Origin of the sequence: Mesorhizobium sp. Root695 (assembly GCF_001428185.1) — a bacterium.
In the GTDB taxonomy this organism is placed as follows: domain Bacteria; phylum Pseudomonadota; class Alphaproteobacteria; order Rhizobiales; family Rhizobiaceae; genus Mesorhizobium.
Genome location: NZ_LMHO01000015.1, coordinates 1 through 55,126, shown reverse-complemented (window position 1 = coordinate 55,126; position 55,126 = coordinate 1). Strand labels below are relative to the sequence as shown.

The 55,126-nt window shown below is 62.4% G+C and carries 60 protein-coding genes (1 of these 60 cut by a window edge); 25 read left to right on the top strand and 35 right to left on the bottom strand.

Features of this window, described 5'->3' with window-relative positions:
- From ASD99_RS16390 to ASD99_RS33370, 8 genes are all read left to right on the top strand, one after another.
- Nucleotides 1-108, top strand: partial view of a hypothetical protein gene (locus ASD99_RS16390; RefSeq protein ID WP_057144284.1) — the end only. 333 nt of this gene lie to the left of the window's left edge; only the last 108 of its 441 coding nucleotides appear in the window; the start codon falls outside the window, past its left edge; it ends in the stop codon at nt 106-108.
- A 404-nt stretch (nt 109-512) separates the two neighbouring features.
- A complete protein-coding gene (locus ASD99_RS33375; RefSeq protein WP_156389003.1) occupies nt 513-908 on the top strand; it encodes a hypothetical protein in 396 nt (131 codons plus the stop codon).
- Nucleotides 909-1,120: 212 nt separating this feature from the next.
- Nucleotides 1,121-4,282, top strand: coding sequence for an AAA family ATPase (locus tag ASD99_RS16380; protein WP_057144283.1), 3,162 nt, complete (start codon nt 1,121-1,123; stop codon nt 4,280-4,282).
- A 23-nt stretch (nt 4,283-4,305) separates the two neighbouring features.
- The gene (locus ASD99_RS16375) at nt 4,306-5,460 is read left to right on the top strand and encodes a YcaO-like family protein (RefSeq protein ID WP_057144282.1); all 1,155 of its coding nucleotides are present in this window, start codon (nt 4,306-4,308) and stop codon (nt 5,458-5,460) included.
- A 5-nt stretch (nt 5,461-5,465) separates the two neighbouring features.
- Nucleotides 5,466-6,176, top strand: a complete 711-nt coding sequence (locus ASD99_RS16370) for a TfuA-like protein (protein ID WP_057144281.1) — start codon at nt 5,466-5,468, stop codon at nt 6,174-6,176.
- A 79-nt stretch (nt 6,177-6,255) separates the two neighbouring features.
- Entirely contained in the window at nt 6,256-7,437 is a 1,182-nt protein-coding gene (locus ASD99_RS16365; RefSeq protein ID WP_056594124.1) for a hypothetical protein, read from the top strand.
- A 32-nt stretch (nt 7,438-7,469) separates the two neighbouring features.
- The gene (locus ASD99_RS16360) at nt 7,470-8,162 is read left to right on the top strand and encodes a hypothetical protein (protein WP_156389002.1); all 693 of its coding nucleotides are present in this window, start codon (nt 7,470-7,472) and stop codon (nt 8,160-8,162) included.
- Between the two features lie 6 nt (nt 8,163-8,168).
- The gene (locus ASD99_RS33370; RefSeq protein WP_156389001.1) at nt 8,169-8,312 is read left to right on the top strand and encodes a hypothetical protein; all 144 of its coding nucleotides are present in this window, start codon (nt 8,169-8,171) and stop codon (nt 8,310-8,312) included.
- A gap of 414 nt (nt 8,313-8,726) precedes the next feature.
- Here the strand turns inward: ASD99_RS33370 and ASD99_RS16355 are convergent, their stop codons facing one another.
- Both ASD99_RS16355 and ASD99_RS35465 read right to left on the bottom strand, forming a co-directional pair.
- A complete protein-coding gene (locus ASD99_RS16355) occupies nt 8,727-9,188 on the bottom strand; it encodes a YbaK/EbsC family protein (protein WP_056594117.1) in 462 nt (153 codons plus the stop codon).
- Between the two features lie 190 nt (nt 9,189-9,378).
- Nucleotides 9,379-9,846 carry a helix-turn-helix domain-containing protein gene (locus tag ASD99_RS35465; RefSeq protein ID WP_413813937.1) on the bottom strand — a complete coding sequence of 156 codons (468 nt, stop codon included), beginning with the start codon at nt 9,844-9,846 and terminating at the stop codon, nt 9,379-9,381.
- 101 nt (nt 9,847-9,947) lie between these two features.
- Between ASD99_RS35465 and ASD99_RS16345 the strand changes: the two genes are divergently transcribed.
- Both ASD99_RS16345 and ASD99_RS16340 read left to right on the top strand, forming a co-directional pair.
- Nucleotides 9,948-10,562 carry a hypothetical protein gene (locus ASD99_RS16345; protein WP_056594115.1) on the top strand — a complete coding sequence of 205 codons (615 nt, stop codon included), beginning with the start codon at nt 9,948-9,950 and terminating at the stop codon, nt 10,560-10,562.
- Between the two features lie 201 nt (nt 10,563-10,763).
- On the top strand, nt 10,764-10,982 hold the full coding sequence (locus ASD99_RS16340) for a hypothetical protein (RefSeq protein WP_057144280.1): 219 nt from the start codon (nt 10,764-10,766) through the stop codon (nt 10,980-10,982).
- 243 nt (nt 10,983-11,225) lie between these two features.
- On the opposite strand, the gene ASD99_RS16335 is transcribed toward ASD99_RS16340, so the two are convergent.
- The 7 genes from ASD99_RS16335 to ASD99_RS16305 form a co-directional block, all read right to left on the bottom strand.
- The gene (locus tag ASD99_RS16335) at nt 11,226-11,528 is read right to left on the bottom strand and encodes a hypothetical protein (RefSeq protein WP_057144279.1); all 303 of its coding nucleotides are present in this window, start codon (nt 11,526-11,528) and stop codon (nt 11,226-11,228) included.
- A gap of 175 nt (nt 11,529-11,703) precedes the next feature.
- A complete protein-coding gene (locus ASD99_RS16330) occupies nt 11,704-12,243 on the bottom strand; it encodes a MerR family transcriptional regulator (protein WP_023810244.1) in 540 nt (179 codons plus the stop codon).
- 126 nt (nt 12,244-12,369) lie between these two features.
- Nucleotides 12,370-12,693, bottom strand: a complete 324-nt coding sequence (locus ASD99_RS16325; RefSeq protein WP_013532231.1) for an integration host factor subunit alpha — start codon at nt 12,691-12,693, stop codon at nt 12,370-12,372.
- A 103-nt stretch (nt 12,694-12,796) separates the two neighbouring features.
- Entirely contained in the window at nt 12,797-13,768 is a 972-nt protein-coding gene (locus tag ASD99_RS16320; RefSeq protein ID WP_057144278.1) for a beta-ketoacyl-ACP synthase III, read from the bottom strand.
- 9 nt (nt 13,769-13,777) lie between these two features.
- Nucleotides 13,778-14,848, bottom strand: coding sequence for a phosphate acyltransferase PlsX (gene plsX / locus ASD99_RS16315; RefSeq protein WP_056594104.1), 1,071 nt, complete (start codon nt 14,846-14,848; stop codon nt 13,778-13,780).
- 113 nt (nt 14,849-14,961) lie between these two features.
- Nucleotides 14,962-15,510 carry a YceD family protein gene (locus tag ASD99_RS16310; protein WP_056594101.1) on the bottom strand — a complete coding sequence of 183 codons (549 nt, stop codon included), beginning with the start codon at nt 15,508-15,510 and terminating at the stop codon, nt 14,962-14,964.
- A complete protein-coding gene (locus ASD99_RS16305) occupies nt 15,507-16,055 on the bottom strand; it encodes a ubiquinol-cytochrome C chaperone family protein (RefSeq protein WP_057144277.1) in 549 nt (182 codons plus the stop codon). Before ASD99_RS16305 ends, ASD99_RS16310 begins: the two co-directional genes overlap by 4 nt.
- 114 nt (nt 16,056-16,169) lie before the next feature.
- Between ASD99_RS16305 and ASD99_RS16300 the strand changes: the two genes are divergently transcribed.
- Entirely contained in the window at nt 16,170-16,685 is a 516-nt protein-coding gene (locus ASD99_RS16300; RefSeq protein ID WP_056594536.1) for an outer membrane protein assembly factor BamE, read from the top strand.
- Nucleotides 16,686-16,974: 289 nt separating this feature from the next.
- On the opposite strand, the gene ASD99_RS16295 is transcribed toward ASD99_RS16300, so the two are convergent.
- The 5 genes from ASD99_RS16295 to ASD99_RS16275 form a co-directional block, all read right to left on the bottom strand.
- Nucleotides 16,975-19,116, bottom strand: a complete 2,142-nt coding sequence (locus tag ASD99_RS16295; protein WP_056594095.1) for a sodium-translocating pyrophosphatase — start codon at nt 19,114-19,116, stop codon at nt 16,975-16,977.
- 240 nt (nt 19,117-19,356) lie between these two features.
- A complete protein-coding gene (locus ASD99_RS16290; RefSeq protein ID WP_057144276.1) occupies nt 19,357-20,106 on the bottom strand; it encodes an ABC transporter permease in 750 nt (249 codons plus the stop codon).
- A complete protein-coding gene (locus ASD99_RS16285; protein ID WP_057144275.1) occupies nt 20,103-21,041 on the bottom strand; it encodes an ABC transporter ATP-binding protein in 939 nt (312 codons plus the stop codon). The genes ASD99_RS16290 and ASD99_RS16285 overlap by 4 nt, the downstream gene beginning before the upstream one ends.
- The gene (locus ASD99_RS16280) at nt 21,038-22,201 is read right to left on the bottom strand and encodes an ABC transporter permease (RefSeq protein ID WP_056594088.1); all 1,164 of its coding nucleotides are present in this window, start codon (nt 22,199-22,201) and stop codon (nt 21,038-21,040) included. The genes ASD99_RS16285 and ASD99_RS16280 overlap by 4 nt, the downstream gene beginning before the upstream one ends.
- Nucleotides 22,202-22,256: 55 nt before the next feature.
- Entirely contained in the window at nt 22,257-23,168 is a 912-nt protein-coding gene (locus ASD99_RS16275; protein WP_056594084.1) for an ABC transporter substrate-binding protein, read from the bottom strand.
- Nucleotides 23,169-23,374: 206 nt separating this feature from the next.
- Here ASD99_RS16275 and ASD99_RS16270 point away from each other — a divergent pair, with 206 nt between their 5' ends.
- Complete coding sequence (locus tag ASD99_RS16270) at nt 23,375-23,947, top strand: NADPH-dependent FMN reductase (protein ID WP_056594081.1); 573 nt, start codon at nt 23,375-23,377, stop codon at nt 23,945-23,947.
- Between the two features lie 8 nt (nt 23,948-23,955).
- Here the strand turns inward: ASD99_RS16270 and ASD99_RS16265 are convergent, their stop codons facing one another.
- The 12 genes from ASD99_RS16265 to ASD99_RS16210 form a co-directional block, all read right to left on the bottom strand.
- A complete protein-coding gene (locus ASD99_RS16265) occupies nt 23,956-25,170 on the bottom strand; it encodes an MFS transporter (RefSeq protein ID WP_057144274.1) in 1,215 nt (404 codons plus the stop codon).
- Nucleotides 25,167-25,667: a transcription antitermination factor NusB gene (gene nusB, locus ASD99_RS16260; protein WP_057144273.1), complete on the bottom strand. Its 501-nt coding sequence runs from the start codon at nt 25,665-25,667 to the stop codon at nt 25,167-25,169. The genes ASD99_RS16265 and nusB overlap by 4 nt, the downstream gene beginning before the upstream one ends.
- Entirely contained in the window at nt 25,664-26,158 is a 495-nt protein-coding gene (gene ribH, locus ASD99_RS16255) for a 6,7-dimethyl-8-ribityllumazine synthase (RefSeq protein ID WP_057144272.1), read from the bottom strand. The genes nusB and ribH overlap by 4 nt, the downstream gene beginning before the upstream one ends.
- A gap of 252 nt (nt 26,159-26,410) precedes the next feature.
- On the bottom strand, nt 26,411-27,028 hold the full coding sequence (locus tag ASD99_RS16250; RefSeq protein WP_056594068.1) for a riboflavin synthase: 618 nt from the start codon (nt 27,026-27,028) through the stop codon (nt 26,411-26,413).
- A 57-nt stretch (nt 27,029-27,085) separates the two neighbouring features.
- Complete coding sequence (ribD, locus tag ASD99_RS16245) at nt 27,086-28,207, bottom strand: bifunctional diaminohydroxyphosphoribosylaminopyrimidine deaminase/5-amino-6-(5-phosphoribosylamino)uracil reductase RibD (protein WP_056594065.1); 1,122 nt, start codon at nt 28,205-28,207, stop codon at nt 27,086-27,088.
- Between the two features lie 2 nt (nt 28,208-28,209).
- Nucleotides 28,210-28,689: a transcriptional regulator NrdR gene (nrdR, locus tag ASD99_RS16240; protein WP_056594062.1), complete on the bottom strand. Its 480-nt coding sequence runs from the start codon at nt 28,687-28,689 to the stop codon at nt 28,210-28,212.
- Between the two features lie 163 nt (nt 28,690-28,852).
- Nucleotides 28,853-29,497: a hypothetical protein gene (locus ASD99_RS16235; protein WP_057144271.1), complete on the bottom strand. Its 645-nt coding sequence runs from the start codon at nt 29,495-29,497 to the stop codon at nt 28,853-28,855.
- A gap of 77 nt (nt 29,498-29,574) precedes the next feature.
- Nucleotides 29,575-30,888 (bottom strand): serine hydroxymethyltransferase, encoded by a 1,314-nt coding sequence (gene glyA / locus ASD99_RS16230; protein ID WP_057144270.1) that lies wholly within the window; start codon nt 30,886-30,888, stop codon nt 29,575-29,577.
- A gap of 474 nt (nt 30,889-31,362) precedes the next feature.
- The gene (locus ASD99_RS16225; RefSeq protein WP_056594053.1) at nt 31,363-32,616 is read right to left on the bottom strand and encodes a L,D-transpeptidase family protein; all 1,254 of its coding nucleotides are present in this window, start codon (nt 32,614-32,616) and stop codon (nt 31,363-31,365) included.
- A 438-nt stretch (nt 32,617-33,054) separates the two neighbouring features.
- Nucleotides 33,055-33,570, bottom strand: coding sequence for a transcriptional regulator LdtR (ldtR, locus tag ASD99_RS16220; protein ID WP_008875359.1), 516 nt, complete (start codon nt 33,568-33,570; stop codon nt 33,055-33,057).
- 238 nt (nt 33,571-33,808) lie between these two features.
- Nucleotides 33,809-34,231, bottom strand: a complete 423-nt coding sequence (locus ASD99_RS16215) for a DUF6163 family protein (RefSeq protein ID WP_056594050.1) — start codon at nt 34,229-34,231, stop codon at nt 33,809-33,811.
- Nucleotides 34,228-35,271: an enoyl-CoA hydratase/isomerase family protein gene (locus ASD99_RS16210; protein ID WP_057144269.1), complete on the bottom strand. Its 1,044-nt coding sequence runs from the start codon at nt 35,269-35,271 to the stop codon at nt 34,228-34,230. The genes ASD99_RS16215 and ASD99_RS16210 overlap by 4 nt, the downstream gene beginning before the upstream one ends.
- Nucleotides 35,272-35,337: 66 nt before the next feature.
- On the opposite strand from ASD99_RS16210, the gene ASD99_RS16205 reads away from it, so the two are divergent.
- From ASD99_RS16205 to ASD99_RS16190, 4 genes are all read left to right on the top strand, one after another.
- Entirely contained in the window at nt 35,338-36,294 is a 957-nt protein-coding gene (locus ASD99_RS16205; RefSeq protein ID WP_162256705.1) for an NAD(P)H-binding protein, read from the top strand.
- A gap of 80 nt (nt 36,295-36,374) precedes the next feature.
- Complete coding sequence (locus tag ASD99_RS16200) at nt 36,375-37,217, top strand: DUF2066 domain-containing protein (RefSeq protein ID WP_057144267.1); 843 nt, start codon at nt 36,375-36,377, stop codon at nt 37,215-37,217.
- An 86-nt stretch (nt 37,218-37,303) separates the two neighbouring features.
- Entirely contained in the window at nt 37,304-38,359 is a 1,056-nt protein-coding gene (gene hemB, locus ASD99_RS16195) for a porphobilinogen synthase (RefSeq protein ID WP_057144266.1), read from the top strand.
- Between the two features lie 287 nt (nt 38,360-38,646).
- Complete coding sequence (locus ASD99_RS16190) at nt 38,647-39,294, top strand: dihydrofolate reductase family protein (protein ID WP_056594033.1); 648 nt, start codon at nt 38,647-38,649, stop codon at nt 39,292-39,294.
- Nucleotides 39,295-39,345: 51 nt separating this feature from the next.
- Here ASD99_RS16190 and ppk2 read toward each other — a convergent pair whose 3' ends face one another.
- A complete protein-coding gene (gene ppk2, locus ASD99_RS16185; protein WP_057144265.1) occupies nt 39,346-40,266 on the bottom strand; it encodes a polyphosphate kinase 2 in 921 nt (306 codons plus the stop codon).
- 279 nt (nt 40,267-40,545) lie between these two features.
- Here ppk2 and ASD99_RS16180 point away from each other — a divergent pair, with 279 nt between their 5' ends.
- Nucleotides 40,546-41,589: an aldo/keto reductase gene (locus ASD99_RS16180; protein ID WP_057144264.1), complete on the top strand. Its 1,044-nt coding sequence runs from the start codon at nt 40,546-40,548 to the stop codon at nt 41,587-41,589.
- Nucleotides 41,590-41,622: 33 nt separating this feature from the next.
- On the opposite strand, the gene ASD99_RS16175 is transcribed toward ASD99_RS16180, so the two are convergent.
- Entirely contained in the window at nt 41,623-42,594 is a 972-nt protein-coding gene (locus ASD99_RS16175) for a glycosyl transferase family 90 (protein ID WP_057144263.1), read from the bottom strand.
- Between the two features lie 202 nt (nt 42,595-42,796).
- Between ASD99_RS16175 and ASD99_RS34095 the strand changes: the two genes are divergently transcribed.
- Nucleotides 42,797-42,949, top strand: a complete 153-nt coding sequence (locus ASD99_RS34095; RefSeq protein WP_082583308.1) for a hypothetical protein — start codon at nt 42,797-42,799, stop codon at nt 42,947-42,949.
- 66 nt (nt 42,950-43,015) lie between these two features.
- Here the strand turns inward: ASD99_RS34095 and ASD99_RS16170 are convergent, their stop codons facing one another.
- Together ASD99_RS16170 and ASD99_RS16165 are read right to left on the bottom strand one after the other, a co-directional pair.
- Entirely contained in the window at nt 43,016-43,210 is a 195-nt protein-coding gene (locus ASD99_RS16170) for a DUF982 domain-containing protein (RefSeq protein WP_244497772.1), read from the bottom strand.
- 157 nt (nt 43,211-43,367) lie between these two features.
- A complete protein-coding gene (locus ASD99_RS16165; protein ID WP_057144262.1) occupies nt 43,368-44,033 on the bottom strand; it encodes a GntR family transcriptional regulator in 666 nt (221 codons plus the stop codon).
- 182 nt (nt 44,034-44,215) lie between these two features.
- Between ASD99_RS16165 and ASD99_RS16160 the strand changes: the two genes are divergently transcribed.
- Together ASD99_RS16160 and ASD99_RS16155 are read left to right on the top strand one after the other, a co-directional pair.
- Nucleotides 44,216-45,475 (top strand): multidrug efflux MFS transporter, encoded by a 1,260-nt coding sequence (locus tag ASD99_RS16160; protein ID WP_057144261.1) that lies wholly within the window; start codon nt 44,216-44,218, stop codon nt 45,473-45,475.
- 41 nt (nt 45,476-45,516) lie between these two features.
- Entirely contained in the window at nt 45,517-45,891 is a 375-nt protein-coding gene (locus ASD99_RS16155) for a DUF423 domain-containing protein (RefSeq protein ID WP_057144260.1), read from the top strand.
- A gap of 60 nt (nt 45,892-45,951) precedes the next feature.
- On the opposite strand, the gene ASD99_RS34090 is transcribed toward ASD99_RS16155, so the two are convergent.
- Both ASD99_RS34090 and ASD99_RS34085 read right to left on the bottom strand, forming a co-directional pair.
- Nucleotides 45,952-46,098 carry a hypothetical protein gene (locus ASD99_RS34090; RefSeq protein WP_082525713.1) on the bottom strand — a complete coding sequence of 49 codons (147 nt, stop codon included), beginning with the start codon at nt 46,096-46,098 and terminating at the stop codon, nt 45,952-45,954.
- A 60-nt stretch (nt 46,099-46,158) separates the two neighbouring features.
- Nucleotides 46,159-46,302 (bottom strand): hypothetical protein, encoded by a 144-nt coding sequence (locus ASD99_RS34085; RefSeq protein ID WP_082525712.1) that lies wholly within the window; start codon nt 46,300-46,302, stop codon nt 46,159-46,161.
- 157 nt (nt 46,303-46,459) lie between these two features.
- Here ASD99_RS34085 and ASD99_RS16150 point away from each other — a divergent pair, with 157 nt between their 5' ends.
- The gene (locus tag ASD99_RS16150) at nt 46,460-47,542 is read left to right on the top strand and encodes a substrate-binding domain-containing protein (RefSeq protein WP_057144259.1); all 1,083 of its coding nucleotides are present in this window, start codon (nt 46,460-46,462) and stop codon (nt 47,540-47,542) included.
- Between the two features lie 13 nt (nt 47,543-47,555).
- Here ASD99_RS16150 and ASD99_RS16145 read toward each other — a convergent pair whose 3' ends face one another.
- Nucleotides 47,556-48,779, bottom strand: coding sequence for an OpgC family protein (locus ASD99_RS16145; RefSeq protein ID WP_057144258.1), 1,224 nt, complete (start codon nt 48,777-48,779; stop codon nt 47,556-47,558).
- 202 nt (nt 48,780-48,981) lie between these two features.
- Between ASD99_RS16145 and ASD99_RS16140 the strand changes: the two genes are divergently transcribed.
- Nucleotides 48,982-49,650 (top strand): alpha/beta hydrolase, encoded by a 669-nt coding sequence (locus ASD99_RS16140; RefSeq protein WP_057144257.1) that lies wholly within the window; start codon nt 48,982-48,984, stop codon nt 49,648-49,650.
- Nucleotides 49,651-49,695: 45 nt separating this feature from the next.
- On the opposite strand, the gene sthA is transcribed toward ASD99_RS16140, so the two are convergent.
- Nucleotides 49,696-51,084, bottom strand: a complete 1,389-nt coding sequence (sthA, locus tag ASD99_RS16135) for a Si-specific NAD(P)(+) transhydrogenase (RefSeq protein WP_056594004.1) — start codon at nt 51,082-51,084, stop codon at nt 49,696-49,698.
- Between the two features lie 207 nt (nt 51,085-51,291).
- Here sthA and ASD99_RS16130 point away from each other — a divergent pair, with 207 nt between their 5' ends.
- The 3 genes from ASD99_RS16130 (at nt 51,292) to ASD99_RS16120 (ending at nt 53,692) form a co-directional block, all read left to right on the top strand.
- Nucleotides 51,292-51,762 (top strand): RDD family protein, encoded by a 471-nt coding sequence (locus tag ASD99_RS16130; RefSeq protein WP_056594001.1) that lies wholly within the window; start codon nt 51,292-51,294, stop codon nt 51,760-51,762.
- Between the two features lie 139 nt (nt 51,763-51,901).
- On the top strand, nt 51,902-52,666 hold the full coding sequence (locus tag ASD99_RS16125; protein WP_056593998.1) for an arginyltransferase: 765 nt from the start codon (nt 51,902-51,904) through the stop codon (nt 52,664-52,666).
- A 129-nt stretch (nt 52,667-52,795) separates the two neighbouring features.
- Complete coding sequence (locus tag ASD99_RS16120; protein WP_057144256.1) at nt 52,796-53,692, top strand: DMT family transporter; 897 nt, start codon at nt 52,796-52,798, stop codon at nt 53,690-53,692.
- Between the two features lie 18 nt (nt 53,693-53,710).
- On the opposite strand, the gene ASD99_RS16115 is transcribed toward ASD99_RS16120, so the two are convergent.
- Nucleotides 53,711-54,925, bottom strand: a complete 1,215-nt coding sequence (locus ASD99_RS16115; RefSeq protein ID WP_056593991.1) for an AI-2E family transporter — start codon at nt 54,923-54,925, stop codon at nt 53,711-53,713.
- Nucleotides 54,926-55,126 lie beyond the last annotated feature (201 nt).

Sequence of the window (55,126 nt, the reverse complement as noted above, 5' to 3'; positions counted from 1 at the left end):
AAGAAGGCCAAGCGACGCGCTGCTCTGGCGCTGGCGAGGGAGCGGGCAAGAGCAGGGATACACATAAAGCCCGATTATCGGCTCAATGGATCAAACAGCAGTCACTAGGAGCACACCGGGACGGGGGAGCCTGCCCTTTTGTGAGGCTTGTCGGTCATCTCTGCCCCTTTAGGTGCCATGAGAGCCCGCGCCTCTGGCGGAGGACGCGGGCCGATCGGAAAAGCCCGATCTTCGGCAGGCAATGGAGGGCGCGAGGCCGTTCCCGTGTGGAACGTCCTCACGGCTGCGCGTCCGATTTTAGTTGCAAGGTCCACGAAGCGCTCGGCGGCACCGTCTGGCCGCCAGGCACAAACCTCGGCGCCTTTTCTCATTTTCGAAACGAGAGGCGTTCAAATCGCCCGTTTCGGAACCCAGAGTCCCGAAAAAGTCCCGAACTGGGCCGGCGAATGTTCTGCATTCGTGCCTTTCGGCGATTCTCGAATTTGCCTGCCAATCCCTCAAAGGAACCCGAAATGCGTATCCTTTCTATTGTGCCCGCCACCGACCTTGGCGACGGACGCTTTCCATGCGTCGCGAAATTCGATGCAGAACTGACGCCGGACATCCGGGTCTACGGATTGCGGCTCCTCCTGGCGCCAGACGACGGCGCGGCCAAAGCCTGCGTCGCTCCGTTGCACACTTTTCTGAACACCACCGCAGAACACCTCGTTGCCGACATGACGGGAGTTCAGGCAAACCTCGCGCGCTCAGACTGCGCGCTTTCCCGGTTCGAGTCCGGCACCTCACAAACGGGAAACAGCCCGCAGCGATCGCGGCGATGGCGAAAGGGTAAACGCGCAGGGAGAACTCCGCGAGGGTTCGAATTCTTCCGGCCGCACCAAATGACCAACCGCTCCAGAACAAATTAAAGTCCGCACCCACGCCAGGGCGTTACAGCAAATCGTGTGGCTGCTTTGCGCCTCATCTCGGTCAACGCCACGGGGAGTTTGCGCCATGAGCATATCTCCATAATGATTCCAGCATCGGCTTTTTCATGCCCTGCCCACCAATCAAGTGTTTTGTGAACAGCATCGCAATTTGCTAATATTGCCGTCACTGCGCTCGGCGAGGAAATCGCAGCATGTCGGAGAAGAGTCCGGTCGCGTTGCCGGCGGCGTCGGTGTCAACAGGTTTTCTGGGCGGCAACGGCAACAATGCGTCCGAAGCCCGGCATGAGCGCCGGATCCTGACCGCGCTCTGCTACGACCTGGTCGGATCGACCGACCTTCTGGCCATCCTGGACATCGAAGAGTTCGAGGAACTGATATCAGCCTTCCAGCGGGCGGCGAGACAGGCGGTCGCGTCGTGCTCGGGTGCCGTCCAGGTCGAGGTCGGCGATGGCGGCATTGCTTTGTTTCCTGCCGAAATAGACGCCAAGGACGCGGCATCGCTGGCGATCCGGGCCGGGCTCGAAATCATCGACGCCTGCAGGCGCGTCGGTTCGGACCAAGGCCGCGCCGATTTGCATGTCCGGGTCGGAATCGCGACATCGATGACCCTGATCCACAAGGGTGACGCCGACACCGGTCGTGACAATGTCACCGGCCCTGCCTTCGCGATGGCCACGCGGCTCCAGGCCATCGCGCAGCCGGATACGGTGGTGGTCTCGGACGCGACGCGCAACCTGGCGCGACGGTCGCATGTGTTCAGCTTTAGGGGCACCCATACGATCAAGGGGTTTGCCGAGCCGGAGTTGGTCTGGCACGCGCTGAGTCACAAGCGCGAGGTCGACCGCTTCTTCGCCTTCGGGCGGCTGAGCAGTCCGCTCGTCGATCGCGAGGCCGAGCTCGCCACGATCGCCGAAGCATGGGACAGTGCCGTTGCAGGAAGCGGCGGCGTGGTGGTGATCGAGGGCGAGGCCGGGATCGGCAAGTCGCGCATTCTTCACGAAGTGCGCCGGCGCACGCGTCACCAGCGCGCGAAACTGCTGCTCTTCCAGTGCACGCCCGGCGGGTTGCGCTCGGCGCTGCATCCGCTGCTACAGAACGTACGCGGCGATCTCGCCGGCAACGAAGGACAGCTCAGCGCTGCCGCCGTGGCGGAAGTATTCCGCGATCATGACGTCCGCGATCCCGAAATCATCGACATCTTCTCGTTCCTGCTCGGCGCTGCGGGAGCCGATCCGATGCTCAAGGAAATCGACGCCGAGGCGATGCGCGCGAAAGCCAATTGGGCGGTTCGCCACTCGCTCGAAGCCCTGTGCGCCAGCGGACCGATCGTCCTGGTGGTCGAGGACATCCATTGGATCGACCTGACGTCGAGACAATTGTTGGCTGAGCTTGCACAGTCGGCCCGTCACTTCCGGGCGCTTGTCATCGCGACCACGCGCCCTGAATCCGGGAGCTGGCTGGCAGCATCGAATCCAAGGCATATCTCGCTAAAGCCGCTCAACCGCGAGCAAACCCGGCTGGCGATCGCGGCCATGTGGCCGCAAGGCAAGCCGTCAACTTCCCCGGAATTGCTCGACGTGGTGGAACGCATGACCGGAGGCGTCCCGCTGTTCATCGAAGAAATCTGCCAGTGGATGACCGAGAACGCGGCCTCGGCAACGGATCGGCTGGCGCAGACCGCGACGCGCAGTCATGCCTCGGTGTTCGAAAGCGTGATCGAGGCCAGGCTCGAAACGCTGGGGCCGGCACGCGAAGTCGCGCGCGCCGCGGCCGTCGCGGGCAACCGTTTCAATCAGGAATTGCTGCGCGCTCTGTTGCCGGAGCTCGACGACGAAATCATCGCAAACGCGCTGGATTCGCTGAGCGAGGCCGGGTTCCTGATCCGCCTGCGGCCTTCCGGCGTTCCGGTCTATGGCGTGCGCCATGCGCTTATCCAGGAGACGATCTACAACGCAACGCTGCGCAAGAGACGGCAGGCCTTGCATCGCCGCCTGTTTGCCGCGGTGAGCCGCAACCGAAACCTGGCCGGGTGGCTGGGCACCGCCGAGGTCGCCGAGCACGCCGAGCGCGCAGGCCTTCTGGAGGACGCGATCGCTCAGTTCGTGATCGCAGGCACGGAAAGCTCGTCCCGCTCGGCAATGGCGGAAGCGAGGCAGATACTCGAGCATGCATTGGCGCTCTGCGAGCGCGTTGCGGCAGCCGACACGCGAGACGCGCTGCGGCTATCGGCAATGATCGTGCTCGGTCCCATCCTGACCGCTGTCGAAGGTCCGAACTCGGCGCCCGCCCGCAAATTGTACGAGGACGGCGTGGTGATCGCCCGGCGGCGGCCGGTGGCCGAGCGGGCCAAGTGGTTCCCGATCTACTGGGGCTGGTGGTTCACGGATACCGTCATGGACGGCGAGCGCGCGGAAGTCGTGCTCAGCGATCTCAGGGATGTCGAGGATGCCGAAGTGCAACTCCAGGCCAGGCATTGCGTGTGGGCAATCGACTTCAATCTTGGCCGCCACGACCGCTGCATCGCGGCCGTCGACGCCGGACTGTCGCTCTATGAGCACGGCCAGGGCAAAGCCAATGCTGCGTTGTTCGGCGGGCATGACGCGAGGGTCTGCGGGCTCGCCCACCGCGCCTTGTCGCTGTGGTTCGTCGGAAAGCCGGCAAGCGCGATCCATTCGATGTCGGAAGCTAGGAGCTGGGCGCAGCAAACCGGACATGCCGGCAGCATCGCGCATGCCTACCTCAACGAGGCGATGTTGCATTGCTATCGCCGCGATTTTTCGATGCTGCGAAGCGTGATAGCGGATCTGCGCCACTTGACGGAGCGCCATTATATGCCCGCCCTCGCCGCCGCAGCGCAAATCTTCGAAGGGTGGTGCGACGGCAACGCCGGCCAGGTCGAGAGCGGCAGGGAAAAAATGCGGCAAGGCCTTGGCCTCCATGGCGAGTTCCAGACGCCTGAGGACGAACCGGTCTATTGCGGCATGCTGGCAGAACTTTTGACACGAACCGCCGAGGTCGATGAGGCGCTCGCGCTGCTAGGCTCGGCTGTGGCGCAGGCCGAGGCCGGCGGCAGCCGCTTCTGGCTCGCAGAGCTCTATCGGCGAAGGGCGGAGCTACTTCTTCTTAAGGGCGATGCGGAGGCGGACATAATCGCTGCCCTCGAAAAGAGCATCGCCATAGCCGCGGAGCAAAACGCTGTGCCTTTCCTCGTCAGTACATACGAGACCCTTCAATCATCAGGCCTGTCACCTGAACTGTCGTCGCGCTATCGCGATCGGGTCGAACGTGCGAAATCCGCTCTCGAGCCGGGCGCCGCGCTGATCGTCAATCCCGAATCGGCCGTTCGGCACTAGCCGGCCCTGCAAGAGTATCCGCGATGCTGGAGCGATATGAACGCCTGGGTCCGCCGCCCGACGAGGCGCTGGCGAGGCTGATGAAGATGCGCGAAGGCCTGGGCATCACGCGGATCGCCGACATTACCGGGCTCGACCAGATCGGCATCCCGGTCGTGCAGGTAACAAGACCTTTCTCGCTTTCCAACGCGGTCGCGCAAGGCAAGGGCGCCACCCTGGCGCAAGCCGCGATATCTGCCATGCTGGAATCGGCCGAGAGCTTCTTTGCAGAGCAGGTGGCGAATTTCGACACAGCCGTCGGCTGCGCCGATCAATTGGGCATCCCGCCCGATCGTTTCGAAAGGCATCTCCAGGGGGGCACCGCGCCCGGATGGCGCGGCAGGGAGACGGCGTGGGTAGCCGCCGACAATCTTCTTACCTGCAGACGCGACCTGGTCCCGCTCGAGCTCGTGCACACCGCCTATGTGTTGCCGTCACTGCCCCATGACGGCATTTTCGCGGCATCGACGAGCGGTTTGGCCGCAGGCTTCGAGGAGCCGGATGCCATCGTTCATGGCATGCTTGAATGCATCGAACGCGACGCGATCGCCACGGCATACCGGACCCACGGGTTTTTCCACCGTCAACGCATCGATCCCGAAACGATCGATGATCCGTCGCTCCGCGATCTCCTGGAAACTTTGGCGGCCAAGAACGTGCTGGTCGGCCTTTGGCAAGCTTTGTCGCCGTTGGGCATACCGGTGGTGTGGTGCCATCTGCTGGAAGACGAACCGACGGAAACGGTTCTTTTGGATCATCCGGCTGATGGTTCGGCTGCCGGTTTCAGTCCCGCCGGCGTGGCGGCGCACGCCATCTACGAAGCGGCCCAGGCCCGTCTGGCGGCGATCTCGGGCGCGCGCGATGACATGACGCGAGCGTTCTATCCGAAATACCCCGATCGGCAGATGATCGCAGCGCATCGCCGGCTCCTCCGCGATGGCCCGCGCAGCGTGGATTTCCGCGCGCTCGCCGAGCAGAAGTTCAACACGGCGTCGGACGGGCTGTCGGTCCTCTTGGCAATTCTCGAAGAGAGAGGGTTCGATGCTGTTCACCTAATCCGGGTGGGAACGAAACCACTCGACGCCCTGTCGGTTGTCAGGATCGTCATCCCTGCCTTGCAGCCGCTCTTGCAGGGGTAGAGACCATGCGCCCGAAACTTGTCTTCACCGGCCCTACCGTGTCCCATGCCGACGCGTTGAAGGTCGTCGATGCGGTATGCCTCCCCCCGGCGGTGCAAGGCTCGATCGTTTCGGCCGTGCAGCGTTTCGACCCAAGTGCAATCCTTGTCATAGACGGCGGTTTTCAGGCCGAGCCGGCGGTTCGGCACAAGGAAATCCTGTGGGCCCTCAGCCGCGGCATTCATGTCGTCGGCGCGGCCAGCATGGGTGCCCTTCGAGCAGCCGAGCTGTTCCCCCATATGCAAGGCGTCGGGCTTATCTACCGATGGTATCGCCGCTTCGCCTTTGCACCCGACGACGCAGTAGCGGTATTGCATGGACCGGCCGAGGTGAATTTCGCTCAATTGACGCATGCGCTGATTGACCTGCGCCGGACCCTTCGCGCGGCTTGCCGGCGCGGCGTGATTTCACCCGAACAGCAGGCGAGGCTCGGGCGTGCGGCACAGGCCGTCAACTTTCGCGAGCGCACCCTGGCACGGATGGTCCGGGATGCGTACGACGTCGAGAAATTGTGCAGGGAGCTCGGCGCGGCTTTCGTCCAGCAAAAAAAGCAAGATGCCCTGCTGGCACTCGAACTTTTGCGGGAGCAAGCATTTGAAAAAGCACATCCCCTGCCGGAATTACAGCTAACCTCGGCCTTCTCCAAAGATATGGACGATGCGGGGCTGGCGCTATAGGCCCTGACCTGTTGGCGGCCGACGATTTACGTAACGTAAGCGCCGTGATAGCATAGGAGCGTTAGAGGGAGCCAAGCAATTGGACGCGGTCGATCGTGTCGTTGCGCAAGATTCGTTGCTGGGAACGCGGTTCCTGGTCTACCCGCAGGTCCCTCACCTTTCGGGTTACGGAACACCCGAAACAGTATGGATTTCTACTCCACCCGACCTGATCCGCTCCGGCCCGGAAGATCACCGCATCTACGTTCGCGATCCGCTCCTCGACAAGGAGCCTTACGACTACCCTTATCTGCCACCGTTTGTCGGCGAAATCTTTCCGCCTGCAGAGGCTGGCTTTGACGGCCATTACGATCAGCTTTCCCTGACCTCGCGGCAGTTCCTTTCTGCGCACGCTTTCGCCTCGGTCGGCCGCGTGCTGGACATCTGGGAAAGCTACATCGGCAAACCGATTGTCTGGTACTTCGCCGAGACGTACGAGCGGCTCGAAATCATCCCCTTCGTCGACTGGGAGAATGCGCAATCGGGCTATGGCTATCTGGAACTCGGCCGAGAGCGCGGCATCGACGGAGGCAACTATCCCTATGCGCTCAACTTCGATGTGATCGCACATGAGGTCGGCCACGCAATCTTGTTTTCGCTGTTCGGGACACCAGCCGGCGGCCTGACTCAAGGCGATTTCGGACCGTTCCACGAAGCCAGCTCGGATCTGGTCTCGCTGTTGTCCTTCCTGAATTTCGACAGCGGCATGGACCGGCTGCTGCGGCACTGCGATGGCAACCTGCTTGTTCTCAATGAATTGAACCGGATAGCCGAACTGACTGGCGATCGGCAGATACGCCTCGCCAGCAACGCACGCCGCATGTCGGAGGTGACGGCGGAAATCCATGACAGGTCACGGCCGTTCACGGGGGCTGTGTTCGACACGATCGTCGACGTCTACCACGCGGCATTGGTGCACGAGGGGTTGGCCGATGAGCGGCTGCTGGGGATCGATATCAAGGATGTCGACCAATCCGACATGCAGCGCATCTCGGATTTCACGTCCCGCGCCTTTCGCGCTCGGCCCTTCATGTTCAAGAGCATGCTGATCAGAGCAAGGGACGAAGTGGCCCTCGCACTTGCTCAGGCATGGCCGCGCCTCGATGCAGATGACCTGACGTTCGAAAAGGCCGCGGCGTTGGTGGTGGACGCCAGCGATCGCGTCGCGCCGATGCTCGCGGAAAAATTCGATGAGAACTTCAGCTGGCGGGAGATCTTGTGAACTGAAGGATGCAGCAAAAAGGAGCGAGGAAAATGAGCGACGACTATCACCGACCGACACTAACGTTTCCATCAGGCGCTTACAACGCAACACAGGTCAGGCTCTATGGCTTGGGGGCGGAAATTGGACTCAGCGTGCCCGGTGCGCCAGCACCCTTTGGGGACACCGGCATGTATGTCGAAACCGCGCCTGGGGAACCCATCACCGACGAGCAACATGTCAGCGCACTTGACGTTTTGAAGAAATATAACAGCAACAAAGGCCGCCAAGATATAATAAATGGAAACATTCCATTTCCAAAAATACCAATCAGAGTCTCCTATCATTTCAAGATCGACCTGAAGAATTTTGGCACTGCGGTCCTTTCAACGGTAGGCAGTACCTTCATGCTCGGATCATCTCCGGAACAGAAAACATCGTGCGGGATAATTGTCGGTTATGCCTATGAGGGACATACCTATGATTTGCCAAAGCCCAAGATAATGATCATCCCGGCGTTTCCGGAGCCGAAGATTCCGGCGGACGATTCGGAATTTGACGCCAAGGAACCTGAAGGCTACGCGGTTTGGCTCGTCGATAAGCTCGACGAATGCGTGGAGTTGGAGATGAACCAAGGCTTCATCGAACAGCTCGTTCTTGACGCCAACATGCCGGGGAAGCGCTCACCAACAATGTACGCTTCCAAGATGACGATGGGACACCGGGGCGGAAAGCTGAACGACTAGTCTCTCATGTTCCCTGTCAAGGTTGAAGGCAAGAAGGCTCGCCTGCTTGGCAGGTTTGCCATGCAGTCGGATCGGCTGAAGCTCCACAGGGCTGGGGGTGGGTTGGTACCGGCCTTCCGTGTCTTCGTCTCGGGGCTGTCCTCGGTCTAGAGGGCGGGGTTCGGGCGCATCGGCTCGGCCACATAACTGGCGACGGGAGTTCCCCACCGTGGCCCTACCTCCAAGATCGTCGAAGAAATCGACGGCGGTGATTTTTGATGTTTTCACGTTGTACCCAGGCCAAGTTCCCGGGGGAAAGTAGCGGTATCCGAGCGCAACGCAATGCTTGTCGTTGTCACCGCTGGCCGAGATCATTCGGGGTCGCGATATCGTGAGAGCGATCCGGAAGCCCGCGAAAAATCAATCTACACACTGTACACTCCGACTCCGGATAAAGTTCAAATCCGGCCACTCCGACCATTTTAAACAAGGACTTGCCCCCGAAGTCCCCCAGCCAGATCAGCCGATCCTCGAATCGCCCCTTCCCTTGCCGTTCTGGTTTCAGCTCTGGATTGGACCCGGTCTCTAAGCCTGGCACACATCCACCCACTCAGCGCCGGTGATCTCAACCATGCACTGCGGCGCAATCCGCACCGCCGCATTGGTGGCGCCGGCCGCAGGCACCACCTCGTCGAATTCGCGCAGCGATACGTCGCAATAAAGCGGCAGAGGCGCCGGCAGGCCGAACGGGCAGACACCGCCGACCGGATGGCTCGTTGCTTCGACAACCTCGGCGGCGTCGAGCATGCGTGGCTTGCCGCCGAACTGGTCCTTGAACTTGCGGTTGTCCAGCCTGGCGATGCCGCTGGTCACCACCAGCATGGTGCGGTCGCCGACGCGCAGGCAGATCGTCTTGGCGATCTGTGCCGGCAGCACGCCATGCGCCTCAGCCGCCAATGCCACCGTCGCCGAGCTCGCCTCGGTAACGATGACATCGATGTCGGGTGCGTGGGCGGCGAAGAAGGCACGAACGGATTCCAGGCTCATATCGAAAAACCCATTGTTCAAAAACTTGATGGACGGCGGATTACCGTTCAGCAGCCAGGGCCGCCGCGCGTATAAGCACGTGCGACACACAGATCGGCAAGCGCCAGGCTGAAGCAGAACGCTGCGGCAGGTACAAGGAAACCCGCCAAGGGAGGGCCTTGGCGGGTTCTCTGGAATGCCTGGTGCGGATTTATGCCGGGGATCGACCTTGCGCCGCCGGCGTCGGCACGGCCGGGCTGATCAGAGCCTCCTGGGGAAGTCGAAGCGCGGACACAATACGACGCAGCTTCGACGGATCCGTTATCCTGCCGTTCTCGATATCCTCAATCTCGTCGACCGCCAGACCGCATGTCAGGGAAAGCTTTTCCACGCTGTAGCCGCGGGTTTCCCGCATCGCTCTGAGGGTGCTGTAATCTGACCCGCTCCCGTTGGCTGCCGGTTCGGAGAGGGCTGCGCTTCTTGCATTATGGGGCATTGGCAACTCCATGACTGAAAGAGTTTGATCAAATGAGGAGTGTTGCCTGAGACGATCGGGAAGATGCCCGTTCGGCAGTGATTTGCCAAGAGCCAAACGGACCGTCACGGGATCGTGAACCACGGGCACATTCGGTTGGCTCGCCCACACGTCGCGATCAAGTTGTTTTGACCGTCCGATCACCCTGTGCCCCGGCAGTTTCGCCCCGCTCGTTCGTTATCTTCTGGTCGCTGGCGTGAAAACCATCCGGTTCCAGCCAGCCTGTTCCCGGAAGGATCTCTGCAATGAACTTGAAGACACTCCTGGTCGTGCTTGGCACGATTTCCAGCCTTTCCGTCGCCGGTATCGGCGGCGCCCGAGCCGCCGACACGCAGCGCGTGCGCGGCACCGTGGTCAGTTTCGAGCCAACGCTGCTCACCGTGAAAACCCGCCAGGGCGACACTTCGGCAATCAAGCTCAATGCCGACTGGAAGATCTCGGGCGTCGCCAACGCATCCGTAAAGGACATCAAGCAGGGCGATTTCCTCGGCATCGCCTCCGTGTCGAAAGCGGATGGCGGCAGCGGCGCCCTGGAGGTGGTGATTTTCCCGGCCGCTTTGAAAGGCACCGGCGAGGGTGACCGTCCCTGGGACCTGCAGCCAAACAGCCGGATGACCAACGGCACCGTCGCCGACGTCACCGACGTCAGCGGGCGAGCGGTCACGCTGACCTATGACAATGGCCAGACGAAGAAGATTTCGATCCCTGACAATACACCTGTCGTGACCTTCGCGCCGGCCACGCCGACCGACCTCAAGCCGGGTGCTACAGTGTTCGTAACTGCTCAGCGGGACAGCGACGGCAAGCTGAGCAGCAGTCGCGTCGTGGTCGGTAACAACGGTGTCGTTCCGCCGATGTAGTCGAACAGGCGGCGGCCAAGTCGCCACCCTTCGATCTTGCCGCGGATCGTGTGGCAGCCCCGATTCCCCAGAAACAGTCCAGAAACAAAATTCTATAATCGGGAAATACTGACGAAAAAATTCGGGAGCGTAATCCCATTCGCGGCGGCCGGGCTACCGCCCCCGATTCATAGACGCCCGCGAAAGAAAAGGAAACGATCCATGAAGAAGTCCCTCCTCTCGGCCCTCGGGCTTGCAGTTGCATTGGCTTTCACAGTGCCGGTGATCGGCGCGACGAGCGCGGATGCAGCCCCGATGACCAAGCATCATCGTCACCACCACGTCCGCCACCACCACCACGTCCGCCACCACCACCCCGTGCATCACCGCCATCACGTTCCTCACCACCACATGAAGAAGATGGTGAAGAAGGCCTACTAAGCATACCAGACTGCCAACGAGAAGACCGGCCTTGGCTTCGTGTTCCAGGCTGGCTTCTCTTTGGCAATGCGACGCGAGGCTCGACAGAATTCGGGCTCGCCCAGTTCGTCGAACGACAGCGTGAGGATTGTGGCGCAAATCCCGATACCGCGAAATCTTTTGCGCGAGGGCAATTCGCGATATCGCAATGGATACTCTTGACCGGGGCCAGGTATCCCCAGTCCGAAGGACCGGATCTACTCGTCAGCGCCGGCTGAACAGCAGGCTGGCAACAAGCCCGATCACCACAAGGCCGACCGCGGCGGCTGCCGCCGGATGGTCGCGCGCCGACTTCTCGATCACCCTGCCCTGTTTGCGGATTGCCGGCATGGCATCGCGCACACGCCCTGCGAGATCGGAATAGGTGTAGAGCGCGGCATCGCGGCCGTCTTCGTAATAGGCGCCGCCTCGCTTGGCCACAGCCCTCTTCAAACTGGCCAGTTCCTTGGTGAGAGCCGCGACCTGCCTGTCGAGATCGATGTCCGAGAGGGTCGAAAATGATGCCATGATGTGTTTCCTTCACTTGCAGAAGGAAACGTAACGCCCCACCGGGAGACGGGTTCCGGTTTTCGAAATATCGATGCCGCTTTGGGCTGCTCTATCTCTTTGCTTTTGCGTAATTCCCAAGGGAAAGCGCGGTGCGCTTGTCCCGGGAAAGCCGTCTCACACTTTTCCTGGAATTTTAGCGCACCTGGTCAAGCAGGCGCTTGCATTCCAGGAGATCGAACAGCGCCTCCTGCAGCAAGGCCCGATTGTCGCGCGAGAGCTTCGACGCGTCCGGCTGCACCGGACCGTCCTCGTCGCTCTTGCCCAGGCCGAAAAAGCGACGGCTTGGCTTGACCCGCGGTTGGCCAACCAGTTCGTCATCCATGCCGCGCGGCTGGGCTGCAGGGGTCAGCGGCACCTGATCGGCCTGCCTGCGCTGCGAGATCGCCTCGACGGCGGCCATGTCGCCATTGCCGATGGCGACCAGGAAATGATTGCCGTTCTCGCGCAACAGCTTCTGCACGCCCTTGATGGTGTAACCCTGGTCGTAGAGCATGTGGCGGATGCCCTTGATCAGTTCGACATCCTGCGGCCGGTAGTAACGACGGCCGCCGCCGCGCTTCATCGGCTTGATCTGGTTGAAACGCGTTTCCCAGAAGCGCAGCACATGCTGCGGCAGATCGAGATCTTCGGCGACCTCGCTGATGGTTCGAAAGGCGTCCGGGCTCTTGTCCATGGGCGAATCCTCACGCTGGACGATGATCCAGCTTATCCTGCCGAATCGGTTCTTATTTCAGCGGTTTATGAAGCAATATTCAAGCCCGGCGTCATGGCGGCGGCGGTTTTCAACCGCGCAGTGGCGCTACTTGCCGCTTTTTGCCTTGCCGCTTTGGTGCGAGCGCAGAATACGGCTCTTCAGCACGTTCGACGACTTGAAGGTCATCACCCGGCGCGGCAGGATCGGCACTTCTTCGCCGGTCTTGGGGTTGCGACCGATGCGCTCGTTCTTGGAGCGGACGTGGAATGTCGCGAAGGACGACAGCTTCACCGTCTCGCCGCGGACGATCGCTTCACAGATTTCGTCCAGCACTGCTTCGACGAGTTCGGCCGATTCAGTGCGCGACAGGCCGACCTTCCGGTAAACTGCCTCGGCAAGGTCGGCGCGCGTAAGTGTCTTTCCCCCCATGCGACCGTCCCATCAGCTCAAAACATAAAATTCGGCACAACAACGGCAGAGCCTAAGTAATTGATCCGGCAAGGTCAAGGACCGAAACCGGACCGTTCGGCACTTACCAGCGAACCAGAACAGCGCCCCAGGTGAAGCCGCCACCCATCGCTTCCAGGAGGACGAGATCGCCCTTCTTGATGCGGCCGTCGGCGACGGCCACCGAAAGCGCCAGCGGAACGGAAGCTGCCGAGGTGTTACCGTGCAAATCGACCGTAACCACCACCTTTTGCTCAGCTATCCCGAGCTTCTTGGCGGAAGCGTCAATAATTCGTTTATTGGCCTGGTGCGGCACGAACCAGTCGAGATCATCGGCTGATATACCGGCTTGTGAGAACGTCGCCTCAATGACGTCGGTGATCATCCCGACCGCATGCTTGAAGACTTCGCGGCCCTCCATCCGGAGGTGGCCGACCGTGCCCGTGGTCGACGGCCCACCGTCGACGAAAAGCTTATCCTTGTGCGTACCGTCGGAGCGCAGGCTGGCCGCCAGGACGCCATGGTCGGCGATCGTGCCAGTCCCCTCGCCGGCCTCCAGGATTACTGCACCGGCGCCGTCGCCGAACAGCACGCAGGTCGAGCGGTCGCTCCAGTCGAGGATGCGTGAGAATGTCTCCGAGCCGATGACCAGGACGCGCTTGGCCTGGCCGCCGCGGATGTAGAGATCGGCGGTGGTTACCCCGTAGACGAAGCCGGAGCAGACCGCCTGCATGTCGAAGGCAAAGCCGTGATGCATGCCGAGCCGGTTCTGGATCTCGACGGCGGTGGCCGGGAATGTGTTGTTGGGCGTCGAGGTCGCCAGCACGATCAGATCAATGTCGGCGGGGGTGAGGCCGGCATTGGCAAGTGCGGCACGCGCCGCCGCTTCTCCCAGCGAGGCCGTCGTCTCATCATCCCCAGCGATATGGCGCTGGCGAATACCGGTGCGCTGGGCGATCCACTCGTCGGAGGTTTCGACCATGCCTTCGAAATCGGCATTCTTCATGATTCTGCGGGGCAGCGCGGCGCCCGTGCCGCGCACGACTGATCTGATCAAAGTTCTTTCCTATTCCTTTGCGTCGGTAACGACGTCGGATTTCCTAGATGTCAGGGCATGCGGGTTGCGCGCATGGAACAGGTCCAGGTCGGCCTCGATACGGTCGAGCAGATTGTTGCGCACCATGTCATAGCCAAGCTCGATCGCCGCGGCGAAACCGTCCGAATCAGCACCACCATGGCTCTTCACGACGATGCCGTTCAGCCCCAGAAAGACGCCGCCATTGGAGCGGCCGACATCCATCTTTTCGCGCAGGCGATCGAAGGCGCCCTTGGCGAAGATATAGCCGATCCTGGCCATCAGAGTCCGGCTCATTGCCGCACGCAGATAGCCACTGATCTGGCGCACCGTGCCTTCCGCCGTCTTCAGAGCGATGTTGCCGGCAAAGCCTTCGGTGACGACAACGTCGACCACACCCTTGCCGATGTCGTCGCCTTCGACGAAACCATGATAATTCATCGAGGCCATGTTGGCTTCGCGCAGCATGCGCCCGGCCTCCTTGACCTCTTCCTGGCCCTTGATCTCCTCGACCCCGACATTGAGCAGACCGACGCTGGGCCGGGCGATGCCGAAGACCGAGCGCGCCATGCCGGTGCCGAGAATGGCAAAGTCGATCAGTTGGTGCGCATCGGCGCCGATGGTGGCGCCGACGTCCAGCACCACGCTTTCGCCGCGCAATGTCGGCCAAAGTGCTGCGATCGCCGGGCGTTCGATGGTGGCCATGGTACGCAGGCAGAATTTCGACATCGCCATCAGTGCGCCGGTGTTGCCGGCCGAAATGCAGGCGTCCGCCGTGCCGGCCTTGACCGCTTCGACGGCCTTCCACATCGACGACTTCCAGCGGCCGTGGCGCAGCGCCTGGCTCGGCTTGTCGTCCATCCTGACCGCTATTTCGCAATGGAAGAACTCGCTGACCTCGGCGAGCTTCGGAAACTTGGCCAGTTCCGGGCGCACGACCTCCTCTCGCCCGTAGATGACGAATCGGATGTCGGGACGGCGGGTCGCGACCGTCATGAGCGCCGGAATAACCACGGCTGGTCCGTGATCGCCGCCCATGGCATCGATGGAAATCCTGATCACGCGGTATTTATCTCACGGTTAGGCGGCAGGTCGCTTTAGCGACCGCGAAGGTTCGGCGAAAATAACGGTTTTGGGCTGCCGCACAACCGACTTTTCCGTCGCAAGCGAGGTTTTCAGGATTTTCCCAGCAAGGATCGCAGTTTTTGCTGGAATTCATTCTCCGCCGGTTCGGTCTCGCTGCCGGCGTTCAGCGAGGCGCCCTGCTTGCGCGGATAAGGGTCGATGGCCAGTCCGAAGTACTGTTCGGCAAGTGCCCCGACATCGATCGTGTCACCGGAAAATGTTTCGGGACTGTCAGGGCCTTCCGCGTCGAGCAGGATCTCGCCGCCGCCATCGAAACCCTGGCGTCCAAGCTTGGAGTCCTCGGGCAGCAACAGAGCTTCGACCGGTTCGTCGATATGCGCTTCGACAGGCTCGAGCGTGACGATGCAGGCCTGGGTGATGTCGGCCTCGACGCGACCGCTGATCTTCACGCCATTGCGCTTCCATGACGCCACCACAAGCTCGGCGCGATAGGATTCGACCGAAATCAGCCCGTGCTCCTCGGCCAGTGCCGCACGCTGTGCGGCATCGGCTTCGATAACGACCGGCAGACCCTTCTGCGGCAGGCGCGTGACGTTTGCGCGGAAGGATACCGGGCTTTGCGGATCAACGTGCTTCATTGTTCACCTCCCTTGGCGACGGGAAAGGCCAGCGTACCGGAGACAATCGATTCGGGTGTCTGCGCGGCCAGCTGGTTGCAGGCGTCGGTGACATAGTTGGCCAGCAGCGATGCTTCCGGCCAGGCACCGGCGTCAGGCCGGACATTGCGGGCAAGGGCTGCGGTGAGCCCGTCGAGATCGTCTCTTTCCAGCGCATCGTCATAGGCGGCGGTTCGGCCATAAAACATCTTTGCCAGCTTTTTCATGCGTTTGGGCACGCCAACGTCGCCAATGCCCAACTCCCGCAGCGAATGATCGACGTCGAGGAAGAACTCGTCGATCAGCACCTGAGCGACCTCTTGCGCCACGCCGCCCTCACCGCGCAACCGATGCTGGAACAGGAACATGTGCAGCGACAGCATCTCGAAACGGCCGAGCGGCGTGTCGGGCACATTCCAGTGGGAATAAAACACGGTCTGCCGCGCCGCCGCCACGATTTGTGCGTAAAGCGCCTCGGTGATAGCGCGGTTGGCATGGCGTTCGCGGCCAAAAAAGCGCTGGAACATTGGGGATGGTCTCCTGGGGACCGTTTGTTGAAGTGGCCTTGTTGCATCGGCAAGCAAGCTGGTTTACCGGTTTCGCGGCCCAGCGCAAGTTGCGGCCAGCTAATGGAGTTGTTGTTGCGCGCGCTGAATTTCAAGTCGACCTTCTCGTCCAGGCCCGCTGGCGCAATCTCGCTGCTGGTGATTGTTTCGGCGCTGTCCGCCTGCCACACCAACAAGATGATTGGTGACCTCAGCCCCAGCGAGACGCTGACGCAGGGTTACGTCATCGACCAGCAGGCAATCGATTCGGTGCCCGTCGGTTCCAGCCGCGAGCAGGTGCTTCTGGCGCTCGGCACGCCGTCGACGACGGCGACCTTCGACAACGAGGCCTTCTATTACATTTCGCAAACGCGCAAGCGCTACGTCGCCTTCGACAAGCCGCGGCTCATCGATCAGAAGGTGCTGGCGGTCTATTTCGGCGCCGACGGCCGCGTCACCCAGATAGCCAATTACGGGCTGAAGGACGGCAAGATGTTCGACTTCATCTCGCGCACCACACCGACCGGCGGCAAGGACCAGAACTTCCTCAGCCAGATCATCAACGGCGCCAGCAAGCTGGCCCCCGGCATTCCCGGCGGCGGCACTCCCTGATCTCAGACCTGCCTCCCCTTTGAGGAGGCAGCATTATCTCAGGCGACCAAAAACCCGCGGGAGCGATCCTGCGGGTTTTTGTTATGGCCACGGTCGAGGCAAGTGGCATGCGTGCCAGCGGGTCTCCAGCCACCGAAACACGATCCGGGGCCTGGATGAGGTTGCTGGAGCACGCATGCGCTGCAAGGACCAAGGGAAGAGAAGTGTCCTAAGCGTCGACGTCGGCTTCGCTCAACAAAAACCCGCGGGATTGCTCCCGCGGGTTTGTTTTCGAGCGATGGCTCCGTGATCAGCCGTGCGCGAGCACGGCCAGCAGAAGGAGCGCGACGATGTTGGTGATCTTGATCGCCGGGTTGACGGCCGGGCCGGCGGTGTCCTTGTAGGGATCGCCGACCGTGTCGCCGGTCACCGAAGCCTTGTGCGCTTCGGAACCCTTCAGGTGCTTGACGCCGTCCTTGTCGACAAAGCCGTCTTCGAAGGACTTCTTGGCGTTGTCCCAGGCGCCGCCGCCCGAGGTCATCGAGATGGCGACGAACAGGCCGTTGACGATGACGCCGAGCAGCGAGGCACCAAGGGCGGCAAAGGCGGACGCCTTCGAGCCCGAGATCAGCAGCACGCCGAAATAGACGACCAGCGGCGCCAGCACCGGCAGCAGCGACGGGATGATCATCTCTCGGATCGCCGCCTTGGTCAAAAGGTCGACCGCGCGTGCGTAGTTCGGCTTGGAGGTGCCGGCCATGATGCCCGGATCCTCGCGGAATTGCTTGCGCACTTCCTCGACGATGGCGCCCGCCGCACGGCCGACAGCCGTCATGGCGATGCCGCCGAACAGATACGGGATCAGGCCGCCGAAGATCAGGCCGGCGACGACGTAGGGGTTGGAGAGATCGAAGGAGATCTCGCCCATGCCCTGGAAGTAGGGATATTTGTCGCCATTGGCGGCAAAGAACTTCAGGTCGTTCGAGTAGGCGGCAAACAGCACCAGTGCGCCGAGACCGGCCGAACCGATGGCGTAGCCCTTGGTTACTGCTTTGGTGGTGTTGCCGACCGCGTCGAGCGCGTCGGTGGACTGGCGCACTTCCTTGGGCAGGCCGGCCATTTCGGCAATGCCGCCGGCATTGTCGGTGACCGGGCCGAAGGCGTCGAGCGCAACGATCATGCCGGCAAGGCCGAGCATCGTCGTGACCGCGATCGCCGTGCCGTAGAGTCCGGCAAGCTGGTAGGTCGAGATGATGCCGCCGACGATGACGATCGCCGGCAGTGCAGTCGATTCCAGCGAGACCGCAAGGCCCTGGATGACGTTGGTGCCGTGACCTGTGACCGACGCCTGGGCGATGGAGTTGACCGGGCGCTTGTTGGTGCCGGTGTAGTACTCGGTGATCACGACGATGAGACCGGTCACCACGAGGCCGATCAGGCCGCAGATGAACAGGTTCTTGCCGGTGATGGCCATGCCGGCGACGGTGCCGATCTCGCCCCAGCCGAGGCATACCGAGGTGGCGACGCCGAGACCGACGATGGACAAGAGGCCGGTGACGATCAGGCCCTTGTAGAGTGCGCCCATGATCGAGCCGTTGGCGCCGAGCTTGACGAAGAAGGTGCCGATGATCGAGGTCAGGATGCAGGCGCCGCAGATTGCGAGCGGATAGAGCATCACGGCACCGAGAATGGCCGTGCCGCCAAAGAAGATGGCACCGAGAACCATGGTGGCGACGACGGTCACCGCATAGGTTTCGAAGAGGTCGGCGGCCATGCCGGCGCAGTCGCCGACATTGTCGCCGACATTGTCGGCGATGGTGGCCGGGTTGCGCGGATCGTCTTCGGGAATACCGGCTTCGACCTTGCCGACGAGATCGCCGCCGACGTCGGCACCCTTGGTGAAAATACCGCCGCCGAGACGGGCGAAGATCGAGATCAGCGATGCGCCGAAACCGAGCGAGACCAGCGAGTCGATGACAATGCGGTCATTGGGCTGCAGGCCCATGAAGTGGGTCAGGACGAGGTAGTAGATCGATACGCCGAGCAGGGCCAGGCCAGCAACCAGCATGCCGGTGATGGCGCCCGATTTGAACGCGATGTCGAGTCCGGCGGCGAGGCTGTTCGATGCGGCCTGCGCCGTGCGAACGTTGGCGCGAACGGAGACATGCATGCCGATGAAGCCGGCGGCGCCCGAAAGCACGGCGCCGATCAGGAAGCCGATCGCGGCGGTGATGGACAGCAACCACCAGGCGAGCACGAGGACGACGACGCCAACGATGGCGATGGTGGTGTACTGACGCGCCAGATAGGCTTGTGCGCCCTCGCGGATAGCCGCGGAGATTTCCTGCATGCGTGCATTGCCCTGATCGGCCGCAAGGACCGAACGTGTCGCCCAGATGGCGTAAAGGATTGAAAGCAGGCCGCAGGCGATGACGGCGGAAATAATTGTCATTGCCGGATTTTCCTCGATTGATGGCCCAAAAGAACCCCTCCCTGGGCCGTTGAGACAAAGACCGGATTCCGTGCACGGAATCCGCCTCTTCGCAGCGGTGTATGCGAAACAGGGCTGCGAACGTCAAGATATTGTTCGGTTTTTGCCCGGCTTTCGCCTAAATGGTTTGGGCCAAGCCAACGACTGCCGTCAGCGCTGTCCTATTAGATCGATTGAAATTGGCCCTGACGCGGGACGCGCCTACTCCGCTTCACGGCCCATGCGGCGCGCCGTGTAGCGCTCGATCGCCGACAGACCGTCATAGATCAGCACGGCAAGGGCTGCCACGATCAGGCCGCCCTGCAGGATGAAGGCGAGATTGTTGGACAACAACCCGGCGATGATCACCTCGCCTAGCGTCTTGGCGGCCACAGTCGAACCGATGGTGGCGGTGGCGAGGCTGATCACCACCGACAGTCTGATGCCACCCAGGATGATCGGAGCGCTGAGCGGCAGTTCGACCTTGGTGAGCCTTTGCCAACCGGTCATGCCGGCACCGCGCGCCGCCTCGACGACATTGGCAGGCAGCGTCGTCAGGCCGGTCAGCGCATTTTCGAAGATCGGCAGCAGGCCGTAGAGAAACAGCGCGATCAGCGTCGGCTTCTCACCGAAGCCAACGGCCGGCACCGCAAGCGCCAGCACCGCCACCGGCGGAAAGGTCTGGCCGATGTTGACCAGGCTGCGCGACAGCGGCAGGAATTCGGCGCCGGTCGGCCTGGTGACCAGGATGGCAAGCGCCACCGCGACGATGGTTGCAGCCACGGTGGCGATCAGAACGGTGCGCAAATGCAGCAATGTCAGCGTCAGCAGGCTGCCCTGGTTGTAGATCACCGGCGCATTGTTCTCGGTCAGCGGCTTCAGCAGCGGCTCGAACCAGCCGGGATTGGTGACGAAGGCGACGAGCAGCACCACCAGGGCTAGCCTGAGCAGCGATGGAAGCCAGGCCTTCATGCCGGCCTCGCCGCGCGTTTCACCAGACCGTCGACCGTGACTCGGCCAAGCGGCTTGCCGTCGGCCCCTTTTACCGGCAGAGCCGGCCGGCCCGACCATAGCAGTTCAGCCAGCGCGTCGCGCTGGCTGGCATCGCCGGGGATCGCTTCGCCTTCGGCGGAGCCCTTCTCCACGGCGTCGCGCACGCGGCCGAGCGACAGCAACCGGAATGGCCTTTCACTGGCGCCGACAAGGGTTTCGACGAAGGCGCTTGCCGGCCTCGCCAGGATCTCGGCGGGCTTTGCGTATTGCACCAGCTTGCCGGCATCCATGACCGCGATCTTGTCGCCCATATGCACGGCCTCTTCCATGTCGTGCGTGACGAGGATGATGGTGGTGCCGAAGCGCTTCTGGATCGCCAGCAAATCCTCTTGCGCCTTGGTGCGGATGATCGGGTCGAGCGCGCCGAACGGTTCGTCCATCAACAGCACGTTGGGCTCGGCGGCGAGCGCGCGGGCAACGCCGACGCGCTGCTGCTGGCCGCCTGACAGTTCGTGCGGGTAGCGCGGCCCGAATGCTTCGGGATCAAGCTGATAGAGTGTCATCAGTTCGTCGACCCTGGCCTTGATGCGGGCCTTGTCCCAGCCGAGCAGCACCGGCACGGTGGCGATGTTCTGTGCCACCGTGCGATGCGGAAACAGGCCATGGCCCTGGATGGCGTAGCCGATGCTGCGGCGCAGTTCGTAGCCAGGCAGCGAACGATTGTCGGCGCCGTCGAGCTTGATGACGCCCGAGGTCGGTTCGACCAGCCGATTGATCATGCGCAGCAGCGTCGTCTTGCCGGAGCCTGACGTGCCGACAATGACGGCGATGGTGCGCGGCTCGATGACCATCGAGACGTCATCGACCACTGTTGTCGCGTCATAGCGCTTGGTAATGCCTTCGATCTCGATCATGCTGTTTCAACCCTGCGCTTGGTGGCAGTCATTTCGATCACCGCATCGAGGATGATGGCGGCGGCAAAGGCGAGCGCGACCGTTGGCACCGCACCGAGCAGCACAAGGTCCATCGCCGTCTGGCCAACGCCCTGGAAGACGAACACGCCGAACCCGCCGCCACCGATCAGCGCGGCGATGGTGGCAAGACCGATGTTCTGCACCAAAACGATGCGGATGCCGGTGAGGATCACCGGAAAGGCCAGCGGAAACTCGACGCCGAACAGGCGCTGCCTGTCGGTCATGCCCATGCCACGCGCCGCGTCGTTAGCGGCGCGCGGCACGCCGGCGAGACCGACCACGGTGTTGGCCACGACCGGCAGCAGCGAATAGAGGAACAGCGCGACGAAAGCCGGGGCGGTGCCGATGCCGCGAATGCCGAGCGCGGCAGCCCCCGGCACATGCGTGGCAACCCAGCCGAGCGGCGCGATCAGCAGGCCGAACAGCGCAATCGAGGGGATGGTCTGGATGATGTTGAGCACGTTGAGAACGCCGGCGCGCAGCCTTTCGACGCGATGGCACAGGATGCCGAGCGGCAGGCCGATGACCACCGCAGCAAGCAGAGACCCGAGCGCCAGCGTCACGTGCTTGGAGCCTTCGGCCCAGAAACTGTCGGCGCGGTTGGCGTATTCCTTGAGGATGGAAAGGTTGTCCCAGCTTCCCGAAATCAAGAGCAGCCCGATCGCCAAAGCCGCGACAACAAGCACGCCAACCCGTGCCAATGGCGACAGGTTCAGCCGTGTCAGCACGTCGGCGAGCAAAAGCGTGAAGGCAAAGATGAGAATCCAGAAACCCGAGGCCGGAGAAACCCTCGCAAAGGTGTTGCCTGCCGGCGTGAGAAAAGTGCCGGCGACGCCGATCAGCAGCGCGATCGCGGCAAGCGCAACCACGCTGGCGGCAAGGCGCAGCACGAGCGGTGTCCTGAACAGAGCAATGAGCGCGGCGGCGACAACAATGGCGAGCAGCAGCGTCCCGGTGGTTGCCGGCAGCGCCTCGAGAATCGAGCGCGCCTGGCCGGGAACGATGCGGTTGGCGCGGAACGTGGCGAAGGGCGCGGCGAAAGCCGCGTAGGCAACGATCGCGGCGATGACCACGCCGAGCTTGTCGAAGCGGATGTTCACGCCCTCCCCCGTCAGTCGATCCGGCGCGCCACGAAGGCGACGCGCCGGAATCGTTCTACTTCAGGAAGCCGTTCTTCTTCAGGAAGTCCTCGGCGACGCCCTTGACCGGCTCGCCGCCGACCTGCACGCGACCGTTCAGTTCCTGCAGTGTGACGAGGTCGAGCTTGGCGAAGACCGGCTTCAGCAGCGTCTCGATCTCGGGATGCTCCTTCAGCACCGCCTCGCGGATGATCGGCGCCGGCTGGTAGACCGGCTGCACGCCCTTGTCGTCGTCGAGCACGACGAGCCCGGACGGCGCGATGCCGCCATCGGTGCCGTAGACCATGGCGGCGTTGGCGCCGCTGGTCTGGTTGGCGGCAGCGGCGATGGTTGCCGCGGTGTCGCCGCCCGAGAGCGTGATCAGTTGCTCAGGCTTCAGAGTGAAGCCATAGGTAGTCTGGAAGGCCGGCAGGGCGGCAGCCGAATTGACGAATTCGGCGGAAGCCGCCAGCACCACCTGACCGCCGCCCGCGACATATTTGCCGAAGTCGGTGAGCGTGGCGAGCTTGTTGGTCTCGGCGACTTCCTTGCGCAGCGCGATGGCCCAGGTGTTGTTGGCGGGCGACGGCGACAGCCAGACGATCTTGTTGGCGTCGTAGTCGAGCTTCTTGGCTGTCTCATAGGCCTTGGCGGCATCCTTCCAGACCGGGTCGTCCGCTTTCTCGAAGAAGAAGGCGGCGTTGCCAGTGTATTCGGGATAGATGTCGATCTCACCGGCGATGATCGCCTTGCGCACCACCGGAGTGCCGCCGAGCTGGATACGGTCTGATGTCTTGATGTTGTTGGCGTTGAGGACGAGCTGGATGATGTTGCCGAGCACGCCGCCTTCGGTGTCGATCTTGGAAGAGACAACCACCTGGGCGCTGGCGGAAGCCGCCGTAATGCCGAGCGCCAATGCCGCGCCGGCGAGAACCTTGACTGAAAACATCGTGAAAACCCCTTGCTATGAACCGAAATGCGGTAGCCGCATATGAGCATGGCTTCAACGGCCAGTCGGGGCACACGGTTTCATAACAAGGGGGATCAGCGCAATATTTTTGTTCGGAAGGCCGATTTCGAGGCGACGCTGGCGATCTGCTGCCATCTGGCGGATAATGCAATGAGGGTGCGGGTGGCAAACACGGAGAGCGTGTCATGGCCATACACAAAGTCGGTTACCTCATCGGCAGTCTTGCCCGGGAATCCATCAACCGCAAGCTCGCGAAGGCGCTCGTTCAACTGGCTCCTCCGGAACTTGAAATGACGGAAATCGCCTTCAGGGATCTGCCCCTTTACAGTTACGACTATGACGCGGATTTCCCACCGGTCGCCCGGGATTTCAAAGAGGCGATCGCCTCCGTTCAGGCCGTGCTGTTCGTTACCCCGGAGTACAATCGCTCGATCCCTGGCGGATTGAAGAACGCGATCGACTGGGCCAGCCGCCCCTATGGAAAGAATTCATTCGCGCGCAAACCGTCCGCCGTCATCGGAACATCGCCGGGCGCCATCGCAACCGCTGTCGCCCAACAAAGCCTGCGCAGCGTTCTGAGCTTCTGCAACTCACCCCAGATGAATGCGCCGGAAGCCTATATCCAGTTCACGCCGGGACTGATAACGGACGACGGCGAAGTGACGGTCGAATCCACCGAGGACTTCCTACGCAACTACATGGCTGAGTTCCACATGTTCATAGCGCGGGTGCTTCAAGTGTTGCCGCCGGACGCATAGGTTTGGCGTCAAACCGGGCGCGTTCTAGTCACCTTCAGCGCGCCTAGCGCAACGAAACAGAGCACAGCAACCGGGAATATCATCCAGTTCAGCATCTCCCAACCCCAGGCGTTGTAGACCATGCCCGACATCAGCGAGGCGCAGGCGACGGAGCCGAACAGGACGAAGTCGTGGAAGCCTTGCACCTTGCCCTTTTCCGACGGCCGGTAGCTGGCCGACACCATCGCCGTGGCGCCGATGAAGCCGAAATTCCAGCCAAGGCCGAGCAGGACCAGCGACGTCCAGAATTGCCACAGCGCCAGGCCCGACAGAGCGACAATGGCGCAGCCGATGAGCAGGACCAGGCCGGCGGCCACAACGCGTTCGGCACCGAAGCGATGGATCAGCGAGCCGGTGAAGAAGCTTGGCGCGAACATCGCCATGACGTGCCAGGAGATGCCGAGCGTCGCGTCGGTCTCCGACAGCCCGCAACCGACCATGGCCAGCGGTGCGCCCGTCATGACGAAGCTCATCAGCGCGTAGCTGCCGACCGCGCAGAAAAGCGCGGCGACGAAGCGCGGCTGCGTGACGATTTCGGCCAATGGCCTGGCGTCGCTGGCGGCGATCTCCACCTTGCCGGATGCTTTCGCCGGCAGCCGCAGAAACGACAGGATGATGGCGCCGACCGCGGCCAGCGGCAGGATGGAGACGAACGAACCGGCAAACATCACCGGCGCCAACAATTCTCGGGTGAAGATGACGATCTGCGGCCCGAGGATGGCAGTAACGATACCGCCTGCCAGCACGAAGGAGATGGCGCGCGCCTTGAATTCCGGCGGTGCGTTGTCGGCAGCGGCGAAGCGGAACTGCTGGACGAAGGCGCCACCGACACCGATCGTGAGCAAGCCAAAGGCAAACAGCCAGAAGCTGCCTTGAAAAAGCGCAAGCGTGGCGACGAGGCCGCCAAGCGCCGTGACGATCGTGCCGGTCATGAAGCCGCCGCGCTGGCCCATGCTGCGAATGATGGCCGCAGCGGGCAGCGCGCCGAGCGCCACGCCGATGTTGAAGCCGGTGATCGGCGCTGTCGCCAATGATTTGTCGGGACCAAGCAGATATTGCCCGGCCAGCGCTCCCATGGAAATGGCGATGGGGGCCGCCGAGCCGATGATCGCCTGCGAGGCGGCGAGGATCAGCGCGGTGCGGCGCGCCTCCTTGCCTCTCGCCCCGACGGCGATTGCCGTCATGATGCGTCCTTGCCGCGCCCCTCGCCACGCACCCGGCGTGACACACGGTCGAGCACGGCATTGACCAGCTTCGGTTCGTCTTCCTCGTAGAATGCCTTGGCGATGTCGACATATTCGGAGACGATAACGGCGACGGGGACATCCTCGCGCTTCATCAACTCGTAGACGCCGGCGCGCAGGATGGCGCGCAGCGTCGAGTCGAGCCTCGACAGCGGCCAGTCCTCGGTCAGCGCCTGGCGGATGATCGGATCGATGATCTTCTGGTTCTCGACGACGCCCGCCAGGATGGCGCGAAACCATTGCGCATCGGCCTCGCGATAGAGCGCGCCATCGACTTCCTTGCCAAGGCGAAACGCCTCGTATTCGGCGGTGATCTCGAAGACACCGCTGCCGGCGACGTCCATCTGATAGAGCGCCTGCACGGCGGCCAGACGGGCAGCGCCGCGCTTGTTGGCATGGCGCACGGCCGGCTGGCCGGGCGAAGCGGGTTCGCTCACGATCGCGCTCCCAGTTGTTCCTTGAGGGCAATCATGGTCAGCGCCGCACGCGCGGCAAAGCCGCCCTTGTCACCTTCCGAGCGCTTGGCCCGCGTCCACGCCTGCGCGTCGTTCTCGGTGGTGAGGATGCCGTTGCCGATGCAGACAGAGTCCTGCACGGACAGGTCCATGAGCGCGCGGCTGGATTCATTGGCGACAATGTCGAAATGATAGGTATCGCCGCGGATGATGGTGCCGAGCGCAACAAAGCCGTCATAATTTGTGCCGCCTTCCGTCGCGCCGTCCAGCGCGAAGGTAATCACCGCGGGAATCTCGAGCGAACCTGGAACGGTGACGACGTCGTAAGTCGCGCCCGCTTCATCGAGCGCGCCGGTCGCGCCTTCGAGCAGCGCGTCGGCAAGGTCGTCGTGAAAGCGCGCTTCGACAATGAGCAGATGCGCCTTCGTCTTCGGACGAATGAAGGCTTTGCCGTGTTGGGATGTGCCAGCCATAAAAGTCTCCGGGGATCGCCGGTGACTTAGGCCGAAGCCGGGTTCATCGCAAGCGAAGATGTTGCGCGCGCTCGGTTTGCCAACCTATTCAGGTTCACTAACCTCGTTTTTGAGATGGCTGTCAAGGTTATCAACCCAGGTCTCTACGGTCTGATGATCGATCACACGACCGGCGTCCACATCGGCCAGCGCTTCGAGTGTCGGGCACCGGAGTTCTTCTTCTTGTTCAGCCGATCCGTCTATCCTTGACCATCAAAGCCCCTCTTTCGCCGCCTCCACCAGCCGCGCCGCGTAGCGGGCCATGGTGTCGATTTCGAGATTGACGCGGTCGCCGACCTCGCGCTCGCCCCAGGTGGTCACGGTCAGAGAGTGGTGGATCAAAAGCACATCGAAGCGCGTGCCTTCAACCTTGTTGACGGTGAGCGAGGTGCCGTCGAGTGCGACCGAGCCTTTTGGCGCAATGAACTTCGCCAGTTCGCGCGGTGCCTCCAGCGTAAAACGCACCGCGTCGCCCTCATCCTTGCGCTCGACGATCTCGGCCATTCCGTCGACATGGCCCGAAACGATATGGCCGCCGAGTTCGTCGCCGATCTTCAGCGCCCGTTCCAGATTGATGCGCGTGCCCGACTTCCAGCCCATCGCCGTCGACAGCCTGAGCGCCTCTTCCCAGGCCTCGACCTCAAACCAGCGTGCGTTCGAGCCGCTGTCGGGCAAGGCCGTAACCGTCAGGCAGACGCCGCCACAGGAGATCGAGGCACCAACAGCAATGCTCTGCGGGTCATAGGCGGTGTCGATGCGCAAACCCACCCCTTCCCTGAGCGGCTTGACGGCAGCGACAGTGCCGACATCAGTGACAATTCCGGTAAACATCAGATCCTATCTTCCCGTTTGACCATGATCCCGAAAACCGGTTGCCACTTTTCGGGATCATGGTCCGATATCCCTTATCCACTCGGCGTAGCTGTCTTCGCCAAAGTGCATCTCGCGCAGCTTGCGAAAACCTGCCGGGATATGGTCCGCGTCGATCGGCGATGCAATGCCGTCGTCGCCGATCGCTTCCGGCCCCTGGAACAGCACGATGCGGTCGACCAGCCCATCCGCCAGGAAGGCGCTCGCCACCTTGGCGCCGCCTTCGACCAGCACGCTGGCCATGCCGAGCGCGGCCAGGTCCTCGAGCAGTTCCGGTAGTGCTACGCCGCCCTCATGTGTTTCGGTGCCTATGAAGCGCACCCCGGCGCGTTCGAGCGCTGCCCGCCGCAGCGGATCGGCCTCCAGGCAAGCGGCGACATAGAGCGGCACCCGATCCACGCCCGAAACCAGCTTCGAGGCCTCCGGCAACCTGATCAGCCGGTCGAGCACGATGCGGGCGGGCGAACGGTTCTCTAGCCCCGGCAAGCGCACCGTCAGGGCCGGATCATCCTCAAGGGCCGTGCCGATACCGACCAGTATGCCATCGGCCGCGGCCCGCATCAGATACACTTCGCGGCGCGCGATATCGCCGGTGATCGACACCTGCCCCCCGCCTTCTCGGCCGATCTTGCCGTCGCTGGAAAGCGCAAGCTTGAGAATCACTTCTGGGCGTTTTCTCAACGACCGGATCAAATAGCCGGCCATCTGCTCAGCGGCTTCCGCCGCCAACACCTTCTCGACCACCTCGACACCGGCGGCGCGCAGGATCGCATAACCCTTGCCGGACACCCGCGGATCGGGATCGCTGGCCGCGCCGACGACGCGCGCGACGCCGGCATTGACCAGCGCATTGGCGCAGGGCGGCGTGCGGCCATGGTGGGCGCAAGGTTCGAGAGTGACGTAAGCGGTAGCGCCACGCGCGAGCTCGCCGGCCTCGGCCAGGGCCTCGGTCTCGGCATGCGGGCGGCCGCCGACAGCGGTGACGCCGGTGCCGACGATCATCGGGCCATTGCCGTCATCGCGCACGATCAGCGTGCCGACAGACGGGTTGGTCGCGGTGCGCCCGGCATTTTTTCGCGACAGTCTGAGTGCCGCCGCCATGAAGCGGCGATCAAGGGCGGCCTGTTCACTTACAGTCATGCTCAGCTGGCGTCCTCTTCACCCTTGATTTCGTCGCCCTTGAGCTCGCCCAGCAATTCGTGGAAATCCTTGGCCTCGCGAAAATTGCGGTAAACCGAGGCGAAACGGACATAGGCGACATCGTCGAGCGATTTCAGCGCTTCCATGACCAGCCGGCCGACCTCACCGGAGGCCACTTCGGTCTCGCCGGAACTTTCGAGCTGGCGCACGATGCCGGTCACCGCGCGATCGATGCGCTCGGGATCGACATTGCGCTTGCGAACGGCGATCTCCACCGAACGCAACAGCTTGTCGCGGTCGAACGGCACTTTGCGACCCGATTTCTTGACCACCACGAGATCGCGCAACTGCACACGCTCGAAGGTGGTGAAGCGGCCGCCGCAATCAGGGCAGACGCGCCGCCTGCGGATCGCCGCGCCATCCTCGGCGGGGCGCGAATCCTTCACCTGCGTATCTTCAGACTGGCAATAGGGACAGCGCATGGAGAAGCCTTTGGTTGGCGAATCTGGTGAAGCGAAAGGCTTAGAGGTTTTTGCAACGATGGCAAAGTACCGCCACCAGCCCCTCGCCTCTCAGCCACAGAGATAGCGAGGCGCATGCAAGATTGCCAGCCTCGCCAAGCAGCCGGACTGCGTGCCGATGTCGTCAGGGAGCGACATCGGTGGTCGGAAACCCGCACGATGCACCGAGGCTGCGATAGGCCTTGGTGAAGCCGTCCATGGATATGCTTCCAACCGGCGCATCGCCAAAGGAGACATCAAGCGCCGATGCTCGGCGCATGGCGCGCAAGAGCGCCAGGCTGGTCTTGGCCTGATTGTCCACGGTCCAGCTGAGCCGGCCGTTGACGGCGCCATCGGAATGGAGCTTGGCGGCGACGCGGCCCTTGTCATCGCCGAAGGTGGCGGCGACGGACTTGCCGGCCGGCAGATCCTTGTTGTCGACAGCGATGGTTACGGTCGGGTAGGCATCCGGCGGCAGTGCATCGCCGTTCGTGATGACGAGCGTCAGGGTACCGGGCACGCCACCGGCGCCGATAAAGGCGGTCGAAGCCGCGCAGGTCTTGCGGAGATCCTCACCGGTGTCGACCTCGTCGACCAAGGTCGACCACCTGCCGAAGGTCTCGAGCTTGGGTGCCGGGGCCGGCGCCGCGGGTGCGGCCTTGGCAGGAGCGGGTTGCGTCGGCTGAGCGGGTGCAGTTTGCGCCAAGGCGATGCCGGGCAGCGGCAAGGCCATCAAAGCGGCCAGAGCGCCAACGGCGCCAAGGTCGGCGAAACGAAATAGTCGCATCATCAAGGCTCCTGCCGGTCGCCCCGGCCTGCCGAGACGACGCTTGTCGTCCGCAGCAGGCGGCAAGACTTCCTATCGCGTCAGCCGAGATAGGGATAGAGCGGGAAACGGTCGGTCAGCGCCACGACCTTGGCCTTGACCGCGGCTTCGACAGCGGCGTTGCCCTCGTCGGAATTGGCGACCTTGAGACCATCCAGCACTTCGGCGATCAGCTTGCCGATCTCGCGGAATTCGGCCTGGCCGAAGCCGCGCGTGGTGCCAGCCGGTGTGCCGAGACGCACGCCCGAGGTGACGAAAGGCTTTTCCGGGTCGAACGGAATGCCATTCTTGTTGCAGGTGATGTTGGCGCGGCCAAGGGCCGCCTCGGCGCGCTTGCCGGTGGCGTTCTTGGGCCTGAGGTCGACCAGCATCAGATGGTTGTCGGTGCCGCCGGAGACGATGTCGAGACCGGTTTCCTTGAGACTGGAGGCGAGCGCCTTGGCGTTGGCGGCGACGCTTTCGGCATAGACCTTGAAGCTCGGCTTCAGCGCTTCGCCGAAGGCGACCGCCTTGGCGGCGATGACATGCATCAGCGGGCCGCCCTGCAGACCGGGGAACACCGCCGAATTCATCTTCTTGGCGATGTCCTCGTCATTGCACAGGATCATGCCGCCGCGCGGGCCGCGCAGCGACTTGTGCGTCGTGGTGGTCACGACATGGGCATGCGGCAGCGGCGACGGATGCACGCCGCCGGCGACGAGCCCCGCGATGTGCGCCATGTCGACCATCAGGTAGGCGCCGACAGCGTCGGCGATCTCTCGAAAGCGCTTCCAGTCCCAGACCCGCGAATAGGCGGTGCCGCCGGCCAGGATCAGCTTCGGCTTGGTCTCATGCGCGGTCTTCTCGATGGCGTCCATGTCGAGCAGATGGTCGTCCTGGCGCACACCATAGGAGACGACCTTGAACCATTTGCCGCTCATGTTGACCGGCGAACCGTGGGTCAGATGGCCGCCGGAATTGAGGTCGAGGCCCATGAAAGTGTCGCCGGGCTGCAAGAGCGCCAGGAACACAGCCTGGTTCATCTGGCTGCCGGAATTCGGCTGGACGTTGGCGAAGTTGCAGCCGAACAGCTTCTTCGCCCGCTGGATGGCCAGTTCCTCGGCGACGTCGACGAACTGGCAGCCGCCATAGTAGCGTTTGCCCGGATAGCCCTCGGCATATTTGTTGGTCATGATCGAGCCCTGCGCTTCCAGCACGGCGCGCGAGACGATGTTTTCCGAGGCGATCAGCTCGATCTCGTGGCGCTGGCGGCCGAGTTCGTTGCGGATGGCGCCGAAAATCTCCGGATCGGCGTCGGCCAGCGTGGTTTCGAAGAAGGATTCGAATTTGTTCGACACTGCCGCTGCTGTTGCCATGGCCTGAAATCCTCGGGGTTCGGGGGCAATTTTCGATTTATGCCAGTCGTTGCCCCAAAAAAACGCTGCACACTTTTGGGCGACGTGCATTTGCCGCGCCATTAACACAGTTGTTTTCGCCCCGCCACGTTTGCGGCGCGAAATTTGCTGGCCGGATTGCGCCAGCGAAGTCTCCAGGTTGCTATTTCCGAGCCTTCCGACCTTTGGCACGCACGGCTGCGCGCTCGGCTTCGATGCCGGCGAGCCTCAGTTCCAGCTCCTGCCTTCCAGCCTCGCGCCGGAAAGCGCGAAGAAGACGAGCACGACCTGAATGAAGACGGCGACTTCCATGGTCCGGTTCCAAGCTTGTCCGTCGACCATGCGCAAGGCCGGTCGATCCGTGCAGCGGCCCCTCCTGCGGAAAAACGCAGCTGCACCCAAGCAACGAAAAAGGCCGCCCTGAGCAGCGGCCTTTTTTATAAATAGATCAGCTATTTAAAGCGATGACGTGATCTGCAGCTCGTTGTTGCCATCGAGCGCGTAGACGTCGTCGCGGAACTGCACGACGCCTGGGCCCGTCGACCAGGCCGAGAGATAGAGGAAGTGGACCGGCACCGGGTTGGTGACCTGGATCGGCGTGTTTTGGCCGGTCTTGATCGCCGCCTCGAAATGTTGGCGGTCCCAGCCGGGCGTGTCGCGCAAGATCCAGGTGACGAGGTCGCGCACATTCTGCACGCGCACGCAGCCCGAGGAATCGAAGCGCATCATCTTGCCGAACAGGCTCTGCTGCGGCGTGTCGTGCATGTAGACACCGTCCGGGCTCGGGAAGTTGATCTTGACCGACGCCATGGCGTTTTCCGAGCCGGGGTCCTGGCGGAAACGGTACTTCTCGGCGTCGTCGGTCGACCAGTCCACGTTCATCGGATCGACTTCGCTGCCATCCGGCGCGAACAGGCGGATATGGCTGTCCTTCAGATAATCGGGATTCTTCCGCATCAGCGGAATAATGTCCTTGCGCACGATCGAGACCGGCGCGTTCCAGTACGGATTGACGATGATCTCGTTGATTTTGGAATTGACGATCGGCGTCTGGCGATCGATCTTGCCAACGATCGCGGTGTGGCGAAGCACGACGCGGTCGTTCTCGACCGCTTCGATCTGCGCCGCCGGAATGTCGACCAGCACATAGCGACTGCCCAGCGTGCCGGCCTTCTCGCGCAGCCGCTGCAAATTGGTCTGCAACTGGCCAAGCCTTATCTGCGCCGAAACGTTCATCGCCGCGTAGGTGTATTTACCCATCGAGCCGTCGGCCGGCAGGCCGTGACGCAACTGGAAACGCTTGACCGCCGAGTCGACATAGGAATCGAAAGCCGTCGAAATGCCGGCGCTCTGCGAGAGGTCGCCCGCGACCATCAGGCGCTTTCGCAATGGCACCACATCGGGATCATCGACGCCGAGCTGCAGTTTCTTGGTCGCTGGGACGTCGACCCAGCCGCCCTGCCCGACGATGTTCTGATATTGCGCGACCGCCTGTTCCGTAAAGGCGACGGTCTGCAGACTGAAGATCGGCAGCGTCGAGGCCACCTTGCCGCCCTCGCTGGCGCGGGCGTCGAACTGGTCGTCCCAATTGCCGCGCGTTGAGGACTTCAGGATGTCCCCGATCACGTCCTGCGCATTGGCGCCGCCGGCAACCATAGCTGCTGCGAGCGCAGAGGCTCCGGAAAGGAAAAAGCGGCGGCTGGTTTTCATGGACGTTCCAGACATTTGTAGCGTTCGATCTAATGTATTCGGTTATGGGGGCGATCTTGCCCGCACTCTAGAATTGGCAAACTTAACAATTAGCCAACCATTGTCCGTATCAGCTAGGCCACAAACGCTCGAAGCACGATACGGGTTCCTTGGTGAACGCACGGCCTTCACCACAGCATCACCGGCATCCTCGGTTCCACTGGAATATGGCGGCAACGTGGCTTTCGGTTGAATTTGGCCCGCCAAGCGCAGCGAAGTGAAAAGACCCGTGCTTTTTCGGCACCGATCCGCGATCGCTGGCCGCAATAAGATGGTCAGCTAATAGAATGATGGTAGCCAAAATCCAAAGAAAAGGCCGGTGCTTTCGGCACCGGCCCTGACTGAAGGTCGATATTTCGGCCGCGCTTCTGTGGCGCGGGCCGGATCTGATGCCGCGCATTACATCCGGTAGGCGATGGTGTCGTTCCAGAAGCGGTCGAGCCGCTGCAAAGCGCGGTTCATCTGCTTGAACTCGTCGGTGTTGATGCCGCCGACCTGCTCGATCGAACCGACATGACGCTCGTAAAGGCCGGCGACGACTTCCGCCACCTCGTTGCCCTTCGGCGTCAGCGAGACGCGGACCGAACGGCGGTCAATGCGCGAGCGCTGGTGGTTGATGAAGCCGAGATCGACCAGCTTCTTCAGATTGTAGGAGACGTTCGAGCCGAGATAGTAGCCACGCGAGCGCAGCTCGCCGGCGGTCAGCTCGGAATTGCCGATGTTGAACAGCAGCAGCGCCTGGATGGCATTGATGTCGGAACGGCCGTTGCGGTCGAATTCGTCCTTGATCACGTCAAGCAGGCGACGGTGCAGCCGCTCAACAAGCTGCAGCGATTCCATGTACAGGGAACGGATAGCCTCGCGGCGATCGTCGGATACGTTGGCGGTCTTCGCCGCCGGACGCGAATTGATCATTGTCTTTGCCTCTCGTTTGTCGCCTTGGTGATTTTTTGTTTTTCACCTTGATCGCGACACTATCGAATACTCATAAAATTCGACTTAAACGCTAGGGCTAACAAGAGCTTACCGGTAACAGGTTTCGAAAGAGGCTTAACGAACGGTCACCCGAGCAAAGATAATTAACCTAAAGATTTCGGCAACAATTTGGAGACCGAATCCAGGCAGAAGCCAGGGCGCCAATGTGCTCAATGGCTTAGTGGCGGACCGGGCGCTTCTGCAGGTAGATGACAACGCGAAAGACGATGTAGAGCACCGCCACCGCGGCATGCGAGATAACAATCAGCAGGCGGTGGCCGAAAAGCTCGGGAAAGCCGGCATACATCACCGTCTCGGTCACCGCGCAAATGAACCAGATCACCGGCCCCCAGGACGCCAGCATCCACAGGCCGGCAGCGGCGAAGGGAAAGAACACGGCCAGCACCACCGCCGCCACCTGCCAGTGCACGGGCATCAGGTCGAAACGCCACAGCGAGCCCGGATAGAAGCCGATCAGCTTGATCCAGTAGAGAATGCCGAACAGCAGGCAGTAGCCCGATATGACGCGCTGGAACCAGGCGAAGATCACCTCCACCCCGGAGGGCTGCAGCACGACGCGCCTCGGGGTCACCTCGCTCATATCAAGAGCTCCCTTTCGCCCAGCGGAGCGAAGTAGGCGTCGACATCGGCCTCGCTGACCGCATCGAGGCTTGCCGGGCGCCATTGCGGCTTCGAGCCCTTGTCGATGATGGCGGCGCGGATGCCTTCGTAGAAATCATGGCCGGCCAGCATCCGGTTGAGGATGCGGAACTCCATCTTCATGCATGCGTCCATCGACAGGGTCAGCCCGACGCTGATCTGGCGCCAGGCGACTCGCAGGCTGGTCGGCGAGCGGGTGCGGATCGTCGCCAGCGTCTTTGCCGCGAACTCGTCGGCATCCGCCGCGCGCTCCAGGCTGTCGATGACGCGTTTCAGGGATGGTTGCGAAAAATGGCTCGATATCGCCTCCAGCGTCGGCCTGTCGGTCTCCCGCCTTGCCTGGATGAAGAAACCGCGCAGCACCGCTTCCGGGTCGCCGGTCAACGTCAGCCGGTCGAGGAAGCCGCCCTGGTCCTCGGCCTTGATGGTGTGGGTCGCCAAGCCCGACCACAGCGCATCGCCATAACGGATGCGATTGCCGGTCAGCGCCAGATACATGCCGAACGAGCCGCCGAGATCGGGCAGCAGGTGGCTGGCGCCGACATCGGGGAAAAAGCCGATGCCGACCTCCGGCATGGCAAATTGGGCATTCTCGGTCATCACCCGGTGCGAACCGTGGAAGGAAATGCCGACGCCACCGCCCATGACGATGCCGTCGATCAGGGCGACGTAAGGTTTCTTGAAGCTGTTGATGCGGGCGTTGAGCCGGTACTCGTCGGCGAAGAACTCGACCGGCGGTTTTCCCGCCCGGCCGGTCTCATAGACCTGCAGGATGTCGCCGCCGGCCGAAAAGGCCCTGCCCTCGGCCTTGACAACGACGACATCGATGCCTCGGTCGGTCTCCCAGGCGCAAAGAGCTGCGTCGAGCGCCCTGATCATGCGGTGCGTCAAGGCATTGAGCGCCTGCGGCCGCGTCAAGGTGACGACGCCGGCCCGCCCCAGATGTTCGAAGCGGATCTCGTCGCCTCCGCCAAAATCCATCGTGAAAGAATCCCTCCCCCGCGCCGGCGGGACTGAAGTGCTAAAGCGTGGCGCATGGGTGCGTCAATGCCAAGCCCGGCCGCCATCCTTTGCGTCCCGGCCAAATGGGTGCAACTTTATCCGTCTGTATGGCTCAAGAGCGAATGCATGATCCTTGTAACCGGGGCGTCGGGATATGTCGGGAGCAAGACGCTTGCCGCGCTGTCGCGCCAGGGCTTTCCGGCGGCGGGTATGGTCAGGACCACCGGAAAGCGTGTAGCGGGCCTGTCTGCCGAAACGCCGTTGCGGATCGCGGACTACGACGACCCCAGGAGTTTGTTGCGCGCATTCGAAGGCGTCTCGACGCTGCTGCTCGTCTCGAGCGACGGAGACGGCCGCGATCTCCTTGGTCACCATGCCAACGCCATAGAGGCAGCCGCTTCCCGAAAAAAATCGTCGATCGTCTTCACCAGCATCATCGATATCGACGCGGACTCGCCGTTCTATTTCACACCCGTCTACCGGGATGCGGAGCGCAGGTTGCGCGAGAGCGGGCTGACCTGGACAATCCTGAGATGCGGCCTGTATTCGGATCTTGTTCTCGACACCTGGATCAAGCCGGCCCTTTCGTCCGGAGTTCTTTCGCTACCCACGGACACTGGAGCGGTTGCGCCAATATCGCGACAGGATGTTGCCCTGGCCGCAGCGGCGGTGGTCGCGTCGCCAATGCAGCATGCAGGAAAGACTTATGAGCTGACGGGGCCACGGAAGCTGTCGTTTCACGAAATGACCGAGGCCGCAGGTTCAGCTTTCGGCCATCGTCTTGAATTCGCTCCCTGTTCACCCGCCGACTACCTTCAACGCGCCTGGGCGGAAATGCAGGATCCTTGGCCGCATGCCTTTTCGACCTTGTGCCGATCCATAGAAGAGGGCCGCTATCAACGGATTACGAACGCCTGCGAGCATTTGACCGGGCACCCGCCAACCGACTTTCGGAAATTCGTTGAGGACACAGCCGCTTCCGAGAACGCAGGCTCGAACTGAGCCGGCATCGCGCGGTCTTGGCCACCGGCGGCACTCGATGTTAGAGATTGGCCGCCAAGCCTCGAACCGGACGGTGAGCCATGCCGCAGTTTTTGCGCCTTGCCCTTGTTCTGGCCCTTGTTCTGGGTGGCCTGCTCGGCATCTGCGCCGCCAATGGTCCGGCCAGGGCGGCTGATATCGACGACCTCTACAAATCGCAGACCATCGTCACCGGCCAAGGCGAGCCGAACCGCCAGGCAGGTTTCAAGATCTGCCTCGATGCGGTGCTGGTCCGGGTTGCCGGCGACCAGCGCCTGACGGCAAAACCGGAGATGGCGGCACTGCGCGAAAAGGCCGGCGGCTTCGTCACCGGCTTTCGTTACCGCGACCGCATGGAAGGCATTCCGGTGCATGACGAACAGGGCACCCATGACCGGCCGCACGATCTCTTTTGCCAATACACGCCGGCGACGATCGACCCAGTTCTGGCATCTCTCGGCAGCAAACCGTGGCTGACCGAGCGGCCACGGCTGGCGATGTTTTTGACATCCGAGCAAGGCGTCAAGCATTTCGCGCTCGATGCCGATGACGAGCGCGGCGTGCTGATGCGCGAATCGTTTAGCAATGCCGCCGCACCGCTGGCCATGCAGGTGGCTTTTCCCACGGCAGCGCAGCTGTCGCAGGCTGGGCTGGACGATCAGACGCTTCGCAGCGCCGAGATGACGAAGCTGGATGCCATCGCGAAGAAGGCCGGCGCCGATCAGGCGCTTTCCGGCAGCCTCGTCTGGAGCGACAAGGAACTGGGCTGGATCGCCGACTGGCGGCTGGCCATGGCCGGCAAGACCTATACCTGGCAGGTGCGCGGTGTCAGCTTCGATGAGGCTTTCCGCGTAGCTATGCGCGGCGCGGCGCAGATCCTGTCGGGCAACGGGCAACCCGAATAGGCCTCGACCGGATCGCTGGCACAAACGTGTCGCATTGGTCAGCGGCAAGGGCTCGTGGTAAAAGCCGCCGATCTGGAGTTTTGGCGATGAACAAATTCACCCCTACTGCGACGAATAAATTCACGCCGGCAAAGCCAGCCGGCGTGCGCAGCGTCGACGACATCACCGGCAGCCGCCGCTTGCGCCGCATGCGCAAGGCCGACTGGTCGCGCCGTCTCGTGCAAGAGAACAGGCTCTCGGTCGACGACCTGATCTGGCCGATCTTCATCGTTGACGGCAAGAATATCCGCGAGCCGATCGCCGCCATGCCCGGCGTCTTCCGCCTGTCCATCGATCTCGCAGTCAAGGAAGCCGAACGCGCGGCAAAGCTCGGCATTCCGGCACTCGCCACCTTCCCCAATGTCGACATCTCGCTGCGCGACCAGACCGGCTCGCACATCCTCGACGCAAACAACGTCATCAACCGCGCCACCCGCGCGATCAAGGACGCGGTGTCTCAGATCGGCATTATTACCGACGCCGCGCTCGACCCGTTCACCAGCCACGGCCATGACGGCATCCTGCGCGACGGCATCATCGTCAATGACGAGACGGTGGAACAGGTGACCGCCGCGGCCGTCATCCAGGCGGCAGCCGGCGCCGACATCATCGCCCCGTCCGACATGATGGATGGCCGCATCGGTGCCATCCGCGACGCGCTCGACGCCAACGGCTTTCAGGATGTCGCGATCATGTCCTATGCGACCAAATTCGCCTCGGCCTTCTACGGTCCCTATCGCGAGGCGGTGGGCACAGCCGGCCTGCTCAAGGGCGACAAGAAGACCTACTACATCGACCACGCCAATTCCGACGAAGCGGTGCGCGAGGCCGAGCAGGATCTCGCCGAGGGCGCCGACATGCTGATGGTCAAGCCCGGCCTGCCCTATCTCGACATCATCCGGCGGCTGAAGGACGAGTTCCAGATGCCGACCTTCGCCTACCAGGTGTCGGGCGAGTATTCGATGATCAAGGCCGCCGCCGCCAATGGCTGGATCGATGGCGAGAAGGCGATGCTGGAATCGCTGCTCGCCTTCAAGCGTGCCGGCTGCGACGGCATCTTGACCTATTTCGCGCCCGAAGTGGCGGAACTGCTGAAGGGATAGCTCCGACTTCCCGGCCTTTCAGGAGGTGTCACCACACTTTTGACCTGCCGGCGGTTCGTTCGGATTCCCGCTGACAACGATCCCCAGCTGCGGCTATGATATCCGCACGGTTGGAGGCGGCCGGGCAGCGGCACCTCGCACAGAGGCATGGCGAACGCCTCCAGAAGATGCTTCCTGACCCGTTTCACCTCATGTGCGCCTTTCATCGCCAAGATACTGCTTGCAATTCGCAATCAGTTTGCTAGAAAAAACCAATTGCAGAATACAACTGGCTATCGAGGAGGCTCATGTCCAAACTTCGCGTCAATGCGTTTACCCTGTCACTCGACGGCTACGGCGCCGGTTCCGATCAGGATCTGCAAAATCCGCTCGGCGTCGGCGGGGAATCCCTGCACAAGTGGTTTGTCGACACCCGCACCTTCCGTGAGATGGTGCTCGGACAAGATGGCGGCACCACCGATATCAACGAGGCGTTCGCGGCGCGCAGTTTCGAGAATGTCGGCGCCTGGATCCTCGGCCGCAACATGTTCGGGCCGATCCGCGGCGAATGGCCTGATGACAATTGGAAGGGCTGGTGGGGCGACAACCCGCCCTATCATGTGCCGGTTTTCGTGCTGACCCACCACAAACGTGAACCGATCGTCATGGAAGGCGGCACGACTTTCTATTTCATCACCGACGGCATCCATTCGGCGCTTGAACAGGCAAAAGCGGCGGCTGGGGGCAAGGATGTGCGAGTCGGTGGCGGTGTCGACACCATCCGCCAGTACCTGCAGGAAAAGCTGATCGACGAGATGCACCTGGCGATTTCACCGGTGCTGCTCGGCAAGGGCGAGCATCTTTTCGCCGGCCTCGATATGCTCAAGCTCGGTTATGTCTGCAGCGAGCAGGTGGCAACGCCGCTCGCCACGCACGTGGTCATCAAGCGGGTGTAAGGTGGAGAGCCAATCTCCCCCCGCGTGGGGGAGATCGCAGCTTCGTCTAACTCAGTATTTCTCCGGCACGTAGAGTTCGCGCGGCAGCGTCTGACGCTCGTATTCGGGATTGAAGACGCGCTCCGGCAGCGTGATCTCTTCGTGCGGGACCTCCTCATAGGGCATCTGCTTGAGCAGGTGGTCGATGCAGTTCAGCCGTGCCCGCTTCTTGTCGTTGCCTTCAACGATGAACCAGGGGGCTTCCGGGATGTTGGTGCGGACGAAGGTCTCTTCCTTGGCCTTGGTGTACTGCTCCCAGCGCACGCGCGACTGCAGGTCCATCGGCGACAGTTTCCACTGCTTCATCGGATCATGGATGCGCATCAGGAAGCGCATCTGCTGCTCCTCGTCGGTGATCGAGAACCAATATTTGACCACGGTGATGCCCGAGCGGACCAGCATGCGCTCGAACTCCGGCACGTCGCGGAAGAACTCTTCCACCTGATCGGGCTGGGCAAAGCCCATCACGCGCTCGACGCCCGAGCGGTTGTACCAGGAGCGGTCGAACAGCACGATCTCGCCGCCGGCCGGCAGATGCGGCACATAGCGCTGGAAATACCATTGCGACTTCTCGCGCTCGGTCGGCGCCGGCAGCGCCACGACACGGCAGATGCGCGGATTGAGCCGCTGGGTGATGCGCTTGATGACGCCGCCCTTGCCGGCCGAGTCGCGGCCCTCGAAGATCACCACCAGCTTCTTCTTGTGGTAGGCGACCCAGGACTGCAGCTTGATCAATTCGGACTGCAAGGTGATCAGTTCGCGAAAATACTGCATGCGATTGATCGAAGGCGGATGCGCGTTCTTGTAGATCTTGGCGATCTCCATCGACAGCGCCGGCTCCGACATTTCGAGCTCATAGTCCTCGTCGAGCGTGTCGGCTAGCTCGGCTTCAAGCCAGTCCTTGGCAGGAGAATTCTGTTTTGGCTCGGGCATATCAACTGCTCCGCTTGCAAGCTCTGTCGATCCACGTCCGGCGCCCCAAACTCCCGGCTCATGGCCCGGAACGGCAACACCCTGAGCCGACTTCAATATAGGCGGGCAATGACGGTTTTATTGCAGCCCGAGCGTGATCACCGCCAGTGCCAATCCCGCCAGGCGTGATCGATCCGTCGTCCTGGCATGGAGACAAGCCGCCCAAATTGTCCTACAAATACCGGCTACATTCGGGGCGCCCTCCCCGGCCCCCTTCCCAATGCAATCGCGAGGACTGACATGGAATACCGCACGCTTGGCCGTTCCGGGCTCAAAGTTTCGACACTGACCTTGGGAACCATGACCTTCGGAGGCAGCGGACCGTTTGCCGCCGTCGGCAATTCTGATCTCGCGGAAGCCTCCCGCATCATCGATACCTGCATCGATGCCGGCATCAACGTCATCGATACCGCCAATGTCTATTCGAACGGCATTTCGGAAGAGATCATCGGTGAAGCGCTCGGCGGCAAGCGCAAGGGCGACGTGCTGATCGCCTCCAAGGCGCGGATACGGATCGGCAAAGGTCCGAACGATGAAGGCCTGTCGCGCCATCATCTGATCCGCGAATGCGAGAAGAGCCTGAAGCGGCTCAAGACCGACGTTATCGACATCTACTTCCTGCACGAATGGGATGGCGTGACACCGCTGGAGGAGACCATCGCCGCGCTCGACACGCTGGTTGCCCAGGGCAAGATCCGCTATGTCGGCTGTTCCAACTATTCCGGCTGGCAGGTGATGAAGGCGCTCGGCATCAGCGACAGCCATCACCAGCCACGCTTCGTCACCCAGCAGATCCACTACACGCTGGAAGCGCGCGAGGCGGAGTATGAGCTGCTGCCGATTTCCGTCGACCAGGGACTGGGCGTTCTGGTCTGGAGCCCGCTCGCCGGCGGATTGCTGTCCGGCAAATACCGCCGCGACAGCCCCACCGCCCGCCAGCTCGCCGGCTGGTCGGAACCGCCGATCCGCGACGAGGACCGGCTGTGGCGGATCGTCGACGTGCTTGTCGAGATCGGCACGCAGCGCGGCGTGTCGGCGGCGCAGGTGGCACTGGCCTGGCTGCTCGGCCGGCCAGCTGTCTCCTCGCTGGTGATCGGCGCCCGCAACGAAGTCCAGCTGAAAGACAACCTCGAGGCTGCGAGCCTGGCGCTCACCGGCGAGGAACGCGGCCGCCTCGACGCGGTCAGCCGGCCGCCTTTGCTCTATCCCTACTGGCACCAGCAATTGACGGCAGAGGACCGCTTCGGCCCCGCCGATCTGGTTCTTGACCGAAGCGGCATCTGACGAGCAAAGTTTGGTGCCGAGGCACGCGACGTCCTAACCCTGGATAAACCGCCAGACCTCTGGATCAGGCTCGATCTGGCCGCTGAGCACGAAATACTTGTAGAGGACGAGCAGCGAGATCGCCTGCTCGTCCTGCTCGTTGGAGAATTGGCGGCAATAGGCATTAGCCGCGGCAATGATGCGTTGCGCCTCGGCCGGGTGTTGTTCGAAATAGCGCACCTTGTCCGTGATATCGGCGAAATCCGGGGCGAGCGGCACGTAGTGGACACCGGCCTCGAGTTGCTTTTCCGCAAACCATGTCTCGTATGTCGGCGGCGGCATCAGGCAGAGCGAAGTCGAATTCAGGATCCATTTGAGGTTGGTCGCCACGTCGTTGCCTTCGAGCGAGACGATGTAGCGGTAGCGCAGCTGTTGGCTGATGCTGAGAAACGGCTTGCTATACTCGGCCGGCGCGTTCGGCTTGTGCGAGCCGGCGTCGCAAAACGGCAAGTCACGCACGGCGTCGATAAATCTTGTCCGTTTCGGATTGTTGAGATCGCCGCGCCAGACCACGGCCGGACGCTTGTCGGCGAATGCAGTTGCGTCGGCAGGCATATGGAAGTGCCGAAACTTGTTGAATTTCATGATGACCGCATTGCTGTCGTCAGCGCGGATCGGCCGATCCTTGACGAGCGTCGGCACGTTCGGCACCTCGATGACGTCGCCGAATTCGACGTCGACGAGCAATGCCGGATCGAAATAGCGGGCAAACTCCTTGAGGTCGTAGTAGTACATGGTCGGCGTGGAGGGCAGCTTGTCGAGACGCACTGCAGCCGGGCTAGGCGAAAACGCGTCCTGCAGCTTGTTGTAGTAATTCAGCCGCCGCCGCGCCGCCTCATCCGAGAGCCTGGCCTGTTCGAGACGGCCCGCCAACCGCCGACGGAAGAGGGCCTGCGGTGCGATATCGCGCATGACGTTGCGCGCATAGTAGAAAACCCTTGCCATCGTTCGTTGTATGGTGGCCATAATTCACTTGATCAAAACAAACGGGCGGATCGCTGCGCAGTTTGTGGGCGCCCCTGCTCTCCCTACACCATTGTGCCGCGCATCTTGCAAGTCCCGGACCGTCGTCGCCACGAACAGCCCGCACTGTCGCTTCAGCTGTTGTGTTTGACGGCTAATGCTCCTAGGCAGGACCATAGCCGCGAGGCAGTGAAAAGGAGCCGATATGGCGCGACCACCAAATTACGATCAGGAACGCAAGGAACGCGACCGCCAGAAGGCGGCCAAGAAGGCCGAGAAGCTGGCAGCCAAGGTTGTGGCGCGGGAACGTTCGAAGCCCGAGGACGAAACCGAAGGCGAAACCGAAACGGCAAAGTGACGGCAAAAAGCCCGCGGATGCGGGCCATGCCTCAATCCAGATCGCCGCCCCAGATGACGGCTTGTGTCAGGCGGGCGCCTTGTCGCTGACAAAGACGTCCACTTCGCGTGCTGCCGCAATGAACGCGCGCCTGGCGTTCATCGCCGGCTTGTCGCCGGCGAGCGCGTCATGGCAGGCCTGCAGCGCCGCGCGATGCTTGGGACTGCGCTTGCCGGGCCAGCTGTTAAGGAGGTAGTCGGAAGCCTCACGAGCCGTACGCAAGAGCTGAGTGCTTCCCGCCGCGACTGACTTCACAGTCACAGGTGTTTCAAATCGGTTGTTTTCCATCGCCGCTCCTTACGCCATCGGCGGCCGCGAAGCGAGGCCGAAAGTGCGCGCAGGTACCGACGCCGCCTTTTGCGCGCCCCATCCCTACGACTTAGGCGGCGACCACAGCAAAGCCTCTGGCGCGAAGACCACGGCGATCGTTGGCGAGCGACGTCACCAGCCGGTCGCGGCTGCCGACGATGTGGCCTGAAAGCAGGCGCGCGGCTTCATCGGTATCGCCAAGGCGCGCGGCAGCCAGAATGGCGCGATGTTCGGCCCAGGCGCGAGCAAGGGCCGCTTCGTCGCGAACCTCCAGCCAGCGCGCCCGCGAAAGGCGCGTCATGGCATCGCGGACCGCCCGGAACAGGAATTCGTTGCCCGACAGACGCGCCAGTTCGATGTGAAAATCCATGCCGACACGATGCCATTCCTCGCGCGGCGTGTCGTTGTCGCAGGACTCGAGCATCGCCTCGATGACATCGACGGCGCCCCGGTCCGCCAAGGCGCATGTCAGGCGAAGTGCCGCAACCTCGACCGCCTCCCTGTAGACGGCGATCTGCTCGAGCTCGGCCAGGTTGATGGGCGACACCGTCCAGCCACGTCCGTCCCTGCCGACCAGGCCCTCGGTCTCGAGCCGCAGAAGTGCTGCCCTGACCGGGGTTCGCGATGCGCCGAAACAGCTTTCGATCCAGCGCTCGGTCAGTTTCTCGCCAGGACCGATCTCAAGGCCCAGGATCATCTGCCGAAGCTGTTTTTCGACGCTCTGCATCTGCGACATGTCGTTTCCGTCTTCCGGCCGTTTGCTGGCGATCGGCCCGTCGGCTGCGTTTCCCGATCACGTTTGAGAGGGCCACATTGACAGCGGCCGAGCTTGCGTCCATGACGGGCCACCACCTTGGTATCCCAAATTGGTATCCGCAGCAACCCACGGCTCCGCATTGCTCGGACAGGACTTTTGACATGCCGCAGAACACGCCCCCGGCGACCGACAGCACCTACAACGTCCACTGGCGGCGCAATCTGTTCGTGTGCTTTGCCGGTTCGTTTTCGACGCTTGTCGCCATGACGCTGCTTTTGCCGTTCCTGCCGCTCTATATCGAGCAGCTCGGTGCCGAGGGCCACGCGGCGATCGTGCAATGGTCGGGGATCGCGTATGGCGCGACGTTCTTCGCGGCGGCACTGGTGGCGCCGCTCTGGGGACGTCTCGGCGACCGCTACGGCCGCAAGGTGATGCTGGTTCGCGCCAGCTTCGGCATGGCCATATGCATGTCGCTGACCGGCATGGTGCAGACCGTCTGGCAACTGGTGCTGCTGCGGCTGCTGATCGGTTTTGCCGGCGGCTATTCCTCGGGATCGACCATCCTCGTCGCCATGCAGACGCCGAAGGAGCGTTCCGGCTGGGCGCTCGGCCTGCTGTCAGCCGGCATCACCGCTGGAGCATTGGTCGGCCCACTGGTTGGCGGCATCTTGCCGCCGCTGATCGGCATCCGCGCCACCTTCCTGTTGTCCGGCGGCGTCATCTTCCTGGCGTTCCTGGCGACCACGTTTCTGATCAAGGAGAATCCCCGGCCGAAAACAGCAGAAGCCGCGTCGAAGCAGAAGCCGAAAGGCGGCTGGGCACAAATCCCCGACAAACGACCTGTCGTCGCCATGCTGGCGACCGGCATGCTGTTGAGTTTCGCCACCATGTCGATCGAGCCGATCATCACCGTCTATGTGCAGGAGCTCATCGAAGACCAGAGCCGCGTGACGCTGATATCGGGCGTCGTCATGTCGGCAGCGGCCCTTGGCGCCATCCTTTCGGCTTCGCATCTCGGCAAGCTCGCCGACCGCGTCGGCCACTGGAACGTCATCATTGGCGCGCTTGCCGTCTCGGCGCTGCTGCTGATCCCGCAGGCCTTCGTCACGCAGAGCTGGCAACTCATCGGCCTGCGCTTCCTGATGGGCCTGGCGCTGGGCGGGCTCTTACCCTGCATCACCAGCGTCATCCGTCATAATGTGCCCGATGGCGTCGGCGGCAACGTGCTCGGGCTGTCGATCTCCGCCCAGTATGTCGGGCAGGTCGCCGGCCCGTTGCTGGGCGGCTTTGCCGGTGGCCATTTCGGCATGCGTTCGGTGTTTCTGGGCACATCCGTCTTGATGGCCGGAGGCGCGGTGTATAACTGGCTGGCGCAGTCACGCCGCGAGCAGGACATGCTCGCCAACGCCGGCAAGCCCTGACGGGGCTGGGTATATTCCTCTGATATAACGGAGCCACGGACATGAGCATGGCCGAGCAACCTTCCGGCAACAGCGGCCGTATCCTCGTCCTGGCCGGGGGCCTCTGTGGCGCCGCCGGCGTGGCGCTGTCGGCCGCGGCGGCGCATCTGGGCGGGGTCTTCGTCGGCACCGCCGCATCCTTCCTGCTCATGCATGCGCCGGTCTTCCTCGCCGCCGGATTGCTTGGCGCGAACCGGATCCTGCGAGTGGGAAGCCTGAGCCTCCTGGTTGGCCTTCTGTTGTTCTGCGGCGACCTGCTGGCTCGCGATTTCATCGGCTCACGGCTGTTCCCGCTGTCGGCGCCGATCGGCGGCACCTTGCTCATCGCCGGCTGGCTAGCGATCGCTGCCTCCGCGCTGGTGCGCGCGCGTTCCTGACGCCTCCGGGCGCCCTGCCCGATACCAGGCCGCGCCCGTCAAACGTCGTTTGCGGAACAATCAGTCCTGCCGGCGCTCGGGCTGGACAAGCGATTCGCGATTGCGCCGCCGCAACCTCGCCAACCGACGCCCCTCCGGCCGTTCAGCCGGCGCGATGCCCCAATAGTTGCGATAGATGTCTTCGAACAGATAGCTCACGGGATGCATGACATGCACTCTTTTCAATGCTTGAATCGATCCAATCGACAGGCGCGAAAACCGACCGGATCAGCTCCGCTTGCGCTCTACGAGGAACCGCAGCTCGCGAACCCATGGGCTGGCCTTGCCACGGCGCCCTTGCGTCGCGGCATTCGACGAGATGCTCCAGTCGTTGCGGTAAATGTCTTCGAACAGAAAACTGACGGGGTGCATGACATACGTCCTTTCCTACGAGTTGAATCGATCCAATATATAAAACCAAACGTGGCTTTGGATCGATTCAACAATACGTCTTGCCAACCCCTTGATCAAGCCAAAATTTGAACCGATCCAACGAAAGTGTTAGAGGGGATGAATTCAGGAGAAGAAAATGGCGCCATTGGCCTCTGGAAAGACAAGACCGGTCCGGCTGGCGGACATTGCCAAAGCGGCCGGCGTCTCGCATGGCACCGCGTCCAACGTGTTCGCCCGCCCGGAGATCGTGCGCGAGGAGGTCCGAGAACGGGTCAAGGCGGCAGCCGAGGCTATGGGATATGGTGGACCCGACCCCAAGGGCCGGCTGCTGCGCGCCGGCAAGGTCAACGCCATCGGTGTCGCGACCGCGGAGCCGCTGTCCTACTTCTTCGAAGACCCTTTCGCCCGGGTGATGATGGCCAGCATCTCGCAGGCTTGTGACGCGACCGGCGCCGGGATTTCGTTGGTATCCGCCGCCAACAGCGAACAGCTCGCCTGGAACATCCAGAGCGCGCTGGTCGATGGCTTCATCGTGTTCTGCATCGATGGCGGTTCAAAGCTGGTCGAACTGGCGCGTGAACGCAAGCTGCCTTTTGTGGCGCTCGATCTCGATTCAGACGATGACGAGGCGGTCGCCGCCATCGGTGTCGACAACATCGCCGGGGCCGGCCTAGCGGCCCGACATCTGACCGAGCTCGGCCATCGTCGCTTTGCGGTGCTTGCCCTGCCCGTCGCGGACTCCGGCTTCGGCCCCACCACACAGGAGCAAGTGGAGAAGGCTTTCTATTCCGGGACGCGTGACCGCCTGCGTGGTTACTTCGCGGAACTCTCCCGCGTCGACATCGACGTCTCGCGTGTACCGATCTACGAAACGGTCAATGACGAGGAGAGTGTGTGGGCCGGCCTTGACCATATTTTCGCCGGCGCCGAGACACCGACCGCAATCCTGGCCATGTCGGACAGGATTGCCTTGCATGCATTGGACTGGCTGCGGCAGCATGACATCACGGTGCCGGGCGACGTTTCGATCGTCGGCTTCGACGGTGTCCCGGAAGGAGCGGTTTCCAAGCCGCCGTTGACCACAATCGTCCAGCCGATCGCAGAGATGGGCCGCCTTGCCGTCAAGGCGATCCTTGAAAATGACGGCTCGCCCACCAGCCGGCAATTGCTGCCGGTCGAACTCGTGGTGCGAGCCTCATCCGGCCCCTCGTCCACCTGAAACGCCTGACGCCTCAATGCCCCATTCTTGTCGCCATCGACGACATGCCGAAGGACGCATGGACGGGCGGAGCCGCGTTGCGCGCGGGCCTGCTTTTCCCCGACCAGCCGAGGCCCGAAAGCCATTCGAGATAGTAGGCGACCGCGAACTGCATGACGATGCCGGCCGATATCAACAGGCTGTCATAGGCAAATCCGCCCGGATTGATCAGCTTCAGCACCTGCGCCGCCATTGCGAGCACCGTTCCGGCAATGAAAACCGGCAGCGATCGTTTGCCCAATATGGCAAGCGGATGATCGCGCCCGGTGCGGAACAGGTTCGAGATGGCGGGGAATGCCACGATCAGGTAGCTCACCGCCAGGATATGCAGCAGTCTCGGCAATGACAGGAACGTCTTGTCGAAGCCGGTCAGCACCGGAGGCAGGCCAAACCAGGAGATCTGCCCCCAGAGCGGGCTGTGCACCCAGACCAGCGCGGTCGCGGTGTAGGCCAAGGCCGCGCCAACCAGCCAGCGATTGACCGGGATGGTGCCACCGCGACGCACATGCAGCGTGCCCGCCAGGCCGATGTTGAAAAGAAACTGCCACGACAACGGATTGAGAAACCAGAAGCCGGGCTCGGGATAGTTGGGCGGAGCAATCTGGTAGATCCCAGCGACCAGCCACAGTGCTCCGGACGCGACCAGTGCCAGGACCGGCCGATAACTGACGAAGAGCAGGAAGACCGGCGCCAGCAAAAGCAGCACGGCATAGACCGACAGGATGTTGTTGTAGCCGAGCTGGTGGCCGAGCGTCACGATGCCGATCAGCACTTGTGGGGTATTCTTGATCAACGGCTCGATGTTGATCATCGTCAAAAGCTCCGGCCGCCTGGCGAACACCGCCGCGGCGCAGAAGATGGCCATCACCACCATGGTGGTGACGATGTGGGTGGCATAGAGCACACCGGCGCGACGCCACATCTTCAACGTTGCCAGCAGCCGATTTCCAGGCTGGAATTTCTTGCCGTAAGCGAGCGCGACCGAGATGCCGGAGATCAGCACGAAGACCTCCGCCGCGTCCGAGAAGCCCAAGTTCTTGTAGGTCAGAGACTCGAAGACGGTACCCGGCACATGGTCGACATAGATGGTCAGCAGAGCGAGAGCGCGCAACACATCGATGCGCGTATCGCGGTCTGAGACACGCATATCGCGGTCTGGGACACGCGAATGGCGGTCCGGGGAAATCTGGGTGGTCATCGACAAAAGGCCTCAAAGCTGGTTGTTCATGCCGGCAATGCGACCCCCGGCGCACCGCTTCGATTCCTCCCGAAGCAATGGTATCGGTGAAGAAACGGACTGTAATGCGCCCGGTTCAATCAACTTTCGCGGAGCTTGAAAATATTGCGTTTTGAAGCCGGCAAACTGATGGGAATCATCATGAAATCAAAAGGATGAGGTCATGACCGAAAGGACCCCACAAGATGGTGCGCTGCGGCGTGATCTCGCCTTCAGCTACCGCATTTACAGCCCCGCGGATTCAACCGGCGACTGCCTCTTCCTGCTGCATGGGTCGGGTGTCGACGAGACGACACTGGTGCCGCTGGCAAGAGAGATCGCGCCGCGTGTCGTGCTGATCGCCGTGCGCGGCCGCATCGTCCAGGAAGACGGTTTCCGCTGGTTCGCGCGCATCACGCCGACGCGTTTCGAACAGCAGAGCATCCGCACCGAAACCCAGGCATTTGCGGGCTTCGTCGCTGACGCGGCCACACGCCACGATCTCGACCTCTCCCGCACGATTTTCCTCGGCTATTCGAACGGCGCCAATCTGGTTTCGAGCCTGATGCTGCTGCATCCGGGCCTGGTCGAACGCGCCGCGTTGCTGCGGCCGATGCCGGTGCTCGATGACGTGCCGGCGACGGATTTGTCCAAGGTGCGAGTGCTGATCGTCGCCGGCGCCGCGGATATCACCTATGCGCCCTTCGCCCCTGCTCTGGTGACATTGCTCAGCCAGCATGGCGCGGAGATCGATGCGCGGATTGTTGTATCGGGTCATGAATTCGGCAGCACCGACGCCGCGATCGTCAGGCAGTGGCTGGCGAAATCGGCCGCGGTGGCGCAGGCAGGCTGACAGGCCTTCGATATTCGGCCTGCTCCTCCATAGCTGCAGCTCCGGCTATCCCCGTCCCATCCTGTTCCAGGCATCCAGGCCGGCGATCTTGTAGGCTTCGGCGAGCGTCGGATAGTTGAAGGTGTTGTTGACGAAGAAGTCGACGGTGCCGCCAAGATTGATCACCGCCTGGCCGATGTGAATGAGCTCGGTGGCGCCCTCGCCGACGATGTGCGCGCCGAGCAAGCGGCGCGTTTCGATCGAAAACAACAGCTTCAGGAAACCGGTGTTGACGCCCATGATGTGGCCCCGCGAGGTCTCGCGAAAACGCGCCACGCCGACCTCATAGGCCGCACCGCTCTCGCGCACCTGTTCCTCGGACTGGCCGACCGTCGAAATTTCCGGCACCGCGTAGATGCCGTAGGGAAAGGTTTCCGGTGGTGGCGGCAGCGGCACACCGAAAGCATGGCAGGCCGCCACCCTGCCCTGCTCCATCGAAGTCGAGGCCAGGCTCGGAAAGCCTATGACGTCGCCGGCGGCGTAGATGTTGGGCACGCTGGTCTGGAAGGACTGCGGATCGACCTTGATACGCCCTCTGGAGTCGGCGTCGATGCCGACGACATCCAGGCCCAGGCTGCCGACATTTCCGGTGCGGCCGGCGGCGTAAAGCACGACCTCGGAGCGAATGGTGCGGCCATCGGCCAGTTCCACTTCGGCGGCGTCAGGCTTGGAGCGGATTTCCTTCACCGCGCTGCCCAGCCGGATCGTCATGCCGCGATCGCGCATCTGGTGGATGAAATCGTCGACGATCTCGCGGTCGACGAAATCGAGGATGGAGTTGCGCGGCTCGACCAAGGTTACCGGCACGTCGAGCGCGGAAAAGATCGTCGCATATTCGACGCCGATGACGCCGGCGCCGATCACGGTCAGCGTACGCGGTAAGCGATCAAGCTCCAGCATCTCGTCGCTGTCGAAGACGCGCGTCTTGTCGAAAGGCACATCGCGCGGCCGGTGCGGCCTGGTGCCGACCGCGATCAGCGCATTGGCAAAACCAACCTCGCTGTAGTCGCCCGTGTCGGTGGTCAGGCTGACCTTGTTGGGACCGAGAAATTTCACCGCGGCGCGGGCGCTCTTGACCGTGTTGCGCATGAACTGGTGCTGCAGCACCTCGACCTCGTGGTCGAGCGTCTTGTGCAGGCGTTCGACTAGATCGCCGACCGAGATGTCCTGCTTGACCCGGTAGCCGCGTCCATAGAAGCCGCGCTCGCGCCAGCCCGAGAGGTTGAGCACGGTTTCGCGCAGCGTTTTCGATGGAATGGTGCCGGTATGCACCGAGACACCGCCCAGACGCCGGCCGCGGTCGACCACCAGCACCGATTTGCCGAGCTTGGCCGATTGCACCGCGGCACGGCGACCGGAAGGGCCGCTGCCGATGACCAGCATATCGTAGTCCATCTTGCCCGTCCCCTACCCCCGAGCGCTTTGTGCGCCGCAGCAAGCTAATGCGATCCGCGCCGCAAATTCAACCGGTTCAGATTGCATCTCACGCTGTTTGAACTCGTGCGCCGCAAAAAGCCCGATCTTGATTCCGCGGCAGGCCCTCACCATTTCATTGCTGAGCGGCCCGCACCCTATGCAGGGTCCCTGTTACGAGGAAATGACATGAACGCGCGCGTTCTCGACGGCGAAATCATCACCAGCAGGCTTGACGATGTCAGGGCCTATGACGGCGTGCGCACGAAGCGCATCCTGGCCTTCGTGATCGACTACATCATCGTCGCGCTGCTCACCATTCCGTTTGCCATTCTGGTGTTCTTCCTCGGGCTTTTGACCCTCGGCCTTGGCTGGATGCTGTTCGGCGTCCTGGTGCCGGCCGTCGCCATCCTCTACATCTGGAACACGCTGGGCAGCACCGACCAAGCCACCACGGGCATGAAGATGATGGGCATCCGCCTCGACCGACTCGACGGCAGGCCGATCGACGGTCTCACCGCGGTGGTCCATTCGGTGCTGTTCTGGGCGGGCAACGTCATCCTGTCGCCGCTGGTGCTGCTGGTGACGCTGTTTTCCGACCGCAAGCGCACCTTGCACGACCTTTTGCTGGGTACGGTCGTCAGCCGCACCGACCGCTGAAAAGGCCCTCTGAAGACCAGTCGCGACCGATTGAGCGCAAATATGAAGGCGTCGGTCCACCACGCCTCCACAATCCTGTTGAATTTTTCGCCGTCCGAGCCAAAGGTAGAGCGATTCGAAGGAGTGTTTCCAAGGCTCGATGACGCACCATCCGACTCAGTCGCCGCAATTCTTCCTGACCGCGCCGTCGCCGTGTCCCTATCTCGACGGCCAGTTCGAGCGCAAGGTGTTCACGCATCTGGTCGGCGACAAGGCGGCGGAGATGAACGACCTGTTGACGCAAGGCGGCTTCCGGCGCTCGCAGAACATCGCCTACAGGCCGGCATGCGAGACCTGCCGCGCCTGCGTTTCGGTTCGCATCCTCGCCCACGAATTCGTCGCCAGCCGCAACATGAAGCGCGTGCTGCAGCACAATTCCGACCTCGTCGGCCACATGCACAACGCCGAGCCCTCGACCGAACAATATTCCCTGTTCCGCAGCTACCTCGATGCCCGCCACCGCCGTGGCGGCATGTCCGACATGACGGTGCTCGACTATGCCATGATGGTCGAGGACACCCATGTCGACACCAAGGTGATCGAGTATCGGCGGCGCGGACCCGACACCTTCATCACCGGCAAGGGACAGGGTGAGCTGATCGCGGTGGCGCTCACCGACAAGATGGCCGACGGCCTGTCGATGGTCTATTCCTACTTCAATCCCGATTTCGAAGAGCGGTCGCTCGGCACGTTCATGATCCTCGACCACATCGCCCGCGCCAGGGCGATGGGCCTGCCCCATGTCTACCTCGGCTACTGGGTCAACGGCTCGCGCAAGATGAATTATAAGATGCGCTTCATGCCGCAGGAACATCTCGGCCCGAAAGGCTGGGAGCGCTACACCAACGAAGCGGTCACGCGCTAATTATCCTTTCCCAAGTCCGGGCCTAAACATTTTCACTTGAGATGATGCCGGTCTTTCCGCTGGTTGACGGAGAGCGTGCGATTGCGCCGATCCGCCATCCTCTCCCGAATTCATTGCGAAAGTCGCCGCATGTCATCTCACGATACTCACACCAAAGGACTTCTGCTCACCGCTTTTGGCGGACTGACGCTGACCGTTGACATCCCGCTGATCCGGCTCGCCCATGGCGAGGCGTGGACGATCTTGCTGCTGCGCACTGGCTGCACCTTGGCTGCGGCTCTGATCATGTGGACCGTCTGGCGCTCGTTCAGCAAAAATGCGCCGCAGCTCATCCCGGGTTGGTCGGGCCTGATCGTTGCCGCAATCTACGGACTCGGCGCGATTGCTTTCATCACCGGCGTCTACAACACCTCGACCGCCAACCTGGTTTTCATCCTGGCCTTCACCACCATGTTCGCCGCGCTGCTGTCGTGGGTGTTCCTCAGGGAGCGGCCGCGGCCGCTGACCCTTGCGGCAATGGCGATGATGATCGTCGGCGTCGTCATCATCGTCGGCGATTCCGTCGGCACCGGATATCTGTTCGGCGACCTGATGGCATTGTGTTCGGCCTTCCTGATCGCTTGCGCCATCACCATCTCACGCGCCAGCGGCAAGGACATGGGCTTTACCGCGCTGGTCGGCGTCATCCTGCCTTTCGGGCTGGCGGCGTTCATGGTCTCCAAGACCGGCTTTCAGGTGGAGGCGCCATGGTGGATCATCCTCAACGGCGCCGTCATAATGCCGATCGCGTTCTTCTGCCTCGCCAACGGGCCGAAATACATCTCAGGACCGGAAGTGGCGATGTTCTACCTGCTCGAAACAGTGCTGGCGCCGGTCTGGGTGTGGATGATCTTCGCGGAGACACCGACCCGCAACAGCATGATCGGCGGTGCGATCCTGGTCGTCACGCTGATCGCGCATTCGCTCTGGCAACTGCACGACGGACGCAAGCGGCGTAGCGACCTTGCGGTGCATCATCCAGTATAGCGCAGGCGGCTTTCGAGATCAGGCGCTGGCCTTCTTCGCCACGTCAGGTTCCGGCAGGACTTCGATTTGTGGACCGGCTTCGATTTCGGCTGGCGAGCCCGGGGCGATTTCATCGGCTAGCTCCACCTCGCGCAGCCATTCGCGCCAGATCGCGACCAGCAGGGCCATCAGCACCGGGCCGATGAACAGGCCAAGAAACCCCATGGTCTTGACGCCGCCGATCAGGCCGAAAAAGGTCGGCAGGAAGGGCAGTTTTATCGGCCCGCCGACCAGTTTCGGGCGCAGTGTCTTGTCGACGATGAACAGCTCGACCGCGCCCCAGAGGAACAGCGCCAGCCCGGCCATCGGCGAGCCGCTGGCGGCGAGGTAGATCGAGACCAGGGTGAAGGACAGTGGTGCACCACCGGGGATCAGCGCCATGACGCCGGTCAGGGCGCCAAGCGTGACTGGCGACGGCACGCCGGCCAGCCAATAGGCAATGCCCAGCACCAGCCCCTCGCCGATGGCGATGACGGTCATGCCGGTCACGGTCGAAGAGATTGTCGCCGGAACGACGCGCGAGATCCGTTCCCATCTGGTCGGCAGGATGCGTTCGCCAAGGCGGTCCACCTGGCCGGCAAAGTGCTCGCCGTCGCGATAAGCGAAGAACAGCGCGATCATCATGAACAGCAGCGTCAGGAGCAGGCCGAAAGCACTGCCGCCGGCGGCCAGGACGCCGCGATAGATGCTGCCGATGTTGGCGCCGCTGACCAGCTGGATCAGTTCACCGATGCCGCCGGGATGGCCAAAATTGGTCGTCCACTGTTCGTTCAGCCACTCGCCCACGACAGGCATGGTGGCGATCCAGTGCGGTGTCACGGCACCGTGCCGGTTGGTCTCGATCGCCCAGGCGACCCATTCGCGGACCTCGTTGATCGCATAGGTGCCGGCGAGCGCGATCGGTATCACCAGGAAGGCGAGGATGAAAAGGATGGCAAAGGTCGCGGCGATGGTGCGGTTGCCGCTGACTGCAACAAGCAGGCGCCGGTAGAGCGGCCAGCTGGCGAAGGCGATGACGAGCGCTGCCAGCACCGGAAACAGGAAGCCATGGAAGAAATAGACGCCGGCGGCGACGATCAGCACCAGCAGCCAGCGCGCCGCCGACAGCGGCGGAATGACGGCCGCCCGCAGCGGCGTCGACAGGCCGAACAGGCGCTGCTGCCGTTCCGGTTTCTGGATTCTGGATTCCTTCAAACGCCTGCCTCTCCCAAATACCCCTCCAGCTTATGCACTGATATAGTGCAGCAATCGTGACGATAGTCCAAATGATTGGGTGGAGCTGTTGATCTCCCCCCCTCGAGGGCAGGGGAATCGCATATGGCGATTTTGAGCTTGAAGTTGGTTTGAGAACGGATTCTTTGGGAAGGCAGTCCACCGAAGGAGTGACTGCCATTT

Bases quoted from the DNA above. Each gene is read 5' to 3' on its own strand.
- ASD99_RS33375 (WP_156389003.1), top strand. From the start codon at position 513: ATGCGTATCCTTTCTATTGTGCCCGCCACCGACCTTGGCGACGGACGC.
- ASD99_RS16380 (WP_057144283.1), top strand. From the start codon at position 1,121: ATGTCGGAGAAGAGTCCGGTCGCGTTGCCGGCGGCGTCGGTGTCAACA.
- ASD99_RS16375 (WP_057144282.1), top strand. From the start codon at position 4,306: ATGCTGGAGCGATATGAACGCCTGGGTCCGCCGCCCGACGAGGCGCTG.
- ASD99_RS16370 (WP_057144281.1), top strand. From the start codon at position 5,466: ATGCGCCCGAAACTTGTCTTCACCGGCCCTACCGTGTCCCATGCCGAC.
- ASD99_RS16360 (WP_156389002.1), top strand. From the start codon at position 7,470: ATGAGCGACGACTATCACCGACCGACACTAACGTTTCCATCAGGCGCT.
- ASD99_RS33370 (WP_156389001.1), top strand. From the start codon at position 8,169: ATGTTCCCTGTCAAGGTTGAAGGCAAGAAGGCTCGCCTGCTTGGCAGG.
- ASD99_RS16355 (WP_056594117.1), bottom strand. From the start codon at position 9,188: ATGAGCCTGGAATCCGTTCGTGCCTTCTTCGCCGCCCACGCACCCGAC.
- ASD99_RS16345 (WP_056594115.1), top strand. From the start codon at position 9,948: ATGAACTTGAAGACACTCCTGGTCGTGCTTGGCACGATTTCCAGCCTT.
- ASD99_RS16340 (WP_057144280.1), top strand. From the start codon at position 10,764: ATGAAGAAGTCCCTCCTCTCGGCCCTCGGGCTTGCAGTTGCATTGGCT.
- ASD99_RS16335 (WP_057144279.1), bottom strand. From the start codon at position 11,528: ATGGCATCATTTTCGACCCTCTCGGACATCGATCTCGACAGGCAGGTC.
- ASD99_RS16330 (WP_023810244.1), bottom strand. From the start codon at position 12,243: ATGGACAAGAGCCCGGACGCCTTTCGAACCATCAGCGAGGTCGCCGAA.
- ASD99_RS16325 (WP_013532231.1), bottom strand. From the start codon at position 12,693: ATGGGGGGAAAGACACTTACGCGCGCCGACCTTGCCGAGGCAGTTTAC.
- ASD99_RS16310 (WP_056594101.1), bottom strand. From the start codon at position 15,510: ATGAAGCACGTTGATCCGCAAAGCCCGGTATCCTTCCGCGCAAACGTC.
- ASD99_RS16305 (WP_057144277.1), bottom strand. From the start codon at position 16,055: ATGTTCCAGCGCTTTTTTGGCCGCGAACGCCATGCCAACCGCGCTATC.
- ASD99_RS16295 (WP_056594095.1), bottom strand. From the start codon at position 19,116: ATGACAATTATTTCCGCCGTCATCGCCTGCGGCCTGCTTTCAATCCTT.
- ASD99_RS16290 (WP_057144276.1), bottom strand. From the start codon at position 20,106: ATGAAGGCCTGGCTTCCATCGCTGCTCAGGCTAGCCCTGGTGGTGCTG.
- ASD99_RS16285 (WP_057144275.1), bottom strand. From the start codon at position 21,041: ATGATCGAGATCGAAGGCATTACCAAGCGCTATGACGCGACAACAGTG.
- ASD99_RS16275 (WP_056594084.1), bottom strand. From the start codon at position 23,168: ATGTTTTCAGTCAAGGTTCTCGCCGGCGCGGCATTGGCGCTCGGCATT.
- ASD99_RS16270 (WP_056594081.1), top strand. From the start codon at position 23,375: ATGGCCATACACAAAGTCGGTTACCTCATCGGCAGTCTTGCCCGGGAA.
- ASD99_RS16265 (WP_057144274.1), bottom strand. From the start codon at position 25,170: ATGACGGCAATCGCCGTCGGGGCGAGAGGCAAGGAGGCGCGCCGCACC.
- ribH (WP_057144272.1), bottom strand. From the start codon at position 26,158: ATGGCTGGCACATCCCAACACGGCAAAGCCTTCATTCGTCCGAAGACG.
- ASD99_RS16250 (WP_056594068.1), bottom strand. From the start codon at position 27,028: ATGTTTACCGGAATTGTCACTGATGTCGGCACTGTCGCTGCCGTCAAG.
- ribD (WP_056594065.1), bottom strand. From the start codon at position 28,207: ATGACTGTAAGTGAACAGGCCGCCCTTGATCGCCGCTTCATGGCGGCG.
- nrdR (WP_056594062.1), bottom strand. From the start codon at position 28,689: ATGCGCTGTCCCTATTGCCAGTCTGAAGATACGCAGGTGAAGGATTCG.
- ASD99_RS16235 (WP_057144271.1), bottom strand. From the start codon at position 29,497: ATGATGCGACTATTTCGTTTCGCCGACCTTGGCGCCGTTGGCGCTCTG.
- glyA (WP_057144270.1), bottom strand. From the start codon at position 30,888: ATGGCAACAGCAGCGGCAGTGTCGAACAAATTCGAATCCTTCTTCGAA.
- ASD99_RS16225 (WP_056594053.1), bottom strand. From the start codon at position 32,616: ATGAAAACCAGCCGCCGCTTTTTCCTTTCCGGAGCCTCTGCGCTCGCA.
- ldtR (WP_008875359.1), bottom strand. From the start codon at position 33,570: ATGATCAATTCGCGTCCGGCGGCGAAGACCGCCAACGTATCCGACGAT.
- ASD99_RS16215 (WP_056594050.1), bottom strand. From the start codon at position 34,231: ATGAGCGAGGTGACCCCGAGGCGCGTCGTGCTGCAGCCCTCCGGGGTG.
- ASD99_RS16210 (WP_057144269.1), bottom strand. From the start codon at position 35,271: ATGGATTTTGGCGGAGGCGACGAGATCCGCTTCGAACATCTGGGGCGG.
- ASD99_RS16205 (WP_162256705.1), top strand. From the start codon at position 35,338: ATGCCAAGCCCGGCCGCCATCCTTTGCGTCCCGGCCAAATGGGTGCAA.
- ASD99_RS16200 (WP_057144267.1), top strand. From the start codon at position 36,375: ATGCCGCAGTTTTTGCGCCTTGCCCTTGTTCTGGCCCTTGTTCTGGGT.
- hemB (WP_057144266.1), top strand. From the start codon at position 37,304: ATGAACAAATTCACCCCTACTGCGACGAATAAATTCACGCCGGCAAAG.
- ASD99_RS16190 (WP_056594033.1), top strand. From the start codon at position 38,647: ATGTCCAAACTTCGCGTCAATGCGTTTACCCTGTCACTCGACGGCTAC.
- ppk2 (WP_057144265.1), bottom strand. From the start codon at position 40,266: ATGCCCGAGCCAAAACAGAATTCTCCTGCCAAGGACTGGCTTGAAGCC.
- ASD99_RS16180 (WP_057144264.1), top strand. From the start codon at position 40,546: ATGGAATACCGCACGCTTGGCCGTTCCGGGCTCAAAGTTTCGACACTG.
- ASD99_RS16175 (WP_057144263.1), bottom strand. From the start codon at position 42,594: ATGGCCACCATACAACGAACGATGGCAAGGGTTTTCTACTATGCGCGC.
- ASD99_RS34095 (WP_082583308.1), top strand. From the start codon at position 42,797: ATGGCGCGACCACCAAATTACGATCAGGAACGCAAGGAACGCGACCGC.
- ASD99_RS16165 (WP_057144262.1), bottom strand. From the start codon at position 44,033: ATGTCGCAGATGCAGAGCGTCGAAAAACAGCTTCGGCAGATGATCCTG.
- ASD99_RS16160 (WP_057144261.1), top strand. From the start codon at position 44,216: ATGCCGCAGAACACGCCCCCGGCGACCGACAGCACCTACAACGTCCAC.
- ASD99_RS16155 (WP_057144260.1), top strand. From the start codon at position 45,517: ATGAGCATGGCCGAGCAACCTTCCGGCAACAGCGGCCGTATCCTCGTC.
- ASD99_RS34090 (WP_082525713.1), bottom strand. From the start codon at position 46,098: ATGCATCCCGTGAGCTATCTGTTCGAAGACATCTATCGCAACTATTGG.
- ASD99_RS34085 (WP_082525712.1), bottom strand. From the start codon at position 46,302: ATGCACCCCGTCAGTTTTCTGTTCGAAGACATTTACCGCAACGACTGG.
- ASD99_RS16150 (WP_057144259.1), top strand. From the start codon at position 46,460: ATGGCGCCATTGGCCTCTGGAAAGACAAGACCGGTCCGGCTGGCGGAC.
- ASD99_RS16145 (WP_057144258.1), bottom strand. From the start codon at position 48,779: ATGACCACCCAGATTTCCCCGGACCGCCATTCGCGTGTCCCAGACCGC.
- ASD99_RS16140 (WP_057144257.1), top strand. From the start codon at position 48,982: ATGACCGAAAGGACCCCACAAGATGGTGCGCTGCGGCGTGATCTCGCC.
- sthA (WP_056594004.1), bottom strand. From the start codon at position 51,084: ATGGACTACGATATGCTGGTCATCGGCAGCGGCCCTTCCGGTCGCCGT.
- ASD99_RS16130 (WP_056594001.1), top strand. From the start codon at position 51,292: ATGAACGCGCGCGTTCTCGACGGCGAAATCATCACCAGCAGGCTTGAC.
- ASD99_RS16125 (WP_056593998.1), top strand. From the start codon at position 51,902: ATGACGCACCATCCGACTCAGTCGCCGCAATTCTTCCTGACCGCGCCG.
- ASD99_RS16120 (WP_057144256.1), top strand. From the start codon at position 52,796: ATGTCATCTCACGATACTCACACCAAAGGACTTCTGCTCACCGCTTTT.